Origin of the sequence: Curtobacterium pusillum (assembly GCF_007673235.1) — a bacterium.
In the GTDB taxonomy this organism is placed as follows: Bacteria; Actinomycetota; Actinomycetes; order Actinomycetales; family Microbacteriaceae; genus Curtobacterium; species Curtobacterium pusillum_C.
The window spans coordinates 564,921-621,602 of record NZ_VDZH01000003.1 but is presented as its reverse complement, the minus strand read 5'-3'; the positions used below and the strand labels follow the sequence as shown (position 1 = coordinate 621,602).

The 56,682-nt window shown below is 71.5% G+C and carries 53 protein-coding genes and 1 pseudogene (2 of these 54 running past the window's edge); 22 read left to right on the top strand and 32 right to left on the bottom strand.

Annotation, left to right across the window (positions count from 1 at the left end):
- Together FS532_RS11435 and FS532_RS11430 are read left to right on the top strand one after the other, a co-directional pair.
- Nucleotides 1–666, top strand: the 3' portion of a protein-coding gene (locus FS532_RS11435) for a sugar phosphate isomerase/epimerase family protein (protein WP_186321996.1). It extends 135 nt beyond the left edge of the window; only the last 666 of its 801 coding nucleotides appear in the window; the start codon falls outside the window, past its left edge; it ends in the stop codon at nt 664–666.
- Nucleotides 663–1,766, top strand: coding sequence for a Gfo/Idh/MocA family protein (locus tag FS532_RS11430; protein ID WP_144754092.1), 1,104 nt, complete (start codon nt 663–665; stop codon nt 1,764–1,766). The genes FS532_RS11435 and FS532_RS11430 overlap by 4 nt, the downstream gene beginning before the upstream one ends.
- Before the next feature lie 111 nt (nt 1,767–1,877).
- On the opposite strand, the gene FS532_RS11425 is transcribed toward FS532_RS11430, so the two are convergent.
- From FS532_RS11425 to FS532_RS11405, 5 genes are all read right to left on the bottom strand, one after another.
- The gene (locus tag FS532_RS11425; RefSeq protein WP_222121979.1) at nt 1,878–2,657 is read right to left on the bottom strand and encodes a DUF5067 domain-containing protein; all 780 of its coding nucleotides are present in this window, start codon (nt 2,655–2,657) and stop codon (nt 1,878–1,880) included.
- 340 nt (nt 2,658–2,997) lie between these two features.
- Nucleotides 2,998–3,609 carry a TetR/AcrR family transcriptional regulator gene (locus FS532_RS11420; RefSeq protein WP_144754089.1) on the bottom strand — a complete coding sequence of 204 codons (612 nt, stop codon included), beginning with the start codon at nt 3,607–3,609 and terminating at the stop codon, nt 2,998–3,000.
- A 67-nt stretch (nt 3,610–3,676) separates the two neighbouring features.
- Nucleotides 3,677–4,234, bottom strand: coding sequence for a MarR family winged helix-turn-helix transcriptional regulator (locus FS532_RS11415; RefSeq protein ID WP_144754087.1), 558 nt, complete (start codon nt 4,232–4,234; stop codon nt 3,677–3,679).
- A 51-nt stretch (nt 4,235–4,285) separates the two neighbouring features.
- Complete coding sequence (locus FS532_RS11410) at nt 4,286–4,468, bottom strand: hypothetical protein (RefSeq protein ID WP_144754084.1); 183 nt, start codon at nt 4,466–4,468, stop codon at nt 4,286–4,288.
- A gap of 178 nt (nt 4,469–4,646) precedes the next feature.
- On the bottom strand, nt 4,647–5,327 hold the full coding sequence (locus tag FS532_RS11405) for a hypothetical protein (protein ID WP_144754081.1): 681 nt from the start codon (nt 5,325–5,327) through the stop codon (nt 4,647–4,649).
- 58 nt (nt 5,328–5,385) lie between these two features.
- Here FS532_RS11405 and FS532_RS11400 point away from each other — a divergent pair, with 58 nt between their 5' ends.
- The 5 genes from FS532_RS11400 to FS532_RS11385 all read left to right on the top strand — a co-directional run bounded on the left by FS532_RS11400 (nt 5,386) and on the right by FS532_RS11385 (nt 8,997).
- Nucleotides 5,386–6,072, top strand: coding sequence for an SDR family NAD(P)-dependent oxidoreductase (locus FS532_RS11400; RefSeq protein ID WP_144754078.1), 687 nt, complete (start codon nt 5,386–5,388; stop codon nt 6,070–6,072).
- Between the two features lie 145 nt (nt 6,073–6,217).
- On the top strand, nt 6,218–6,838 hold the full coding sequence (locus FS532_RS11395) for a M15 family metallopeptidase (protein WP_144754075.1): 621 nt from the start codon (nt 6,218–6,220) through the stop codon (nt 6,836–6,838).
- Between the two features lie 23 nt (nt 6,839–6,861).
- Complete coding sequence (locus FS532_RS18700; protein ID WP_186321995.1) at nt 6,862–7,023, top strand: hypothetical protein; 162 nt, start codon at nt 6,862–6,864, stop codon at nt 7,021–7,023.
- Nucleotides 7,024–7,057: 34 nt separating this feature from the next.
- Nucleotides 7,058–8,326, top strand: coding sequence for a sensor histidine kinase (locus FS532_RS11390; protein ID WP_186321994.1), 1,269 nt, complete (start codon nt 7,058–7,060; stop codon nt 8,324–8,326).
- The gene (locus FS532_RS11385) at nt 8,323–8,997 is read left to right on the top strand and encodes a response regulator (protein ID WP_144754069.1); all 675 of its coding nucleotides are present in this window, start codon (nt 8,323–8,325) and stop codon (nt 8,995–8,997) included. The genes FS532_RS11390 and FS532_RS11385 overlap by 4 nt, the downstream gene beginning before the upstream one ends.
- Here FS532_RS11385 and FS532_RS11380 read toward each other — a convergent pair.
- The 8 genes and pseudogenes from FS532_RS11380 to FS532_RS11345 form a co-directional block, all read right to left on the bottom strand.
- Nucleotides 8,994–9,746 (bottom strand): triose-phosphate isomerase family protein, encoded by a 753-nt coding sequence (locus tag FS532_RS11380; RefSeq protein WP_260852662.1) that lies wholly within the window; start codon nt 9,744–9,746, stop codon nt 8,994–8,996. The two genes, FS532_RS11385 and FS532_RS11380, sit on opposite strands and share 4 nt — an antisense overlap.
- Nucleotides 9,747–9,757: 11 nt before the next feature.
- A pseudogene (locus tag FS532_RS11375) lies at nt 9,758–11,459 on the bottom strand (dihydroxyacetone kinase family protein).
- Nucleotides 11,456–12,835 carry an MFS transporter gene (locus FS532_RS11370; protein WP_144754063.1) on the bottom strand — a complete coding sequence of 460 codons (1,380 nt, stop codon included), beginning with the start codon at nt 12,833–12,835 and terminating at the stop codon, nt 11,456–11,458. Before FS532_RS11370 ends, FS532_RS11375 begins: the two are co-directional and overlap by 4 nt.
- An 84-nt stretch (nt 12,836–12,919) precedes the next feature.
- Nucleotides 12,920–13,693, bottom strand: coding sequence for an SDR family NAD(P)-dependent oxidoreductase (locus tag FS532_RS11365; RefSeq protein WP_144754060.1), 774 nt, complete (start codon nt 13,691–13,693; stop codon nt 12,920–12,922).
- An 11-nt stretch (nt 13,694–13,704) separates the two neighbouring features.
- Nucleotides 13,705–14,658, bottom strand: coding sequence for a 3-hydroxyacyl-CoA dehydrogenase family protein (locus tag FS532_RS11360; protein ID WP_144754057.1), 954 nt, complete (start codon nt 14,656–14,658; stop codon nt 13,705–13,707).
- Nucleotides 14,655–15,665: a sugar phosphate isomerase/epimerase family protein gene (locus FS532_RS11355; RefSeq protein WP_144754054.1), complete on the bottom strand. Its 1,011-nt coding sequence runs from the start codon at nt 15,663–15,665 to the stop codon at nt 14,655–14,657. The genes FS532_RS11360 and FS532_RS11355 overlap by 4 nt, the downstream gene beginning before the upstream one ends.
- A 91-nt stretch (nt 15,666–15,756) precedes the next feature.
- Nucleotides 15,757–16,473 carry a GntR family transcriptional regulator gene (locus tag FS532_RS11350; RefSeq protein ID WP_144754051.1) on the bottom strand — a complete coding sequence of 239 codons (717 nt, stop codon included), beginning with the start codon at nt 16,471–16,473 and terminating at the stop codon, nt 15,757–15,759.
- A gap of 25 nt (nt 16,474–16,498) precedes the next feature.
- Nucleotides 16,499–17,473 carry a matrixin family metalloprotease gene (locus FS532_RS11345; protein ID WP_144754048.1) on the bottom strand — a complete coding sequence of 325 codons (975 nt, stop codon included), beginning with the start codon at nt 17,471–17,473 and terminating at the stop codon, nt 16,499–16,501.
- A gap of 147 nt (nt 17,474–17,620) precedes the next feature.
- On the opposite strand from FS532_RS11345, the gene FS532_RS11340 reads away from it, so the two are divergent.
- Nucleotides 17,621–18,733 carry an NAD(P)/FAD-dependent oxidoreductase gene (locus FS532_RS11340; protein WP_144754045.1) on the top strand — a complete coding sequence of 371 codons (1,113 nt, stop codon included), beginning with the start codon at nt 17,621–17,623 and terminating at the stop codon, nt 18,731–18,733.
- A 3-nt stretch (nt 18,734–18,736) separates the two neighbouring features.
- Here FS532_RS11340 and FS532_RS11335 read toward each other — a convergent pair whose 3' ends face one another.
- From FS532_RS11335 to FS532_RS11320, 4 genes are all read right to left on the bottom strand, one after another.
- Nucleotides 18,737–19,651 carry a GNAT family N-acetyltransferase gene (locus FS532_RS11335; protein WP_144754042.1) on the bottom strand — a complete coding sequence of 305 codons (915 nt, stop codon included), beginning with the start codon at nt 19,649–19,651 and terminating at the stop codon, nt 18,737–18,739.
- A 198-nt stretch (nt 19,652–19,849) separates the two neighbouring features.
- A complete protein-coding gene (locus FS532_RS11330) occupies nt 19,850–21,658 on the bottom strand; it encodes a S9 family peptidase (RefSeq protein WP_260852651.1) in 1,809 nt (602 codons plus the stop codon).
- 116 nt (nt 21,659–21,774) lie between these two features.
- On the bottom strand, nt 21,775–23,586 hold the full coding sequence (locus FS532_RS11325) for an N-acetylglutaminylglutamine amidotransferase (RefSeq protein WP_144754035.1): 1,812 nt from the start codon (nt 23,584–23,586) through the stop codon (nt 21,775–21,777).
- Nucleotides 23,586–26,159: a carboxylate--amine ligase/circularly permuted type 2 ATP-grasp protein gene (locus FS532_RS11320; RefSeq protein ID WP_144754032.1), complete on the bottom strand. Its 2,574-nt coding sequence runs from the start codon at nt 26,157–26,159 to the stop codon at nt 23,586–23,588. The genes FS532_RS11325 and FS532_RS11320 overlap by 1 nt, the downstream gene beginning before the upstream one ends.
- A 120-nt stretch (nt 26,160–26,279) precedes the next feature.
- On the opposite strand from FS532_RS11320, the gene FS532_RS11315 reads away from it, so the two are divergent.
- Both FS532_RS11315 and FS532_RS11310 read left to right on the top strand, forming a co-directional pair.
- Nucleotides 26,280–27,629, top strand: coding sequence for an alpha/beta hydrolase (locus tag FS532_RS11315; RefSeq protein ID WP_144754029.1), 1,350 nt, complete (start codon nt 26,280–26,282; stop codon nt 27,627–27,629).
- Nucleotides 27,626–29,179, top strand: coding sequence for a GMC family oxidoreductase (locus tag FS532_RS11310; RefSeq protein ID WP_144754027.1), 1,554 nt, complete (start codon nt 27,626–27,628; stop codon nt 29,177–29,179). The genes FS532_RS11315 and FS532_RS11310 overlap by 4 nt, the downstream gene beginning before the upstream one ends.
- Nucleotides 29,180–29,587: 408 nt before the next feature.
- On the opposite strand, the gene FS532_RS11305 is transcribed toward FS532_RS11310, so the two are convergent.
- The 5 genes from FS532_RS11305 to FS532_RS11285 are packed head-to-tail and all read right to left on the bottom strand — an operon-like array spanning nt 29,588 to nt 35,239.
- Nucleotides 29,588–30,466: an ABC transporter permease gene (locus FS532_RS11305; protein ID WP_144754024.1), complete on the bottom strand. Its 879-nt coding sequence runs from the start codon at nt 30,464–30,466 to the stop codon at nt 29,588–29,590.
- Nucleotides 30,463–31,374 carry an ABC transporter permease gene (locus FS532_RS11300; protein ID WP_099051920.1) on the bottom strand — a complete coding sequence of 304 codons (912 nt, stop codon included), beginning with the start codon at nt 31,372–31,374 and terminating at the stop codon, nt 30,463–30,465. Before FS532_RS11300 ends, FS532_RS11305 begins: the two co-directional genes overlap by 4 nt.
- Nucleotides 31,371–32,576 carry an ABC transporter substrate-binding protein gene (locus tag FS532_RS11295; RefSeq protein WP_144754021.1) on the bottom strand — a complete coding sequence of 402 codons (1,206 nt, stop codon included), beginning with the start codon at nt 32,574–32,576 and terminating at the stop codon, nt 31,371–31,373. Before FS532_RS11295 ends, FS532_RS11300 begins: the two co-directional genes overlap by 4 nt.
- Nucleotides 32,573–33,760, bottom strand: a complete 1,188-nt coding sequence (locus FS532_RS11290) for an ABC transporter ATP-binding protein (protein WP_144754018.1) — start codon at nt 33,758–33,760, stop codon at nt 32,573–32,575. Before FS532_RS11290 ends, FS532_RS11295 begins: the two co-directional genes overlap by 4 nt.
- 24 nt (nt 33,761–33,784) lie before the next feature.
- A complete protein-coding gene (locus tag FS532_RS11285; RefSeq protein ID WP_144754015.1) occupies nt 33,785–35,239 on the bottom strand; it encodes an aminobutyraldehyde dehydrogenase in 1,455 nt (484 codons plus the stop codon).
- Nucleotides 35,240–35,385: 146 nt separating this feature from the next.
- Between FS532_RS11285 and FS532_RS11280 the strand changes: the two genes are divergently transcribed.
- The 5 genes from FS532_RS11280 (at nt 35,386) to FS532_RS11260 (ending at nt 40,663) form a co-directional block, all read left to right on the top strand.
- Nucleotides 35,386–35,856 (top strand): Lrp/AsnC family transcriptional regulator, encoded by a 471-nt coding sequence (locus FS532_RS11280; protein ID WP_144754012.1) that lies wholly within the window; start codon nt 35,386–35,388, stop codon nt 35,854–35,856.
- A 107-nt stretch (nt 35,857–35,963) separates the two neighbouring features.
- Entirely contained in the window at nt 35,964–37,295 is a 1,332-nt protein-coding gene (locus FS532_RS11275; protein WP_440130712.1) for an aspartate aminotransferase family protein, read from the top strand.
- A gap of 2 nt (nt 37,296–37,297) precedes the next feature.
- Nucleotides 37,298–38,662, top strand: coding sequence for an NAD(P)/FAD-dependent oxidoreductase (locus tag FS532_RS11270; RefSeq protein ID WP_144754006.1), 1,365 nt, complete (start codon nt 37,298–37,300; stop codon nt 38,660–38,662).
- Nucleotides 38,662–39,990 (top strand): flavin monoamine oxidase family protein, encoded by a 1,329-nt coding sequence (locus FS532_RS11265; RefSeq protein WP_144754004.1) that lies wholly within the window; start codon nt 38,662–38,664, stop codon nt 39,988–39,990. Before FS532_RS11270 ends, FS532_RS11265 begins: the two co-directional genes overlap by 1 nt.
- A gap of 19 nt (nt 39,991–40,009) precedes the next feature.
- On the top strand, nt 40,010–40,663 hold the full coding sequence (locus FS532_RS11260; RefSeq protein ID WP_260852649.1) for a DUF1345 domain-containing protein: 654 nt from the start codon (nt 40,010–40,012) through the stop codon (nt 40,661–40,663).
- Here FS532_RS11260 and FS532_RS11255 read toward each other — a convergent pair.
- Nucleotides 40,656–41,576 carry an SDR family oxidoreductase gene (locus FS532_RS11255; protein WP_144754001.1) on the bottom strand — a complete coding sequence of 307 codons (921 nt, stop codon included), beginning with the start codon at nt 41,574–41,576 and terminating at the stop codon, nt 40,656–40,658. The genes FS532_RS11260 and FS532_RS11255 overlap by 8 nt on opposite strands.
- A gap of 127 nt (nt 41,577–41,703) precedes the next feature.
- Here FS532_RS11255 and FS532_RS11250 point away from each other — a divergent pair, with 127 nt between their 5' ends.
- Complete coding sequence (locus FS532_RS11250) at nt 41,704–42,588, top strand: helix-turn-helix transcriptional regulator (protein ID WP_144753998.1); 885 nt, start codon at nt 41,704–41,706, stop codon at nt 42,586–42,588.
- On the opposite strand, the gene FS532_RS11245 is transcribed toward FS532_RS11250, so the two are convergent.
- The 6 genes from FS532_RS11245 to FS532_RS11220 all read right to left on the bottom strand — a co-directional run bounded on the left by FS532_RS11245 (nt 42,529) and on the right by FS532_RS11220 (nt 48,863).
- Nucleotides 42,529–43,347 (bottom strand): SDR family oxidoreductase, encoded by an 819-nt coding sequence (locus tag FS532_RS11245; RefSeq protein WP_144753996.1) that lies wholly within the window; start codon nt 43,345–43,347, stop codon nt 42,529–42,531. The two genes, FS532_RS11250 and FS532_RS11245, sit on opposite strands and share 60 nt — an antisense overlap.
- A gap of 89 nt (nt 43,348–43,436) precedes the next feature.
- Nucleotides 43,437–43,877 carry a VOC family protein gene (locus tag FS532_RS11240; protein WP_144753993.1) on the bottom strand — a complete coding sequence of 147 codons (441 nt, stop codon included), beginning with the start codon at nt 43,875–43,877 and terminating at the stop codon, nt 43,437–43,439.
- Between the two features lie 18 nt (nt 43,878–43,895).
- A complete protein-coding gene (locus FS532_RS11235; RefSeq protein ID WP_144753990.1) occupies nt 43,896–45,998 on the bottom strand; it encodes an iron ABC transporter permease in 2,103 nt (700 codons plus the stop codon).
- Complete coding sequence (locus FS532_RS11230; RefSeq protein ID WP_144753987.1) at nt 45,995–47,056, bottom strand: iron-siderophore ABC transporter substrate-binding protein; 1,062 nt, start codon at nt 47,054–47,056, stop codon at nt 45,995–45,997. Before FS532_RS11230 ends, FS532_RS11235 begins: the two co-directional genes overlap by 4 nt.
- Nucleotides 47,053–47,934, bottom strand: coding sequence for an ABC transporter ATP-binding protein (locus tag FS532_RS11225; RefSeq protein ID WP_144753984.1), 882 nt, complete (start codon nt 47,932–47,934; stop codon nt 47,053–47,055). Before FS532_RS11225 ends, FS532_RS11230 begins: the two co-directional genes overlap by 4 nt.
- Before the next feature lie 131 nt (nt 47,935–48,065).
- Nucleotides 48,066–48,863: a helix-turn-helix domain-containing protein gene (locus FS532_RS11220; RefSeq protein ID WP_144753981.1), complete on the bottom strand. Its 798-nt coding sequence runs from the start codon at nt 48,861–48,863 to the stop codon at nt 48,066–48,068.
- Between the two features lie 73 nt (nt 48,864–48,936).
- Between FS532_RS11220 and FS532_RS11215 the strand changes: the two genes are divergently transcribed.
- From FS532_RS11215 to FS532_RS11190, 6 genes are all read left to right on the top strand, one after another.
- Nucleotides 48,937–49,938, top strand: coding sequence for a nitrilase-related carbon-nitrogen hydrolase (locus FS532_RS11215; protein ID WP_144753978.1), 1,002 nt, complete (start codon nt 48,937–48,939; stop codon nt 49,936–49,938).
- A complete protein-coding gene (locus FS532_RS11210; RefSeq protein ID WP_144753975.1) occupies nt 49,935–50,948 on the top strand; it encodes an agmatine deiminase family protein in 1,014 nt (337 codons plus the stop codon). Before FS532_RS11215 ends, FS532_RS11210 begins: the two co-directional genes overlap by 4 nt.
- Before the next feature lie 139 nt (nt 50,949–51,087).
- Complete coding sequence (locus tag FS532_RS11205) at nt 51,088–52,515, top strand: APC family permease (protein ID WP_144753971.1); 1,428 nt, start codon at nt 51,088–51,090, stop codon at nt 52,513–52,515.
- Entirely contained in the window at nt 52,512–53,888 is a 1,377-nt protein-coding gene (locus tag FS532_RS11200) for an NAD-dependent succinate-semialdehyde dehydrogenase (RefSeq protein ID WP_144753968.1), read from the top strand. Before FS532_RS11205 ends, FS532_RS11200 begins: the two co-directional genes overlap by 4 nt.
- A 41-nt stretch (nt 53,889–53,929) precedes the next feature.
- Complete coding sequence (locus FS532_RS11195) at nt 53,930–54,271, top strand: type II toxin-antitoxin system VapB family antitoxin (protein WP_186321993.1); 342 nt, start codon at nt 53,930–53,932, stop codon at nt 54,269–54,271.
- Nucleotides 54,268–54,672: a DUF5615 family PIN-like protein gene (locus FS532_RS11190; protein WP_144753961.1), complete on the top strand. Its 405-nt coding sequence runs from the start codon at nt 54,268–54,270 to the stop codon at nt 54,670–54,672. Before FS532_RS11195 ends, FS532_RS11190 begins: the two co-directional genes overlap by 4 nt.
- 17 nt (nt 54,673–54,689) lie before the next feature.
- Here FS532_RS11190 and FS532_RS18695 read toward each other — a convergent pair whose 3' ends face one another.
- From FS532_RS18695 to FS532_RS11180, 3 genes are all read right to left on the bottom strand, one after another.
- On the bottom strand, nt 54,690–54,848 hold the full coding sequence (locus tag FS532_RS18695; protein WP_186321992.1) for a hypothetical protein: 159 nt from the start codon (nt 54,846–54,848) through the stop codon (nt 54,690–54,692).
- A 109-nt stretch (nt 54,849–54,957) separates the two neighbouring features.
- Nucleotides 54,958–56,328, bottom strand: coding sequence for a flavin monoamine oxidase family protein (locus FS532_RS11185; protein ID WP_144753958.1), 1,371 nt, complete (start codon nt 56,326–56,328; stop codon nt 54,958–54,960).
- Nucleotides 56,325–56,682: the final stretch of an NAD-dependent succinate-semialdehyde dehydrogenase gene (locus tag FS532_RS11180; protein ID WP_144753955.1), read on the bottom strand. 1,184 nt of this gene lie beyond the right edge of the window; the window shows 358 of its 1,542 coding nt (coding positions 1,185–1,542); its start codon lies off the right edge, out of view — the gene reads right to left on this strand; its stop codon occupies nt 56,325–56,327. Before FS532_RS11180 ends, FS532_RS11185 begins: the two co-directional genes overlap by 4 nt.

Below are 56,682 nucleotides of genomic sequence, written 5' to 3'. Positions count from 1 at the left end.
CTCGAGCGTGCCTTCGCTGCCACCGGCCTGAAGGCTCCGTCCGGCCACGTCGCCGTGATCGACGCCGAGGACACGACGCCGATCTGGGACGCCGCCGAGCGCCTCGGCATCCAGACCGTCATCGACCCGTTCATCCCGACGGACCGCTGGCAGACCGCCGACGACGTCGCGAAGATCGCCGAGCGCGTCAACGTCCTGACCGCCGAGGCCGCGTCGCGCGGCCTGCAGTTCGGGTACCACAACCACCAGTGGGAGTTCACGAACAAGGTCGACGGCCGCACCGTCTACGACCTGTTCGTCTCGCAGATCAGCCCGGAGACCGTCCTCGAGGTCGACACCTTCTGGGCAACCGTCGGCGGCGCTGACGCTCCCGCGGTCCTCACGTCGCTGGGTGACCGCGTCGTCGCGATCCACGTCAAGGACGGCAAGGTCGACGGTGACATCCGCACCGCGCTGCCCTCGTCCGAGAGCGCCCTCATCGTCCCCGAAGCACTCCAGCGTGCCTTCGAGAACCAGACCCCGGCCGGCCAGGGCGACGTCGACGTGGCGGGCATCCTCGCCGCGGCGCCGCAGGCCATCCGCGTCGTCGAGTTCGACGCGTACAAGGGCGACGTCTTCGAGGGCATCACCGAGTCGCTCGCGTGGCTGAAGGACAACGACAAGTGACCCGTGTCGGGATCGGCATCATCGGTGCCGGCAACATCTCCACGCAGTACCTGGAGAACCTGACCAAGTTCGCCGACGTCGAGGTCCGGTTCGTCGCCGACGTGCTGCTCGACCGCGCCGCCGCCCAGGCCGCGGAGTACGGGGTGGGCGCGTCGGGTTCGGTCGAGGAGCTCCTCGCCCGTGACGACATCTCCATCGTGATCAACCTGACGATCCCGGCCGCACACGCCGAGGTCGACCAGCAGATCATCGACGCCGGCAAGCACGTGTGGAGCGAGAAGCCGATCGCGACCGACCACGAGTCGGCCGCCGCGGTGCTCGCCTCCGCTGCGTCGAAGGGACTCCGGGTCGCGACCGCGCCGGACACCGTGCTCGGCGCGGGCATCCAGACGGCACTGCGTGCCATCGCCCGCGGCGACATCGGCGAGCCGCTCTCCGCGACGACGCTGTTCCACGTCCCCGGACCCGAGGCGTGGCACCCGAACCCGGACTTCCTGTTCGCCGAGGGTGCCGGCCCCCTGTTCGACATGGGCCCGTACTACGTGACGACCCTCGTGCACGCGTTCGGCACCGCCAGCCGCGTGCAGGCCGTGTCGTCGAAGTCGCTCGACCGTCGCACGATCGCGTCCGGCCCCCGCGCCGGCGAGACGTTCCCGGTCGAGGTCCCGACCCACCACGCCGCACTGATCGAGTTCGCCGGCGGGCAGTCCGCCCAGTCGACGTTCTCGTTCCAGCACGCCCTGCCGCGCATGGGCTTCGTGGAGATCAACGGCACGCTCGGCACGATCTCGCTCCCCGACCCCAACACGTTCGAGGGCTCGTCGCAGCTCTGGCGCTACGGGCAGGAGGAGCCGGAGACGCTCGAGGCCGTCGGCTCCACGTGGGGTCGCGGCACCGGTGTCGTCGAGCTCGCCCGGGCCATCGCCGAGGACCGTCCCGAGCGTGCTTCCGGTGCGGTCGCGCTGCACGTCCTCGACGTGCTGCTCGGCATCCGTGACGCAGCGGCGTCGGGTTCCGCCGTCGACATCACGTCGTCCGTGGACCCGATCCCGCCGCTGCCGGAGGACTTCGACCCGGCGGCCGCGGTGCTGACGGCGTAGGTCGTCGCACGCGCCACCCGCGTGGGCGGTGCGCGTTCGCGTTCACTGAGCAGAAAACGTCGGGTACCGATTCGGTACCCGACGATTTCTGCTCACTCGATGGTCGGCCGGCTACTGCAGCTCGTACGTCACGGAGCCCAGATCGTCACTGAAGAGGTTCTCCTTCGCAGTGAGCTTCACCGGGGTGGTCTCGTCGTCGAGCTCGTACGCGACGGCGTTCTCGACGGAGCCGCCCTGCTTGATCTTCTCGGTCTGGGAGTCGAGGTACTGGTCCCCAGGAGTCGAGCTCACGTTCAGTTCGTTCACCGCGTTCGGGTCGTTGTCCTGGAACGCCTGGAACGAACCGATCCACGCGGTCGTCGGGTCGATCGCCTCGCTCGTCAGGTTGGTCGTGGTGTACACGATGGCGATGACGGGCTTGTCGCCGTACTCGTTGCCCGGTTGGCCCGCGGGGATCACTCGGTGACTCGTGATCGTGAGCTTCATCTTCGGGGTGGTGAGGACACCGTCCTTGAACGAGGCCTCGGACGTGTCACCAGCGGGCGCCGCCGTACTCGACGTGGTAGCTGGCGGAACAGTCTCACTGCTGCTGATCGCCTTGGCCGCGCCCGCGAACACCGCGGTGTAGACGACGGCGAGGATGATCGAAAGGATCAGTCCGAGGCCCGACAGGATGACGCCCGCGATCGCGGCCTTCCGCGGACGGAACTTCACAACGAGGCCCACGATGCCGAGCATGAGGCCGACGGCGCCGACCGCGACGGTGACGTAGTTGAAGAACGGGATCGCGAACCCGACCATCGCCAGGATGCCGAGGATCAGCGATGTGATGCCGAACGGGTTGCCTGCGGCCCGCTGCGGGGGTTGGGGCTCGACGGGCTGGGTGGGCACAGCAGAGTACGGGGCGTCCGACACGGGTTCTCCTGGAGTTCTGAAATGAGCACTGCTCGGGTGACAGCGCGATGGCGATCGTATCCGACTGTGCGTTCTCTCACTGACCCCAGGACGGGGCATCCCACGAGAGTCCCGCGACTCAGCCGGTCGGCAGCACGCTCTGGCTGAGCGCTGTCGTATCGCGCCCCCGTGGCGGGCATCCAGGATTCCGCGTTCGTCTTCCTGCTCGCCTCCAACCGGCCGTGAGCGTTCACTGAGCAGAAGACGTCGGGTACCGATTCGGCACCCGACGTCTTCTGCTCACCGGACGGGCCCCCGCCGCAAGACCGCCCGCGGCTCAGTCGGCCGCCGGCACGATCTGCTCGAGCAACCGCAGCACCTTCTCGCCGTCCACGGCCTCCGGGTCGAGCAGCCACTGCACCTGCAGCCCGTCGGACGCAGCGATGCTCAGGCTCGCCAGGTCGACCGGGTCCAGGTCGGCGCGGATCCGCCCGGACGCCTGGTCCGCCGCGATCAACGCCGCCAGGTCCGCCCGCAGCCGTGTGAACCGCTCGCGCATGAACTCCCGCGTCGCGGGGTGTCCCTCCTGCACGGCGTCGGCCGCGAGGGTCGTGTAGAGCTGCACGAGTCCAGGGACCTCGCGGTTCCGCGAGGCACTGTCACGCATGTCGCCGATCGCCGACTTCATCCGGTCCGGAGCGCCCTGCTCGCGCACCTCGTGCTCGCGGTACACGGCGAGGAGCAGTTCGTCGCGGTTCGGGAAGTAGTGCCGCAGTGCCGCGTGGGTGATCCCGAGCGCATCCGCGACCGACCGGAGTGACGACGCGTCGACGCCGTGGTCGGCAACCATCCGGATCATCTCGTCGAGGATCTGCGTCCGACGCTCGGCACCCTTGCGGTACCCGCCGCGTCGCGGCGCGGCCGCTTCGTCGTCGGCGGGGTGCGTCATGCCCCCAACTTACCGCTGGAAGGTTTTTTCCGGGAGGCGCGTGGGGACTCGTTCCTCCCGGTGACGGTCAGGCGTCGTGCGGCTCCGCCACGCCGTCCGGGTCGACGGTGTACTCGTCCACGGGCGCGGGGCGGCCGTCGGCGAGCGCTTCGGTGATCTGCGAGAGGCAGCGGGCGAGGATGCCGTTCTCCTCGGAGGACAGGTGGTCCATCACCTCGACGACGGCCTCGTGGAAGCGGGCGTACGAGGCGTCGATCTTCTTCGCCGCCTGCACCGTCGGCTCGAGCACCTGCGCCCGGCGGTCGGTGGGGTGCGGTCCACGCACGAGGTCGCCCTTGTCGACGAGCCCGTCGACGATCTTGGTCACCGACGCGTTCGACACGTTGAGCATGACGGCGAGGTCCTTCGGGCCCATCACCCGGCCGTCCCGGTGCGCCTGGAGCATGTACCGCACGGCGAGGAACTCGTTCTTCGTGAGCCCGCTCTCGCTGCGGGCCTGCTCGAGCTGCTGCTCCTCGGCGTGCTGCAGCCGGAGGAGCGCGTCGACGGCGACCTTCGCGGCACGCGACCGGGGCTCCCGGGCGTAGAGGTGCATGTGCTCACGACGGACGACGGTCAACGGCATGTGGTCGAGTGTTCTCTCTTACGGGCGGTGCGGGGTGGGACGGACGTGGGACTACGCGACGGGGACGTTGAAGAAGTCCGCGTAGGACGGTTCGGCGCGACCGGACAGGAGCGACGGGTCCTGGATTCGTCGTTCGACGTAGGCGTCGATGACGGCCGGGTCGGTCAGGCCGACGCGGGTGTGGGTGCCGCCGAGCCGTGTGTGTCGCGGCATCCCGGTGTACGTGCTGTGCATTGCGATCCCGCCTTCCTGCTTCCTGCTGTCCCCTGCGGACGGTCAGAAGTCTTTCACGACGTGAACGATCAGTGCAACGAACTGTTTCTGTTCTGTACGGTTCACGCACCGAACTGTTAGCACTGTTGAACTACATCCGTGTCATTCGCGACGGTCGCCGAGTCGGCGGGAGCGTCGATCAGGTGAGTTCGGAGCGTCCCGAGGGCTGGCCGTGCAGGACACCGTCCGGGAGGGGGTGCCCCATGTGCGCCGCCCACTCGGGCCAGGCGGGGTGGAGCCAGCCACGGCCGCGGTACTGCGGGTGGTCGGGATGCTGCTGGTGCGCCCAGAGGACGAAGACGAGCTCCGCCCAGCCCGTTCGGATCATCCACCGGACCGGACCACCGGTGCTCTCGCCGAACATGACGAGCTGCCCGCGACCCACGACGTCGATCTGCGAGATCGACTCCCAGTTCCAGAAGAGGTTCGCGTGGTCGGTGGAGAGGTGGAACCCGCGGTTCGTGACGATGACCCAGCCGGCGAAGCCGGGCCGCCACATCGGCGTCGCCGCCCACCGCGCGTTCGACCGGCGCCGGCTGTTGCCGATCGCGGTGCCGATGAGCGCTCCGGCGACGAACGCCGGACCGCCGAACGCGAACGTCGACGACTGCTGGTACGAGCCGTCCCCGTCTGCCCGCCACTCGTCGAGTGCGAAGGGACCGCCGACGAACGCGATCTCACCGGGTTGCAACGCGAAGGACGTCCCGGTGCGGTGTGCCGGTACCCGACGCGCGTCGAGCTCGCCCGCGATCACGACCGTGTTCCACAGCGCGGCATCGTCTGCCGTCCACTCGTCCCCGCGCGCCTGCTTCCCACCCATGGGCAGCAGCGTACCGATGGTGACGGACACGGCTCGGTGGGCGGCATAGCGTGGCGTCGTGGACCTCGAACTCAAGAACCGTGTCGCGCTCGTCGTCGGAGGGAAGGGGTACATCGGCACCGCAGTCGCCGATCGCCTCCGAGCCGAGGGAGCGACCGTCGTCGTCGCCTCCCGGACCGCCGGCGACTCCCCTGACAGCGTCGCGATCGACACCGCCGACCAGGCCTCCGTCGACGCCGGGATCGCGCGCGTGCTCGAGGAGCACGGCCGCATCGACGCCCTCGTCGTGACGGCTGCCCCGAGCGCGGGGACGCTCGACCCGGCGAAGAAGTCCGACCCGGAGCAGGTGCTCTCCGCGATCGACGGCAAGGCCCTCGGCTTCCTCCGGGTCGCGAACGCGGTGCTGCCGGGGCAGCGGGCGGCGGGCTTCGGACGCGTCGTCGTGGTGAGCGGCCAGAACGCGTACCTGTCGGGCAACATCACCGCGTCCCTGCGGAACACCGCCGTGAGCGTCATCGCGAAGAACCTCGCCGACGAGGCCGTGGGCTCCGGTGTCACGGTCAACGTCGTCAACCCGGGGACCGTGACGGACACCCCGAGCGCCGAGGTCCGGCCGGGCGGCCCCGGGGACTCCAGCCCGCAGCAGATCGCCGACCTGGTCGCGTTCCTCGCGTCGCCGCTGTCGGTCGTGTCCGGCGAGTCGATCTCGATCGCCCACCGCGTGCTGGGCCAGATCACCATCTGACGGACTGCAGGGGCGTCGCGGCGCCGCCCCGCGCCTCCAGTCCGACGGCCGGTCACCGCGGACGACGCGGGTTCACCCGGCCGGGTGACCGCCTTGGGTCCCGCGCCCGAAGCGCGACGAAGGCGATGTTCCACATGCTGGCAGCATGCAGAAGTCACGCCTCCACCTGATCGCCACCATCGTGGTCACCGCCGCGGCGCTGACCGTCGCGGGGTGCGCCGCGGCCTCCATCCCCGCCGCCGAGCGAACCGGCGCCCACGCCGGCGACACGACGGTGTCCGTCGGGCCGCCGTCCGGCGAGACCGCGGAGGTCGGCGGCCACACCGTCAGTACCGCGGACGGGTACGCGGCCGACGGCGCGCCGATCGCCGAGATCGCGCACACCCCGTCGATCGCGAACCTGGACCCGGACCTCCGGCGGGCGGTCGCCCGCGCGACCGAGGCGGCGGCCGAGGACGGGGTGGAGGTCCGCATCAACTCCGGCTGGCGCAGGAGGGCGTACCAGCAGGCGTTGCTCGACCAGGGCGTCGAGGAGCACGGTTCGCTCGACGAGGCCCGACGCTGGGTGAACACCCCGGACCGGTCGACGCACGTCCAGGGTCGTGCGGTGGACGTCGGGGCGCTCGACGCCGCGGTGTGGATGCAGGAGCACGGCCGGCGGTTCGGGCTCTGCCAGACCTACGAGAACGAGTCGTGGCACTACGAGCTCGCGACGACCGCGGGCGGCGAGTGCCCGCCGATGCGCCGCGACAGCTCGGCGGGGTGACCGTGCGCGGTTCAGTCGATCGGATGAACGCCTTCCACCTCACGCCCGATGCCGTGGACCCGCCGGGACGGGAGGCTGATGGCATGGAGTCCTCGACGAAGCACACGATCGCCACGCTGCTGCTCTGCGCCGCGATCGTCGCGGTCACGGCCACCGCCCTCATCGCGATGTCGCCCGTCCCGTGACGATCCCGACACGCCCGCGTGCGATGATCGAGCCGTGACGGAACGGCGCACGTTCATCCGGCCGCTCGCCACCCGTTCGATCGTCGTCGACGTGGCCTGGGCGGTCTTCGCGGCGTTCGTCTTCCTGCTCCCCATCGACCTCGAGCTCGAGCACGCGAGCTTCTTCGCCGTCCTCGCCGCGTCCGGGGCAATCGCGCTCCGCCGGGTGTCGCCGTCCGCGGCGATGCTCATGGTCGTCGTGCTCGGGATCGTCCAGGTCGGCGGTGGGGAACGGCCGTCCCTGGTGGACCTCGCGATCTTCGTCGTGATCGGCACCGCGGCCGTGGTCGGCTCACGGACCGAGGTCATCGTCTCCGGGTTCCTGGCGTTCGTCGTCGGGATCGGTGCCACCGCCTACCTCGCGCTGACCGGCTTCCGGTTCGCGGTGCTCATCAACGGCCCGCGCGACCAGGCGTTCCTCGCGATGGCCGCCCCGGTCACCGCGCTCCTGGGCGTCTGGGCCGGCGGTGTCGCCGTCCGGGCGTTCCGGTCCCGTGACCGCGAGTCGGAGCGTCGTGCCGATGCCGAGGCCGCTGCCTCCCGCGCCGAGGCCGTCGCCACCGAGGCGGAGGCCACCGCCACCCGCGCGATCGACGAGGCCGAGTCCGAACGCATCCGCGCGGACATCGCCCGCGACGTGCACGACGTGGTCGGGCACTCCCTCGCGGTGATCATCGCGCAGGCCGACTCGGTGCCGTTCCTCGACGACGAGGCCCGCATCCGCGAGGTCAGCGCCACCATCGCCAGCACCGCCCGGAGCTCCCTCGTCGAGGTCCGGCAGGTGCTCGGGCACATCGACGGGTCGGGCGCTGCGACGGACCCGGGGTCGCTCGACGAGATCGTGCAGGGCATCCGGGAGGCCGGGGTCGACGTCGACCACACCGTCCGCGGGAACCCGGTGACGCTCGGCCCGGAGAGCGGGACCGCCGCACGCCGGGTCCTGCAGGAGATGCTCACGAACGCGCTCCGGCACGGTGCCCCCGGCATGCCGGTCACCGTGCGGGAGACCTGGCGGTCGGGCGACCTCGTGCTCGAGGTGGAGAACGTGGTCCCGGGGACGACGGACGCCACCACGGGCTCCACCGCCGGCACCGGTCCCGTCGCGCTCCCGGCTCCGACCACCCGCGGTTCCGGCCGCGGCCTCGTCGGGATGCAGTCCCGGCTCAGCACACTCGGCGGGTCGTTCGACGCCGCTGTCCTGGACGACGTGTTCGCAGCACGCGCCCGCATCCCGTTCGACGTCCATGGGGGGACCAACCGATGACCGATCCGATCCGCATCCTGCTCACCGACGACCAGGCGCTCTTCCGGGCCGGCCTCCGTGTCGTCCTCGACGCGCAGGACGACATGGTCGTCGTGGGTGAGGCGTCCGACGGCGCCGAGGCCCTCGCCGCGATCCCGGAGCTCCGGCCGGACGTGGTGCTGCTCGACATGCGCATGGCCGGGATGGACGGCGTCGAGACGGTCCGGCAGCTGTTCTCCGGCGCGGTCGCCGGTCCGCTTCCGCGCGTGATCGTCCTCACGACGTTCGGCCTTGATCCGGCGGCAGCCACGGCGATCCGGCTCGGCGCGAGCGGGTTCCTGCTCAAGGACACCACGCCGCCGTTCCTGTTCGCGGCCGTGCGGGCGGTGCACGAGGGCAGCTCGGTGATCGCGCCGAACGACCTCTCGCAGCTGTTCGGCGCCGACGTCGAGCGCGCCCCGGCCCCGCAGCCACCGGCGTTCCAGACGCTGACGGACCGGGAGCGAATCGTGTTCGGCTGGGCCTCGCGCGGGTTGTCGAACGCGGAGATCGCCGCGAAGGAGTTCGTCACTGAGTCGACCGTGAAGACCCAGATCTCGAGCATCCTCGGGAAGCTCGCGCTGCGCGACCGGGTGCAGCTCGTCGTGTACGCGCACGACCACGGGCTGGCCGGCGCCCGCGACGACGCCTAGCGGGCGGTCGCCAGCGCCTGCACCTCGTCGAGGATGGTGGCGATCGCTGCGGGGTCGTGCGCGAACCGGCCCAGGAAGAGCCCACCGATCCTCCCGCCACCACGGGTGAGCAGCCCCGGTCCGGCGCTGCCGCCGTAGATGACGGTGCTGCCTGCCAGCTCGGGTCGCGTGGCGAGGTGCTGCTCGATCCCGGCGAGGACCGCGACGACGTGCTCGTCGGGCGCGGGCGCCGGTGCGCCGATGGCCCAGACCGGCTCGTACGCCACGGTGAGCGGACCGGCCAGACCGTCGGCGACGGCCGTCGAGACGGCCCGGTCGAGCTGCGCCGTCACCTCCGCGATGGTCTCCGGCCTGGAGGCACGACTCGCCTCGCCGACGCAGAGCAACGGACGCAGGTGGTTGCGGAAGGCGGCGTGCACCTTCCCCGCGATGTCGTCGTCCGTCTCGTGGAACAGGGAGCGCCGCTCCGCGTGCCCGATCTCGACGAGGTCGACGCCGATCTCACGGAGCTCCGCGCCCGTGACCTCGCCCGTGTACGCCCCGGCGTCGGCCCACGAGAGGTCCTGGGCGCCGAGCAGCACCGGGGCGTCGCCGAGCACCTGGCGCACGGGGACGAGCGCCGGGAAGGTCGGCACGACGAACAGCGTCGCCGCCCCGGACCGGACCGCGGGGTGCCGCCGGGCGATGTCCGCGACGTCGGCGACCCAGGCGAGCGTCCGCGCGTGAGAGAAGTACGTCTTCAGCGACACCCCGACGGTGGTCACGGCGCGACCGTCGCCACGATCAGCGCGAAGGACACCGCTCCCGGGTCCGGCGTCCCGACCGCGTGCTCGGCGTGCGTGCGCGCCCGGCCCATCCGCGGGAGCAGTGCAGCCGTGCCGTCCGCAGCGGTCCCGGCCGCGACGGCAGCCGCACGCCAGGCCTCGGCGAGGGGCGCTCCCTCGTCGATCCGCGACCGGAAGACCTCGTCGAACGGGACCAGGGCGTCCACCATCGTCGCCGACCGTCGCGCCGAAGGCGAGCACCGCCTCGGTGGCCGCACCGACGGCGTCCGCGACGGTGGCACCCGACGGACGCTGGTCGTCCCCGAGGACGCGACCCAGTGCCTCCAGGGCGGCTCCCCAGATCGCACCGGACGTGCCGCCGGCCTTGTCGGACCAGGCATCTCCGGCGATCCGCAGCACGGAACCCGCCCCGGCACGGCTTTCCACCGCACCTGATGCAGCGTCGGCCGCGGCGTGCGCGCCGCGCTGCATGCCGATCCCGTGGTCGCCGTCACCCGCGACCGCATCGATCCGGCCGAGTTCGTCAGCCCGCTCGTCCAGCAGCGCGCGGACGGCGGTGAAGCCGGCGGCGATGCGTGCCGCGACGGCACGGGAGTCGTCGCTCGCCGGGCCGACCGCGTCGGGGGTCGCCTCCGCGGCCGCGACGGACGCGGCGACGCGCTCCTGCGGCACGGCTCCGCCCTTCCGGTACGCGGGGGTGTCGGCGGGCGCTGCCCAGAGTTCCTCGAGTTCGTCGTCCAACCAGAACAGCGTCAGCGAGACCCCGGCCATGTCGAAGCTCGTGACGAGTTCCCCGACCTCGGGCTCGACGAGCACGACGCCCACGTCGCCGAGCAGCCGCTGGACGGACCGGTAGACGACGAAGAGCTCCTCGTACTTCACGCTCCCGAGCCCGTTGAGGATCGGCACGGCGCGCGATCCGGCTGCGCTGACCCCGGCGGGCAATTCGTCGAGCAGCCGGGTGACCAGGAGCGATGCCAGCTCGTCGGCCGTCGGGACGTCGGTCTCGTCGATCCCGCGTTCGCCGTGGATGCCCATGCCCACCGCCATGCGACCCTCCGGAACCTCGAACAGCGGTTCCTCGGCACCGGGCAGGGAACAGCCGGAGAACGCGACGCCGAAGGACCGGGTCCGGTCGTTGGCACGGTCCGCGATCGCCGTCACCGTGTCGAGGTCGTCGCCTCGTTCCGCCGCGGCCCCGGCGACCTTGAAGACGCAGAGGTCGCCCGCGATGCCGCGCCGCTCGTGCGACCGGTCGGCCGGCGCCGAGGTGACGTCGTCGGTGACGCGGACGGTGCGGACCGGGATCCCGTCGGCCTCGAGCGTCCGCGCCGCGGCGTCGAAGTTCAGGACGTCGCCCGCGTAGTTGCCGTAGCTGAGCAGGACCCCGCCGCCGTGCTCGCTCGCCCGTGCGACGGCCGCCACCTGCTGGGCGCTCGGGCTGGCGAAGAGGTTCCCCATCGCGGCCCCGGCCGCCAGTCCGTGCCCGACGAGCCCGCCGAAGGCCGGGTAGTGCCCCGACCCGCCGCCGATGACCACCGCGACCGTGCCGTCCGGCGACGTCGTCGACCGCGCGACGCCGCCGTGCACCCGCCGCACCCACCGCTCGTTCGCCGCGACGAAGCCGTCGGTGGCTTCGTCCGCGAAGTCCGCCGGGTCGTTGAACAGCCGCGTCATCGTCCGTCTCCCTGTGCGCGCACGTGCGTGGTGTCGAGCAGTTCGTCCGCCTTCGCGCCGCGGAAGAACTTCGTGCAGAAGATCATCACCGCGGCCACGAACGCCAGGACCCCGAGGGACACGATGCCGAACGCCCCGCTGTCCGTCGGCACGACCTCGTTGATCGCGGTCCGCATGATCGGTGCGACGAACCCGCCGAGGTTGCCGAGCGAGTTGATCAGGCCGATGCCCGCGGCCGCCGCGGCACCCGTGAGGAACGCCGTCGGGTACGCCCACGTGATGGGCCCCACGGCGAGGAAGCTCGCCACGGCCAGGGTGATGAAGACGATGCCGAGGATCGGCTGCCCGTTCGCCCCGGCCCACGCCGACCCGAGGATCGACAGGCCGGTGGTGACGTAGAACATCGTCCCCCAGCGACGCCGACGACCGACGGTGTCCGCCTTCGAGCCGACGAGGTAGCAGGCCACCAGCCCGACCAGCCACGGGATCGCGGCGACGAGTCCCACCTGCCAGCCGACGTCCTGCCCGAGCAGCGCGGAGACCTGCTGCGGCAGGTAGAACGTCGTGCCGTACACGGCGACCTGCAGGCAGAAGTAGATGATCGTGAAGTACCAGACGCGCCCGCTCGCCATCGCCTTCCAGATGCCCGTCGGCCCGTCGGCGCTGCGCGCGGTGTCCTCCCGCGCCATCGCCGCGGTGAGCGAGTCCTTCTCCCCCGGCTCCAGCCACTTCGCCTGCTGCGGACTGTTCGTCAGGAACACCAGGGCGGCGACGCCGGCGAGCACCGCGAGGATGCCCTCACCGAAGAACATGACCTGCCAGCCGTGGAACGGGGTGGCCTGGTCGCCGAAGCTCAGCAGACCACCGGACAGCGGCGCTCCGATCATCTGCGAGAACGGCTGCGCCAAGTAGAAGATGGCGAACATCCGCACGCGCACCTTGTTCGGGAACCACTCGGACAGGTACATGATCACGCCCGGGAACAGACCCGCCTCGGTCACACCGAGGATGAACCGCAGGACGATGAACATCGTGTCGTTCGTCGTGAAGGCGAACAGCGCGGCGACGATGCCCCACGTGACCGCGATGCGGGCGAGCCAGAAGCGCGCCCCGAACCGCTTGAGGAGCAGGTTCGACGGGATCTCGAAGATCGCGTAGCCGATGAAGAAGATGCCGGCGCCGAGCGCGAAGGCCGCGTCGGAGATGCCGCGGTCGACACTCAGCGCCTCCTCCGCGAAGCCGACGTTCGTGCGGTCGAGGAACGCGACGAAGTACAGGATGACGAGCATCGGCATGAGGTGCTTCGTCGCCTTGCCGATGGCCGACTTCAGGGCCGGGTCGTGGGTGGACCCCAGGGCGGGCAGGGATGAGGACACGGTCGCTCCTTTGCGAACACGGTTTCTGACTGGAGGCGCGGGTCGGCGCGCGCGGATCGACGCGCGGTCCGCGGGTGGTTCCGTCTAGTGCATGTAGAGGCCGCCGTCGACGTTCAGGGTCTGGCCCGTCACGAACCCGGCGTCGGCGCTGATGAGGTAGGCGATCGCCGCGGCGATGTCCCGCGGCGTCCCGATGCGGGGCAGGACGCCGTCCGCTGCCATCTCGGCCTTGCGCTCCTCGGAGAGGGTGCCGCCCATGATGTCGGTGTCGATCGGCCCGGGGGCGATCGCGTTGACCGTGACGCCCATCGGTCCGAGCTCACGGGCGAGGCCGCGGGTCAGGCCGATCACGCCGGCCTTCGCCACCGTGTACGGCGTCTTGCTGAAGGTGCCGCCGCCGCGCTGGGCGGAGACGGACGACAGGTTGACGATGCGCCCGTACCCGTTCCGCACCATCGACTCCGCCGCCCGCAGGCTGGCGAAGTGCACGCCGTCGAGGTTGATCGACAGCACGCGGTGCCACTCCCCCTCGGGCAGGTCGAGGTAGGCGTGCGCCGAGGACACCCCGGCGAGGTTCACGAGCGCGGTGACGGGCGGCAGCGGCGCCTCGATCGTGTCGAAGGCCGCACGGACGGCGGATTCGTCGGCGACGTTCGCGCCCGCGCCCACGGCCCGGACGCCGTGCTGCTCGCGGATCTCGGCGGCGACCTGCTCGCTCGCGGTCTGGTCGAGGTCGATGATCCCGACGTTCCATCCCGCCTCGGCGAGGTGGTGTGCGGTCGCCCGGCCGATGCCCCGAGGCGATGCCGCTCCGGTGAGGACGACGGTGTGGTCCTGGTTCTGCGTGTTCGTGGTCATGGTCGTTCCCGTCAGTGGATCGGTGCCGGGCCGAGCTCGTCGAGGAGCTTCTGCATCGCGACGTACGCCTTGTTCCGGTAGGCCACGAGCTCCGGCGTCCGGTCGGCGGGCACCTCGAGGTACCCCGCGCCGGACTTCGTGCCGAGTTCGCCCGCGTCGACGTGCTGCTGCAGCGACGGCGGGGTGGCGAAGCGCTCGGGCCAGCGGGTCTGCAGCGACTCGAAGCAGAACGCGTAGACGTCGAGCCCGGCCATGTCGGCGATGGCGAACGGGCCGAAGAACGGCAGGCGGAACCCGAAGGTGGTCCGGACGATGGTGTCGATGTCGTCGGGGCTGGCGATGCCCTCGTCGGCGATCTTCGTGGCCTCCTCGAACAGCGCGTACTGCAGCCGGTTGAGCACGAAGCCGGTCGAGTCCTTGACCCGTGCCGACTGCTTGCCCGTGGCGGCGACGACGGCCTCGCCGACCTCGACCGCGTGCTCGTTCGTCGTCGGGTGCGGGATGAGCTCGACGCCGGGGATGAACGGCGCGGGGTTCGAGAAGTGCACCCCGAGGAACCGCTCGGGTCCGACGACGGCCTCGGCGAGGGACTCGATCAGGATCGTCGAGGTGTTCGAACCGATCACGGCGTCCGGACGGGCGGCCTCGCTGATGCGACGGAGGGTCGCGTGCTTGATCTCGAGCTTCTCCGGCACCGCTTCCTCGATGAAGTCGGCCGTGGCGACCGCTTCCTCGATGGAGGCGGCGGCGCTGAGGTGCGCGTCGACGCGTGACACGGCGTCCGCAGGGAACAGGCCGTCCGCGACGAACTGCTCGGTCTCGGCGATGAGCCGGGCACGGTTGGACGCGGCGATCTCGGCGGAGACGTCCGCGATCCGGACGGTGTGGCCGGCGAGGGCGAGGACCTGCGCGATCCCGCCGCCCATGTAGCCGGACCCGACGACGGCGATGTCGAGGGTGCTCATCGTGTTGCTCCTTCGGTGGTGGTCGCCGCCGCTGCGTCGAGCTTCGTCGTCGCGAGGACGGAACGGATGTACTGCTGGTTGGTGGCGCAGACGCCGAGGCTGTCCCCGCCGTACTGCTCCGTCATGACGATCCCGCGGAACCCGTCGGCCACGGCGTCGCGGAGGACCTGGCGGTAGTTGATGAGCCCGGCCTCCATGGTGCTCGGCACGCTCGTCGCCCAGCTGCCGTCGCCGGCCTCGTCCCGCGTGTAGTTCTTCACGTGCAGGTAGTTCGTGACCGGCATGGTCTTGGCGAACAGCTCCCGCCAGTCCTCGACGGGACGGTGCAGGCGGATGAGGTTCGCGACGTCCGCGTTCAGCCCGACGTTGTCCAGGCCGATCTCCTCGATCAGCCGCACGGCGCTGTCGGCGGTGCCGAGGTAGGTGTCCTCGTACAGCTCGAGCGCCATCGGCAGCCCGACGGACGCCGCGTGCTCCCCGAGGTCACGCAGCCGCGAGACGGCGGCCTTCCGGACCTCGGGGTCGTCGGGGTCCTTCGGGCCCTGCGCCGTCCAGAACCACAGGGCTGCGCGCTGGGCCTCGTTGAACGGCTGGTGCAGCCCGGTCGAGAACACCTGCATGCCCCACTCGGCCGCGGCGTCGATCGTGCGGTGGGCGTAGGCGAGGTTGTCCTCCTCGTGCCCGGGCTGGATGACGCTCTTGCGCTGCAGGTGCACCGACGGGATCCCGACGCCGTGGGCCTTCGCGATGGCGAAGAGTTCGTCGCGCCGGGACCGCTCGAGGTCGGCGGGACGGATGTGGCTGTCGGCGAGTTCCGCGAGCGAGAACCCGACGGCCTCGATCTGCGCGAACACGTCGTCCCAGACCTCGGGGGCGGCGTCGTGGAAGGCGACCCCGTCGCGCGTGACCGGGGGGAACCCGTGGAGACAGGTGGCGATCGGCCAGGTGTCGGACGTCCAGGTGTCGGGGTTCCAGTCCTGGTCGACCCAGTCCTGTGGTGTGCTCACGGAATGCTCCCTCGCATGTCTCGGTTCGGCGATGAACCTCTTTCCTATAGGAAAGATACTCGTGCGACGACGAAACGCAACCCCGTTCGCGCTACCCGGCGTGCGAGGCGTCGGCGCGGGACCGCAGCCGGACGGCGTCGATGTGGTGCCGCATCGCCGCCACCGCCTCGGCCGGCCCCACGGCGAGCGCGTCGAGGACCGCCCGGTGCTCGTGCACGGCACGGTCGGTGTCGTCGCCGCCGCCCTCGACGATCTGCCGCATGCGGTGCACCCGGGTCGTGATGATCTCGGACATCTCCTCGAGGAACGGGTTCCGCGTCGCGTCGAAGACGAGCTGGTGGAACTGCCAGTCGCTCCGGAAGAACCGGGCCATCAGCTCCTCGGACGCGTCTGCTGCCCCGACCGCGGCGATCGCCTCGGCGACGGCCGCCTGCTCCTCGAGCGCGTGTGCCAGCCGGGCTCGCAGCGCGTCCACGTCACCGCGGGCAGCGAGGTCCACGGCGCCGCTCTCCACGATGAGCCGCGCGTCGAAGAGCGCCTCGAGCTGGTCCCCCGCGAGGGGCGGGGACACCCGGTACCCCTTGTTCGCCTCGCGCGTGACGAGTCCGGTGCGCTCCAGTTGCACCAGTGCCTCGCGCACCGGGGTGGGCGAGACGCCCAGGGTCCGGGCGAGGCCGTCGATCGACAGGCGCATGCCCGGTTCGACGTCGTGGCCCATCAGCACCTCGAGCACCCGGTCGTAGACGCGGTCCCGCAGGCCGAGCTGCGTGATGCGTTCACTCCCGAAGCCGGGCATCGTGCTGGACATGCCTCGATCCTAGAGAATCGAGGAATCAGTACAGGGCGTCGATGCCCATCAGGTCACCGAGCCCGAGCGTGCGCTGGCCGACCTCGCAGGTCGTCGACGCCGGCTTCATGACCAGACCGCTGTTCTGCGCGGTGTGTCCGAGTCCGAAGGCGTGCCCCCACTCGTGCGTGGCCACTCCCCGGAGGTCGTACCGGGCGCCGGCGCACGTCGAACTCGCCGACCAGGCGGCCGTGGTCGAGTACCGCTGGTCGACCTCGATGGCCACCCCGGACCGCGACCAGACACAGGTCACCGCGAGCGTCCCGGTCTTGAGGGGCCCCCACCCGATGACGCTCGTCCCGCTCGACGCTCCGCAGCCGCCGGTCGCGCTGACCGCGATCGGCTCGGTGGTGTTGCCGACGAGCCGCTCGGCCGCCGCCGACGTGACGGACTTCCCGCACGCCGAGATCGCTCCGGTCCACGCGTCGGCACCGGCGCGGATCACCGGCGCGACGGCCGCCTTCTGCCCGGACGTGTTGTAGCTCCAGGAGACCGGTGCGGTCCACCGGAACCCGAGCTTGGTGTACGTCTTGTTGCCGCAGCTCGACGCGGCCTTCACGGCGACCGCGGAGGTCGCGGCGTGCGGCGACGCCACGGGACGGGCCGCGGCTTGTTGCAGTCGGATGGCCGCGGGCGAGCCGGACCACGCGTGGTCGATCCGCACCGCGAGTCCGGCGCGTCCGGCGTTCGTGACGGAGACGTCGCCCGGGTCACCGGCTCCGGTCGACGCCACCGGCAACGCGGAGACCGTCGTGCCCGCGCGGGGCACCACGAACCGACGACCGTCCGGGAGCACCACGGTGCCCGAGGACACCGTGCAGCCGCCGGCGAGCTCCGCGACGGTGATCCGGTCGCCGCGGCAGGTCGGCACCGCGTCGGCCGACGCTCCGCCCACCGACGTGACGACGACCGCGGTCACCGCGATCCCGAGTGCGACCGCCCCTGCGGTCACGGAAGACATGCGCACGATCCGACCCTCCTGGTCCCCTGTGCCCGGGCAGTCCCTTGCCCGACGCAGTCAGTGTGCGGAGCGGCCGTCGGCAGGGTCAACCCCCCGAAGTGGCCTGTGCGAACGCGGGTCGGATGTGCTGTCCGGCAGGATCGGTGCATGGGATCACGCTCCGTCGTCGTCATCGGTTCGGGCATCGCCGGCGCCGCCACCTTCTTCGCCCTCGCCCGCCGCGGCACCGACGTCACGCTCGTCGACGACGGTGCGGTCGGGCAGGCGACCGCGGCGAGCGCCGGGATCCTGCAGCCCTGGTCGTCCGCGATCGACGGCCCGTTCGCGGACCTGTACGTCCGCGGCGCCGCGTTCTGGCCGGAGGTCCTGGCACGTCTGGCGGAGGTCGGCGTCACGCAGACCGGTCACCGGCGGAGCGGTGCCCTCGTGGTGAACGCGGACCCCGCGGCGGTCGACGCGGCCGAGGAGCGGGTGGGACGGCGCCGGGCGGCGGACCCTGACGTGGTCGGCCGGGTCGAGCGCATCGGTGGTGACCGCGCTCGAGGACGGTTCCCGCCGCTCGCGACCGGACTCGACGCCCTGTGGATCGAGGGCGGCGGTCGGGTCGACGGGCGGACTGTCCGCGATGCGCTCGTCGAGGCCGGTCGGCGACACGGCGGGAGGACGGTGACGGCACACGCGGCGCTCCTCGACGACGGACGCGTGCGGTTCGGCGACCGGACCGAGGACCCCGACGCGGTCGTCCTCGCCGGCGGTGCCTGGACGAACGACCTGCTCGGGTCGCTCGGCGTGCGGGTCCCGGTGGCGCCGCAGCGCGGACAGATCACGCACCTGACCCTGCCCGGGGTGGACACCACGCACTGGCCGTCCGTGCACCCGCTGTCGCACCACTACCTCGTCGCGTTCGACGGGTCGCGCGTCGCCGTGGGTGCGACCCGCGAGACCGGCAGTGGCTTCGATCCCCGGGTGACGGCGGCCGGGCAGCTCCAGGTGCTGCGGGACGCACTGTCCATCGCGCCGGGGCTCGCCGACGCGACGATCCTGGAGACCCGTGTCGGCCTCCGTCCGCTTGCCGACGACACGATGCCGATCGTCGGGGCGGTCCCGGGGCACGACGGCCTCTTCGTCGCCACCGGCTACGGCGCAGCGGGACTCACGATGGGTCCGTTGCTCGGCGATGCCCTCGCCCGCCGCGTCCTCGGTGAACCGGTCCCGGAGCTCGACGCCCTGCACCCGACGACGTCCCCCGCGGCGGGCTGAACCTCAGGGCACCTGCACGAACCGCGGCGCCCCACGGTCCCGCAGCCGGAACCCGAGGTGCTGGTACAGCCCGATCGCCCCGGTGTTCCCGGCGGCCGCGTGCATGAGCGGCGTCTCGCCCCGCTGCCGGATGCCGTGGGCGACGTCGAGCACCAGGCGCCGACCGAGCCCCTGCCCGCGGAACTCGGCGTCCGTGCACACGGCGCTGATCTCGGTCCACCCCGGCGGGTGCAGGCGCTCTCCGGCCATGGCGATCAGGCGGCCCTCGCGACGGACGCCGACGTAGCGCCCGAGCTCGATCGTGCGCGGCAGGAACGGTCCGGGCTTGGTGCGGGTGATGAGCTCGAGGATCTCGGGGACGTCGTCGGGCGTGAGTTCGACGGCCTCGGAGTCCGGAGCGCCCTCGATGTCCTCGCCGGTGAGCTGCACGCCGCCGGCGCTCTCGACCGCGGGCCACCCCTCGGGGACCACGGCCGACGCACCGACACCGAAGACCGCACCGGAGCCGAGCAGCGTCCGGACGTCCTCCCAGTCCTCGGCGGTGGGTCGTTCCGGGATCCCGGTCCACACCGAGACGTCGGGCAGGTACCGCGCGATCTCCCCGCGGCGTTCGGCGAACCGGGCGTGCGCGCCGTTGAGCGAGGCCAGCGCGGGGTTGTCGAGCAGACGGGTCGGGGTGCCGTCGTCCGCGATGGTGAGGTCGAGGGCCCGGACGGCCTCACCGCGCGCGTCGCACCCGCGGAACCCGAGGTCCTCCAGCCGGCGACGGTCCCCGTCCGCCCACCCGGTGGTGTCGGCGACGACGGCCGCGGCGTAGCGGTTGCGCGCCCCGTCCACGACGTCACCGACGTCCGCCGCGGTGGTCAGCAGGACCTCTCCGGGTCGGGTCAGGTCGGTCGTCGGGGCGTCGGTCGTCATGTGTCCATCCTGCGACTCCACGAGCGTCCGACGGCGCATCGTTGCACCACGTGACGCGGCGCCCGCACCTCGCACCGTGCGACGTGCGCTCCAACACCGTGCGAGGCTCCCAGCAGTGTGGGAGCCACTTCACCCCGCACACTGCGCGGGACCTCGCACACTGCGGAGCGCGGCGCGCGGCACCACCCCGCCCCCGTGCTACCGCAGGCGCGCCGCCAGGAACGTCACCATGCGCCGCACGAGCTCCACGCGCGACGACGCTCGCCGGTACTCGTGCCCCTCGCCCGCGAGCTCGAGGTACTCCACGTCGTGCGACCGTCCCCGCAGCGCCGCGACGACCTGGTGCGCCTCACCGATCGGCACGTTCGTGTCGAGTTCACCGTGCACGACGAGCAGCGGCGCGGTGACGTCGTCGATCGCCCGCATCGGCGAGAGCGAGTCGAGCAGTGCGGCGTCGTCCACGGGGTGCCCGTACTTCGTGGCGGCTGCCGATGCGATCCACGGTTCGGTGTCCCGGTAGAACGTCGCGAAGTCGCTCATCCCGCACACCGCGACGCCGGCGGCGAAGACGTCCGGGGTGAACGCCAGCGACGCGAGGGTGGCGTACCCGCCGTAGGAGCGGCCCTCGACGGCCACGCGCGAACGGTCCGCGTACCCGTTCGACACCAGGAACCGTGCGCAGTCCACGACGTCGGCGAGCGCGTTCCAGCGCAGCGCGAGGTCGTCCGCGTGCACGAAGTCCCGCCCGTACCCGCTGGAGCCGCGGATGTTCGGTGCGAAGACCGTGACGCCCGCGGCGGCGAGCGCCTGGTGCTGCGGCGAGAAGGTGGGTCGCTCCTGCGACTCCGGTCCGCCGTGCAGGTGCAGCATCGCTGCGCGGCCTGGAGGCGCGGCACCGGCATCGGGGTCGCCGCCGGTCGACGACACGGTCGGCTCCACGGCCCGGTACAGCCAGCCGGTGAGCTCCAGTCCGTCACGCGCGGCGAACCGCTCGAGGGTCGGCTCCACCAGCGGCACGTCGGGGAGGTCCGGCGCGTCGGTGACCCGGCTCCACGTGAGCGCGTTCGTGTCGAGTCGCCAGAGTTCGCGCGGCCGGGTGGGGCCCTCGACGGCGAGGATGACGCTCCGCCCGTCGCGACTGAGGACCGGGTCGGTGACGACGTACCCGGGCAGGTCCGGCACCGGGGTGCGTGAGGCGTCGTGGGTGTTGATGAGGTCGAGTTCGCTGCGACCGTCGACGTTCCAGACGAGCAGGAGTGTCCGCCCGGCGTCGTCGGCGTCGAGGTACTCGAGTTCCGCGTCGGCGCGCTCGATGATCCGGCGGGGCTGCCCGCGCCAGCCGTGCGGTCCGACGGGCTGCGCGACGAGCTGCCGGCGCGGGAGGCCGGCCTCGGTCGCGACGTAGGCGACGAGCGGGCTGGTCTCGCTCGCGGGCGATGGACGGAGGAACGCGATCTCCGCCGATCCGTCCGGCGGATCGGTCAGGAGCGCCTGGCTCTCGTCGGTCAGCCGGTCGACCACGACGACGAACTCGTGGCCGCGCTGCCCGTCCCGGAGCACGACGAGGCGTTCCTCGACGGAGAGGTCGAGGATGTGGATGAGCTCCCCGACGGCGAGGTCGTCGCGGTCGCCGGAGACCGGGTCGACGAGGTACGAGCGTGCGGGCTGCTCGGGTTCGGTGGAGGGCAGCGTGATGACGACCCGGTGCCCGCTGCGGCTCCACGGTCCGAGTTCGGCGTGCTGGTACCGCGAGCCGGCGATCTGCGCGGCGTCGGTGCCGTCCGGCCGGACCACCCAGACCTGCTGCTTCACGCCGCCGTCGGTCGCGATCGCCACGGCGAGCCACTCCCCATCGGAGGACCACGTCACCCGGATCACCGGGTCGTCGGACAGTCGGATCCGGACGGGTTCGGACGGAGCGCCGTCGACGACGACGTCCTGCACGAAGACCTCGGGGCTGCCGTGCCGGTCGCTGACGAACGCCACCCGGCGCGCGTTTCGCGTCATGGTGGGCCCCCACGATCCCCAGGCCGAGACGAGGCGCTCGCCCAGGCCGACCGCCTGCTCGACGCGGGCCGACGACCCGACGCGATCCGCGCCTCCAGTCCGCACCGTCGACCCGCTCACCGCACCCCCTGGTGCTGCAGCCACATCTCGATCAGGCCGAGCTGCCAGAGCGCGTTCGCGCCGATCTCGGTCCGTGTGCTGTTCGGGTCCTGGAGCATCCGCTCGACCGTACCCGGGTCGAAGAGCCCGCGCTCGCGCGCCTCCGGGGCGTGCAGCGCCTGCCGGACGCGCTCGAGGTAGGGGCCCTCGAGCTGGCGGATCGCCGGCACCGGGAAGTACCCCTTCGTCCGGTCGATGACGGCGTCGGGCACGATGCCGCGTGCCGCGCGCTTCATGACGCCCTTGCCGCCGTCCGCCAGCTTGAGCGACGGCGGGATCGCGCCCGCGAACTCGACGAACTCGTGGTCGAGGAACGGCACGCGCGCCTCGAGCCCCCACGCCATCGTCATGTTGTCGACGCGCTTCACCGGGTCGTCGACGAGCATCGTCATCGTGTCGCTGCGGAGCGCGGCGTCGACGCTCGTCTCCGCTCCCGGGACCGCGAACGAGGCGTCCACGAACGCCGACGGGGTGTCGTCGTCGCTCCGCCAGCGCTCCCCGAGCAGCGGCTGGAGCGCCGGCCAGCGCCGGTCCATGAACACCGAGCGGTAGGCCTCCGCGGCCTGGTCCCGTGGGACGGACGCGAGCGGCGGGTACCAGCTGTACCCGCCGAGCACCTCGTCCGCGCCCTGGCCGGACTGCACGACCTTGACGTGCTGCGAGACCTCCTGGGACAGCAGGTAGAACGCGACGCAGTCGTGGCTGACCATCGGCTCGCTCATCGCCTGGATCGCCCCGTCGATCCCGTCGAGCAGGCGCGACGAGGGGATGCGGATGCGGTGGTGGTCGGTGCCGAAGTGCCGTGCGACCTCGTCGGAGTACTCGAACTCGTCGCCGGACTCCCCGCCCGCCGACTCGAAGCCGATGCTGAACGTCGCGAGGTCCTGCTGGCCGGCCTCGGCGAGCAGCGCCACCACGAGGGACGAGTCGATGCCGCCGGACAGCAGCACGCCGACCGGCACGTCGGCGACCATGCGACGCTCGACGGCGGTGCGGAGCTTCTCGGTGAAGCCCTCCTGCCAGTCCTGGTCGCTCCAGTCGGCCTTGTCGGGGTCGCGCTCGAAGCGGGGCTCCCAGTACGTGGTGTCGCGGAACGCACCGGACGGCTCGACCACCCGGACGGTGGCGGGTGGCAGCTTGCCGACGCCGGACAGGATCGTCCGGGGTGCCGGGACGATGGAGTGGAAGGTCATGTACGACGCGAAGGCGACCGGGTCGATGGACGTGTCGACGCTGTGCCCACCGCCGTCGCCGGCACCCGCGTTCCCCGCCAGGATCGCCGGCAGGGAGCTCGCGAAGCGCATCCCGCCCGGGACCTCGGCGACGTAGAGCGGCTTGACGCCGAGCCGGTCACGGGCGAGCACGAGCCGACCGCTCGCGTGCTCCCAGATCGCGATCGCGAACATGCCGATCAGGTGGTCGACGAACGCGGTGCCCCACTCGGCGTACGCCGCGACGATCACCTCGGTGTCCGAGGTCGAGTCGAACGTGTGCCCCTTGCCGTGCAGCTCGTCGCGGAGCTGCCGGTAGTTGTAGACCATGCCGTTGTAGGCGATCGTCAGCCCGAGCCGCGGGACCACCATCGGCTGGGCCCCGGCCGTGGACAGGTCGACGATCGACAGCCGGCGGTGCCCGAGCGCCACCGGCCCGCGTGCCCACAGTCCGTCGCCGTCCGGACCGCGGTGCCGCAGACACCCGGTCATCCGGGCCACCGCGCCGACGTCCGGGGACGTCCCGTCGAACCGGATCTCGCCCGCGAGTCCACACATCAGCTGTCTCCCTCGGTGGTGCCGGACCCGGTCGCGGGAGCACCGAGGATCCACGTGTCCTTGGCGCCGCCGCCCCGCGACGAGTTCACGACCATGCTGCCCTCGGGTGCGACGCGGGTGAGCGCGACGTCGGCGAGGTGGGTGTCGTCCGGGCCGGTCCCCGTGACGTACACGAAGGCGCGGAGGTCGACGTGCCGGGGATCGAGCCCCGCCGGCCCGATCGTCGGGTGCGAGGAGAGCTGCACGACCTCCTGGCCGACCCAGCCCGCGGGGTCGGCGGCGATCGCGCGACGTCGCTCGGCGACCTCGGGGGCGCTCGCGCTCGGTCCGATGAGGACGTCCCTGCCACCCTCGCCGTCGACGGGCTTCGTGACGAGTTCGCCGACGCGGTCGAGCACGGAGAGCCGTTCGCCCTCGATGCTCGTGCGGTAGGTGGGCACCGAGTCGAGCAGGGGTTTCTCCTCGAGGTAGTACCAGATGAGGTCGGGCACGTTGACGTACATCGCCTTGTCGTCGACGAGCGCGTTGCCCGGCGCGTTGGCCAGGTGCACCCGTCCGGCCTCGGCCGCGTCGAGGATCCGGGCGCCCAGGTCCGGCACGCGCTCGGTGGTCAGGGCGCTCGCGTCCCGGTCGATCCGGAGGTACAGCCCGTCCAGGACCTCACCGGTCGCCGCGACGACGACGTGGCCGTCGCGGACGTCCAGGTCGGTGTCGGCCAGGAGGCGCAGCCCGGCCCCGTCGGCCAGCCTGCGGTGCTCGAACCACGCGCCGGCGGCGGGGCCGTCGCTGATCAGCGCGATCACCGGGTCCGGGTTGCCGGTGACGGCGGTCGCGTTGGTCCGCAGGGTGTCGCGGAGGCGCGCGGTGACGCTCGCCGGGTCGCGCAGGTTCGCGGGACGCGGGGCGTCCGGCACCACGTCGTCCATCAGCTCGCGGAGGGCCATGCCGTACGCGACGCCGGAGGGCGACCGGACGTTGTCCTCGAGGACACGCCACCCGCCGAACTCGTTCCGGACCAGGTCGAAGCCCATCACCGGCGCACGGACGGCCGATGCGGGGAGGCGTGACGCGTCCGGGTCCCAGCCGTTCGCACCGACGAACTGGTGCGCGTCCATCGCACCGTCCGCGACGATCCGCTGCTCGCCGTACGCGTCGCGGAGGAACAGCTCGACGGCACGGGCCCGCTGTGAGAGGCCGGCGGCGAGCTGACTCCACTCGTAGGCGCTGATCGTCCGCGGGACGAGGTCGCACCCGAACGCCTGGACGCCGCCGTCGACCACGAACCCGACCTCGTGCTCGCGGGTCCAGGCGTCGCGGGCGGCGCACCGGTCGATCGTGGTCTCGGCGTCCCAGTCGCGGAAGAACAGGGCGAGGTCCCGGAAGGCCGGGCGCGGTCGGGCACCGGGACCGACTGCCTCGTCGCCGGCGCGGACGCGGTATGACGGCAGGGTCACGGTCGGGTGCTCGGTGCGGCCGGAGGGCGTGCCGGCGGTGTCCTCGACGACCGACGCCACGACGTCGTCGAGCTCGCCGCGCTCGGCGTACGCGGTCCGCTGCCGGTCGGTGGAGTTGCCGCGGGCGAGGGTGTCCTCGGCGAGCTCGGCCACCGTGCCCCAGTCGCCGAGCTCCTCGAGCTCCGGACGCAGGCGGGAGACGAGCTGCCGGACGGCGGTCTCGGCGGGGAGCCGCTCCGGGTGCTGGCCGAGCCCGAGCAGTTCGCCGGTCAGGCCACCGCGCGCCGCCTGCCACATCGCGGCCCGGTGCAGGGGTTCGCTGCGGGGGTGCCACTCGGCCCCGGACTCGACCGCCTTCTCGGCCTTCCGGACGGCCGCCCGGAACAGCCCGGCGATCAGGACGGCGTCGTCGACGATCGGCGTCGCGTCGCAGACCCGGAGCTCGAGCGTCGGCGCGTGCGACGAGGGTCGGACATCGAAGTACGCCATCTTCTTGTCCGCGATGACCCCGGAGGCGATGAGGTCGTCGAGCACCTTGTCGTACTCGGCGGCGTCGGACACCCGCCCGAAGCTGCCGGCGGACGGCCAGCGCTGCCAGATGATGCTGCGGAACGACGAGTAGCCGGTGTCCTGCCCGTTCCAGAACGGACTCGACGCACTGAGCGCCAGCAGCACCGGCAGCACGGGGGCCACCCGCTGGGCGATCTGCACCGCGAGGTCGCGATCGCTCACCCCGACGTGCACCTGCAGGCCGCAGATGAGCTGTTCGTCGACGAGCATCCGGTACTGCTCCTGCATGCGGCCGTAGCGTCCGCCGCTCGTCAGCTCGAAGTCGGCGTACTCGGAGCGCGGTGCGGTGCCGGCCGCCGCGATCGTGACACCCGCGGGGGCGATCGCGGCGCTGAGCTCCTGGCGGAGGTCGACGATCACCCGTCTGAGGTCGTCGAGGGTCCGCACCACGGGGGTGTTCGTCTCGATGGTGGTCCGCTGGAGTTCCGCGCCGAAGCGATCGGCGGGCAGCTTGGGCAGAAGGCGCGGGGCCTTCGCGGAAAGTCGGCCGGACTCGAGGTCGATGAGGTGCAGTTCTTCCTCGGCGCCGAGCGTCAGCTCTGCACTCATGGCTGGAACCTACCGTCGCCACCATCGGTTCCGCCCGGACCGCCGCCGATCTTCGCATGTTCGAAACACGGGGTACAGCGGTGCTGTGAGCGTCGGTACGCAGGCACGTAGGAACGAAGGATGCCCACCACCGTGTTCTGCCTGCACGCCCTCGGCTCGAGTTCCGAGGAGTTCGTGGGCCTCCGTACCCGCCTCGCCGGCACGCTCGACCTCGTCGGGATCGACCTGCCCGGCTTCGGGACGAGCACCGCCGCCACCGGCACGACCGTCGAGGAGATGGTCGTCCTCGTCGAGCGGGCGATCGGTCGCAGCGGCGTCACCGAGTGGGCGCTCCTCGGGCACTCGATGGGCGGCAAGGTCGCGTCCGTGGTGGCGTCCCGCACCGTCGACGGGACGAACGGCCTGTTCGGGCTCCGGGCCGTGGTGCTGCTCGCCGCCTCGCCGTTGTCGCCGGAGCCGATGGACGAGGAGCGCCGCGCCACCATGCTCGCGTGGGCGGCCGACGGCGAGATCGGACCGGACGAGGCCGAGGCCTTCGTCGACGCGAACACCGCGTCCCGCCTGGCACCCGAACCGCACGCCACCGCCGTCCACGATGTACAGCGCGCCGTGCCGCAGGCCTGGACCGACTGGCTCGTCCGCGGCAGCCGTGAGGACTGGTCGACCGTGTTCCCCGCCAACCCCGTGCCCGCGCTCGTGCTCGCCGGCGCCGAGGACGGCGACCTCGGACCGGACGCCCAGCGCTCCGTGAACCTGCCGCACTGGAGTGCCGGGGAGTCCGCCGTCGTCGCGGGGGCGGCGCACCTGCTGCCGTGGGAGCAGCCGGACGAGGTCGCCGACCGCATCCGCGACTTCTGGCGCCGACGGGTCGACCACGGCCCCGTCGTCCCCGCGGACACCGCCCGGGTGATCGCCTCCCCGCGGGTGAGCGCCCGCACCCGGGGGGTCCTCGCCGTCCGCTCGCTGCCCGACGCCCCCGACCGCGAGCCCCGTGCCCTCACCCGCGGGCAGCTCGACACCCTCCGGGCCCTGGCGCGCGTCGTCGTGCCGCAGCCCGGCGACCGGCCGATCGACCTCGCGCTGCGCGTCGACGACCAGCTCGCCGACGGACTCGGCGACGGCTGGCGCCCGGACGGACTGCCCGCCGACGTCGACGCCTACCGAGCAGGGCTCGACGCACTCCAGGCGGATGCGACCCAGGGCGACGACCACCTCGCCGACGTCCTCGCGTCGATCGACGCGGGCGAGTACACGCCGGCGTCGGGCCGCCTGGACTCCGGCCAGCTGCAGGCCTGGGCCGAGGACGCCGCCGTCGACCTGGCGAAGCAGTGGATGGCGCACCCCGCGACGATGGCCGCGGTCGACTACGACGGGTTCGCCAACGGCGGTGACGGGCTCCGCAAGCAGGGCTTCCTGCTGCTCGGAGCCGACGAACGCGAAGCATGGGAACCGACGGGAGCCGCACGATGAGACTCGACCACCAGCGCCACCACAGCGAGGACGAGGTCGTCGACGTGGTCGTCGTCGGCACCGGAGCCGGCGGCGCGCCACTCCTCGCCAGCCTCGCACGCAAGGGTCTGAGCGTCGTCGCGCTCGAGGCCGGTCCGAACACCGAGCCGGACGACCACACCCCCGACGAGGTCGAGGCCCCCGGCGACATCAACTGGATGGACGAGCGGATCAGCGGCGGGAGCGCACCGACCGCCTTCGGGCCGAACAACAGCGGCACCGGTGTCGGCGGTTCCACCCTGCACTGGGGAGCGTTCACCCCGCGGCCGAACGCGCACGACATCCGGCTCCGCACCGACTCCGGGCAGGGCGAGGACTGGCCGATCGACCACGCCGAACTCACCGGCTGGATCGAGCAGGTCGAGCACGACGTCGGCGTCGCCGGCCCCGCGCACTACCCGTGGGACCCGGCCCGCCGCTACCGGATGGGACCGCCGGCCCGGAACGCCTCGTCCGACATGATGATCCGCGGCGCCGCAGCCGTGGGCATCACCGCGACGGACGCCCCCGTCGGTCTCACCACCGAAGACCGGCACCAGGAGCACCACGGGCTCCGACAGGCCTGCGTCTCGTGCGGGTCCTGCCACCAGGGCTGCCGGAACGGCGCCAAGGTGTCGATGGACACCACGTACCTGCCGGCCGCGGTGGCGTTCGGTGCCGAGATCCGCGCCGAGGCGTTCGTGCACGGCATCGAGCTCGACGCCCGCGGCGAGGTCGAAGCGGTCGTGTACCGCCAGGGCGGTCGCGACCACCGGCAGCGCTGCCGCGCGCTCGTGCTCGCCGCCGGCGGGATCGAGACGCCCCGACTCCTGCTGCACACCGGGCTCGCGAACAGCAGCGAGCAGGTCGGCCGGAACTTCACGGCGCACGGCGCCACCCAGGTCTGGGCGACCTTCGACGAGTCGATGCGGTCGTACCGCGGGTACCCGTCGTCGATCATCACCGAGGACTTCGTCCGACCGGCGGACGCGGACTTCGCGGGCGGCTACCTCATCCAGAGCCTCGGCGTGCAGCCCCTGACCCTCGCGACGACGCTCGTGCGGGGTGGCGGGCTCCGGGGCGCCGAACTCGTCCGCGCGCTGCAGGACTACCCGCGGATGGCCGGCGTCGGCATCAACGCCGAGTGCCTGCCGTACGACGACAACCGCCTGGTCCTCGCCGACGAGGTGGACGCCAACGGGGTGCCGAAGGCCCGTGTGACGTTCTCCCCGGGCTCGAACGAGGAGGCGATCACCCGCCACGCGGTCCGCACGATGACGGCGATCGTCGAGGCCGCCGGCGGGAAGGACGTCCGGGTCCTCGACCGCACGGCGCACACCGTCGGCACCGCGCGGATGGGCACGGACGCGGGGAACTCGGTCGTGGACGACGCCGGTCGGTCGTGGGACGTGCCGAACATGTGGATCGTCGACAACTCGGTCTTCCCGAGCTCCCTCATCGCGAACCCGGCGCTGACGATCATGGCGCTGTCGCTCCGCACCGCCGACCGCCTGCTCCGCACTGGACGGTGAAGTATCACGTAGGCTGATGACGGGAGGACCCCACCGCCGGGTGGTACTCCCGGGCAAGGGTGAAGCCCACCACCGCGCCAACGGTGATGGGCTTCGATTTGCTCTCCGAGTGGAAAGCCGAGGACGGGCAAAATCCGTTCCCGAGTCCAACGCTCGGGTCCAGTGTAATCGAGCTCCGGCCCGATCGCACGCCCGTCCCGGCCGACCGCTCCTCGTGTCCGCCGGCGCTGACACCGGAGGTGGTCTCGATGTCGAACGACACCGATCCCAAGCCCAGGCGTCAGGTGCTCTGGCTGGGGGTCGCGGGCTTGCTCGTGAACCTCGCCAGGCTCCTCGTCGACCTGGTCCGGAAGGACTGAGACAGAGTTCCCCGCACTCGCGTACGACGGGTGTGGGGAACTCCGGGCGTCAACCCCGCGTCCGCGCCAACCGCCGGTTGAGCGCCCCGTTCAGCAGCGCGACGAGCAGCCCCACCGCGAACACCAGCGTCCCGAAGCACAGCACCTGCGGCGGCATCCCGGCCTTCGCGGCGCCGTACACGAACAGCGGGAACGTCACAGAGGGCCCGGCGACGAACGACGTGATCACGTAGTCGTCGATCGACATCGCCAGCGCGAGGAGTCCCGCGGCGAGCATGCCCGGCGCGAGCAGCGGGAGTGTCACGAGCCGGAACGCCTGGAACGGTGTCGCCCCGAGGTCCCCCGCGGCCTCCTCCAGCGCTCGGGAGGTCCCCGCGATCCGCGCCCGGAGCACCACCACCACGTACGCGACGTCGAACGCGACGTGCGTCAGCAGCACGGTGAGGAACCCGGTGCCGAGGCCGATCGACAGGAAGAACGACAGCGACGCCGACCCGACGACGATCGACGGCGCCGCGATGTCCGCGAAGACGACCGCGTTGACGGCACCCCGCCCGAAGAACTTGTACCGCTCGAGCGCCAGGGCCAGCGGCAGGCCGATCGCGACGGAGATCAGGGCCGCGAGGAACGCGATGACGACCGAGGTGACGAACGCCTGGCCGAGCCCGGAGACGTTCACGAGGTTCGCGTACCAGTACGTCGTGAAGCCGTTCCAGGCGAACGACAACCGGTTCGTGGGGGCGTCGTTGAACGAGTACACGATCATGTAGACGATCGGCACCAGGGTGATGGCGATGACCACCCAGTACACGATGGCGAGCCACGGCCCGCGCCGGTTCACGCCGTGCCGGCCGGGCAGACGACCAGTCGCACCGGTGACGGGCGACGCCGAGGCGCTGGACGAGCGGGTTGGTGCGACGGCGGTCATACGAGGTCCTCGAGGTCGTCGGTGCCGGACACACGGGCGTAGATGAACAGGATGATGCCGAGCACGACCATGAGCACGGTCGAGAGCGCGGCGGCGACGTTGTACTGCTGGTTGCCGGAGTAGGCGTCCTGGATCGCCTGGCCGATCGTGTACGTGTTCGTGCCGCCGAGCAGCGCCGAGTTGACCGGGTCCCCCACGCAGTCGATGAACACGAGCAGCACCCCGGCGAAGATGCCGGACCGGGACAGCGGGAGGGTGGTGTGCCAGAACGCCCGGAACTTGCCGGCGTACAGGTCGTTCGCGGCCTCACCGAGCCGGGGATCGATGCGCTCGAGCGCCGCGTAGATCGGCAGCACCATGAACGCCAGGTCGTTGTAGGCGTCGCCGAAGATGACCGCGCCGCCGGTGCCGAGGATGTGGAAGTCCTTGCCGGCGATCCCGATCCCCTGCAAGAAGGTGACGACGGGCCCCTGCGACGCGAGCACGAACGCCCACATGTCGGTCCGGATGATGAACGACACCAGGAAGCTGACGAACACGAGCATGAGCAGCGGGTTCTTCCACCGCGGTGACACCCGGAACGCGATGAAGTACGCGACCGGGTAACCGACGATGATGGTCACCAGTGTCGCAGCGAAGCCGTACCAGAGCGATCGGAGCAGGAAGGTGAGGTACGGCACCTGCGGGTCGACGAACAGTGACGAGTAGATGCCGAAGTTCCACGTGAACGTGTAGCCGTCGTCCGGGTTGCCCGACATGAGCGAGACGATGAGCCCCGACACGAGCGGGATGACGAAGAACACGCAGAGGTACGCGGTGCCGACCAGGGCGAGCAGGAACGGCGTGCTGCGACGCCGGCCCCGCCGGACCGGCACGGAGGGCGGCGCGCCCACCGACAGGGCCGTCACGACTGCACCACCGCGTTGAAGATGCCGTTCCACTCCGAGTACTCGTCGTAGTTCTTGAACACCCGGAACTCGTGCGACTTCGCGAGGACTTCTTCCGAGGGGAACACCAGCGGACTGTCCGCCACGGTCGGGTCGTCGAGTTCGTTCCGCACGTAGTCCTCGGCGGCGGGTACCGGGCAGACGTAGTTGACGTAGTCCTCGACGATGCCGGCGGCCTTCGGCGTGTAGTAGAAGTTCATCCACTCGAGAGCGGACACCGGGTTCGAAGCCTGCCGCGGGATGAGCATGTTGTCGTGCCAGGTCATCTGCCCCTCCTCCGGCGTGACGAACTCCAGGTGCGGGAACCCGGACTGCTGCGCCTGGAACACGTCGCCCGACCACGCCTGGGTGATCCAGGTGTCACCGTTCTCGAGCCGGTTGATGTAGCTCTGGTCGTAGAACCCGGTGACGCTCGGGCGGAGATCGCGGAGCCACTGCTGGGCCTTCCGCCAGTCCGACGGCGTGGACTGCTCCGGCGCGATCCCGAGCGCGAGCAGCGCCAGGGACCCGAGCTCGGTGTTGTCGCTCATCAGCCCGATGCGGCCCTTGAACGCGGGATCGAGGAGGTCCTTGAAGGACGTGATCTTCCGGCCCGTGTACTTCGGGTTGTACGCGAGCCCCGTGAACCCCGTCTGCCAGACGACCGAGTGCTTGTTGCCCGGGTCGTAGATCGGGTCCTTCACCGAGTCGGAGGCGTTCGCGGCGAAGTTCGGCAGCCGCGAGTGGTCGAGCTCGCAGACGAACCCGTTGCCGATCATCTCGGTGAGCTCGTACCCGTTCGTCATCACGACGAGGTCGTAACCGGTGGCGCCCTGCGCCCGGAGGATCGGCGAGACGGTCGCGTAGAAGGTCGCGTTGTCCTGGATGACCGCCTGGTAGTCGACCGCGATGCCGGTCTCCTGCTTGAACAGGGCCAGCGACTCGGACTTGCCGTGGTCGGAGTCGATGTACAGCGGCCAGTTCGCGAAGTTGAGCTCCTTGGTCGGCTTCGCGTCCTTCCAGAACGCCGTCCAGTCGACGGCGGGGCCCATCGACGCCGCGGAGCCCTTGATGCTGCACCCGGCGAGGAGCGCTGCGACGGCGGCCGCGCCGCCGCCGGCCAGGAACCCCCGTCGGCTCACCCGGGCGGACGTCAGTCCGCGCACCAGGTCGGGCCGACTCACGCGACGGCTCCTGCCGTGGCGGGTGCGGACTGGAGGCGCGGGTCCGCTCCGGCGGTGAGTCTCGCGTCGGACGCGGGGTGCGCCTCCAGGCCGAAACCGTGGTCGACGCCCCACGTGAGCCAGACCTCGGTGCCGGTCGCGATCCGCGGCCCGCCCTTCGAGTTCTGCGCGAAGACGGAGACGCGACCCGCGCCGGGCACGTCGACGAGGTACTGGGTGCTGACGCCGGAGAACGAGACGTCCACGACCCGACCCGGGCCGAGGATGTTGCGGCCGGCCTCCTGTGCCGGCTCGGCGGTGCGGATCTTGAGCTTCTCGGGTCGGACGCCGACGACGACGCGGCCGGATGTCGCGACCGCCCGCGCTGCCGGGACGGCGAGCGTGCCGGCCCCCGTCGCGACCACGAGCAGGCCGCCCTCGGTGCCGCGGACCTCGCCCTCGAGCAGGTTCGACTGGCCGAGGAAGTTCGCGACGAACGCGGTGCGGGGCAGCTCGTACAGGTCCTGGGGGCTGCCCATCTGCTCGATCCGACCGCCGTTCATGACGGCGACCGTGTCGGCCATCGTCATCGCCTCCTCCTGGTCGTGGGTGACGTGCAGGAACGTGAGCCCGACCTCGGCCTGGATGGTCTTCAGCTCGAGCTGCATCTGGTGCCGGAGCTTCAGGTCGAGCGCACCGAGCGGTTCGTCGAGCAGGAGGAGTGCCGGCCGGTTCACGATCGCCCGGGCGAGGGCGACGCGCTGCTGCATCCCGCCGGAGAGCTGGGCGGGACGCTTGCCCGCGGAGTCGTCGAGCTCGACGAGGTGCAGGGCTTCTCGCGCCTTCGTCATCGGGTCCGGGATCCGGCGTCGCTTCAGCCCGAAGGCGACGTTGTCGAGCACGCTCATGTGCGGGAAGAGCGCGTAGTTCTGGAACACCGTGTTGACCGGCCGCTGGTACGGCTTCGTGTCGGTGACGTCCCTGCCGCCGATCGTGATCGTGCCGCTCGTGGGTTCCTCGAGGCCGGCGACGAGCCGCAGGGTCGTGGTCTTGCCGCACCCGGAGGGCCCGAGCAGGGCGAAGAACGACCCGGCCGGGACGGTCAGGTCCAGCGCGTCGACCGCGGTGTGCCCGGGGAAGGACTTGGTGATCTGGTCGAGCCGGAGATCGGCTCCCGATTCGGCGAAGGTGCCGGTCATTGCCATGGTGCCTCCAGGGGGTGGTCGGCCTCAGCCGATGTAGGACATGACGTGCTTGATGCGGGTGTAGTCGTCGAACCCGTACTGGGACAGGTCCTTGCCGTAGCCGCTGTGCTTGAAGCCGCCGTGCGGCATCTCGGCGACGATCGGGATGTGCGTGTTGATCCACACGCAGCCGAAGTCGAGGTCACGGGCGAAGCGCATCGCCCGGGAGTGGTCGGTCGTCCACACCGAGCTCGCGAGCCCGTACTCGACGTCGTTCGCGGCGCGCAGTGCTTCGTCCTCGGTCGTGAAGCGCTGCACGGTCTGCACGGGCCCGAAGACCTCCTGCTGCACGATGCGGTCGTCCTGGCGCAGGCCGGACACGATCGTGGCCTGGTGGAAGTAGCCGACGTCGCCCTGCCGCTCGCCCCCGAGCTCGATCGTGGCGTGGTCCGGGAGCGTGTCGACGGAGGACCGGACCTGGGCGAGCTGGTTCGCGTTGTTCACCGGGCCGAAGAACGGGGTTGCCGTACCGGCGCCGGTCTGCGCGTTCGCCCGGGCTTCCTCGGCGAGCGCTGCCACGAACTCGTCGTGGATGCCGTCCTGCACGAGCAGCCGGGTGGCGGCGGTGCAGTCCTGCCCGGCGTTGAAGAACCCGGAGGCGACGATGCCCGCGACCGCGGACGGGATGTCGGCGTCGTCGAACACGATCACCGGGGCCTTGCCGCCGAGCTCGAGGTGCGTGCGCTTCAGGTCGCCGGCGGCGGCGCGGGCGACCTCCGTCCCGGCGCGGACGGAACCGGTGATGGACACGAGCTGCGGCGTCGGGTGGTCGATCATCGCGGCGCCGGTGGTGCGGTCCCCCACGACGACGTTGAGGACGCCGGGCGGCAGGAACTCGGCGGCGACCTCGGCGAGGAGCAGGGTCGACAAGGGCGTGGTGTCGCTCGGCTTGAGGACCGTGGTGTTGCCCGCGGCGAGCGCCGGGGCGAACTTCCACACCGCCATGTTGAGCGGGTAGTTCCACGGGGTGACCTGGGCGACGACACCGATCGGCTCGCGGCGGACGAACGACGTGTGGTCGGTCATGTACTCGCCGGCGCTGCGCCCCTCGAGGTTCCGGGCGGCTCCGGCGAAGAAGCGGATCTGGTCGACGGACAGCAGGATCTCGTCCTCCACCAGGGTGGCGCGGGGCTTCCCGGTGTCGAGCGACTCGAGGTCGGCGAACTCCTCCGCACGCTGCTCCACCGCGTCGGCGATCCGGAACAGCGCGAGCTGGCGCTCCCCGGGGGTGGTGCGGCGCCAGGTCTCGAACGCGCTGCTCGCGGCCGTGAACGCGGCGTCCACGTCGGCCGGGGTCGACACGGGTGAAGTGCCGTAGACGTGCTCGTCGGTCGGGTCCACCAGGTCGAACGTGCTGTCGGCACGCGACTCGACGGACGTGCCCCCGACGAAGTTGCGCACCTCGTGCGTCTCCGTCGCGGTCTTCGTCGTGTCCAGCATGGCGGCGATACTGGCACGGAATCGGGTGGTGCGGAAGAAGAATCCGCAGGTTGTGGAGAACCGTAACAACGGAAATCGTCGCGAAACACGGTGTTCACAACGAAATCCCTTGCGTTCTCGCGAAGGTCACTGCAATGCTGTGCGGCATGGCGGCAGCACCACGACGTCCGGGTCCGATCGACGACATCTCCAAGCGCATCATCGAGCAGCTCCAGGCCGACGGCCGCCGTCCGTACGGCGAGATCGGCAAGGCGGTCGGTCTCAGCGAGGCGGCGGTCCGGCAGCGCGTCCAGAAGCTCACCGAGACCGGCGTCATGCAGATCGTCGCGGTCACCGACCCCATGCAGCTCGGCTTCCACCGGCAGGCGATGATCGGCATCCGTGTGAACGGTGACACCCGGAAGGTGGCTGACGCGCTCGAGCAGCTTCCGGCGGTCGACTACCTCGTGATGACCGCCGGCAGCTTCGATCTCATGGTGGAGGTCGTCTGCGAGGACGACGACGGCCTCATCGAACTGCTCAACGGAACGATCCGGGCCATCCCTGGCGTGACCGCCACCGAGACCTTCGTCTACCTGCAACTCCGCAAACAGCTCTACGACTGGGGAACGCGATGACCATGTCCGACCAGAAGACCGAACAGCCCACCCGCCTCGGCTCCTACGACCCGTTCGCCCCGGTCGACGACGCCGCCCTGCAGCAGAAGTCCCGCGACCACCTGTGGATGCACTTCGCCCGGCACGGTGCGAACCAGGCCGGCGCCGACGTGCCGATCATGGTGCGCGGCGAGGGCCACCACGTCTACGACAGCCACGGCAAGGGCTACATCGACGGGCTCTCCGGCCTGTTCGTCGTCGCCGCCGGGCACGGCCGGAAGCGCCTGGCCGAGATGGCCGCCAAGCAGGCCGAGACGCTGTCCTTCTTCCCGATCTGGTCGTACGCGCACCCCGCGGCGATCGAGCTCGCGGACCGCCTGGCCGACCACGCGCCGGGCGACCTCAACAAGGTGTTCTTCTCGACCGGCGGCGGCGAGGCCGTCGAGACCGCGTTCAAGCTCGCGAAGTACTACTGGAAGCTCCGCGGCAAGCCGATGAAGCACAAGGTGATCTCGCGGGCGGTGGCGTACCACGGCACCCCGCAGGGCGCGCTCGCGATCACCGGCATCCCGGCGATGAAGCAGATGTTCGAGCCCCTGGCACCCGGTGGCTTCCGCGTCCCGAACACGAACTACTACCGCGCGGCCGAGATGGGCTTCGCCGGCGAGACCGAGGAGGAGTTCGGCTTCTGGGCGGCCGAGCGCATCCGCGAGATGATCGAGTTCGAGGGCCCCGACACCGTCGCCGCGGTCTTCCTCGAGCCCGTCCAGAACTCCGGCGGCTGCTTCACCCCGCCGCCCGGTTACTTCCAGCGGGTCCGCGAGATCTGCGACGAGTACGACGTCCTGCTGGTCTCCGACGAGGTCATCTGCGCGTTCGGCCGCATCGGGACGATGTTCGCGTGCGACACCTACGGCTTCGTGCCGGACATGATCACGTGCGCGAAGGCGATGACCTCGGGCTACTCCCCCATCGGCGCGACGATCATCAGCGACAAGCTGTTCGAGCCGTTCTCGAAGGGCGACACGACCTTCTACCACGGGTACACGTTCGGCGGGCACCCGGTCTCCGCCGCGGTGGCGATGGAGAACCTCGACATCTTCGAGGAAGAGGGCCTGCTGCAGAACGTGCAGCAGAACGCCCCGCTCTTCAAGGCGGAACTCGACACCCTGCGCGACCTGCCCATCGTCGGCGACGTCCGCGGTGACGGCTACTTCTACGGCATCGAGCTCGTGAAGGACAAGGCCACGAAGACGACCTTCGACGACGACGAGTCGGAGCGCCTGCTGCGCGGGTTCTTGTCCAAGGCGCTGTTCGACGCGGGACTGTACTGCCGGGCCGACGACCGCGGCGACCCCGTCGTGCAGCTCGCACCGCCGCTCACGATCGGGCAGCCGGAGTTCCGCGAGATCACCTCGATCCTGCGGAGCGTCCTGTCCGAGGCCGGCACGAAGATCTGACCGTGGGCGGCTACCGGGGCGTCTCGTTCTGGCTCGATGCGCTCGTGTCATCCGGACGCGACGACCTGACGCCCCGGCCGCCGCTCGACGGCGACACCACGGCGGACGTCTGCATCGTCGGGGGTGGACTGACGGGTCTCTGGACCGCCTGGTACCTGCACCAGGCCGACCCGCGCCTCCAGATCGTCGTCGTGGAACGCGAGATCGCGGGGTTCGGCGCCTCCGGACGCAACGGCGGCTGGTGCTCAGCCCTGTTCCCCCGTTCCGCCGCCTCGATCGCCGAGGAGCACGGCCGCGACGCGGCCCTCGCCCTGCGCGCCGCGATGCGTGACACCGTCGACGAGGTCGGACGTGCCGCGTCCGAAGCCGAGGTCGACTGCGACTACGTCAAGGGCGGCACCGTCCTCTACGCGCGTTCCGCCGTGCAGGAGCGCGCAGCCCGCCACGAGGTCGACTCGTCCGCCGAGTGGGGCGACGAGATGACGTACCGCGACGGTCGCCCCGGCGACGCGGCCGGCTCGGCCGGCGTCGCGTGGACCCCGGACTGCGCGCGCGTCCAGCCCGCAGCGCTGGTGCGTGGCCTGGCGGCCGCCCTGGAGGCACGGGGCGTCCGGATCGCGGAGCACACGCCCGCCGTGTCGTGGGCTCCAGGGCGCGTGGTCACCTCGCGCGGGACCGTCTCGGCCGGTGCCGTGGTGGTCGCGGTCGAGGGCTACGGTGCGCAGCTCGCGCAGACGAGGCGGCGGATCCTGCCGCTGTACTCGCTCATGATCGCGACCGCGCCGTTGCCGGCCGCGGTGTGGGACCGCATCGGCCTGGAGCACGGGCAGACCTTCTCGGACTACAGACACCTGCTCGTCTACGGACAGCGGACGGCGGACGACCGGCTCGCGTTCGGCGGCCGGGGTGCCCGCTACCACTGGGGGTCCTCGATCACGCCCGGGTACGACCGTGTGCCGCGGGTCTTCGCGCACCTGCGCTCGGCGCTCGTCGACCTGTTCCCCGCGGTGGCCGACGCCCCGGTCACGCACACCTGGGGCGGCCCGCTCGGCGTCCCGCGCGACTGGTGCGCCTCCGTCACGTGGGACGGACACGTCGGGACCGCCGGCGGGTACGTGGGTGACGGGCTGTCGACGACGAACCTGGCCGGGCGGACCCTCGCCGACCTCGTCCGTGGGCGGTCGTCACCGCTGACGGCACTGCCCTGGGTGAACCACCGGTCGCCGGACTGGGAGCCGGAGCCGCTCCGGTTCCTCGGGGCGAACGCCGGACTCGTGGCGACCGACCTGGCCGACCGCGAGGAAGCACTGACCGGACGCCCGAGCCTGGCCGCGCGCCTGATGGCACCACTGACCGGAGGACACTGATGGACACCGAGACCGTCGTCGTGGGGGCCGGGGTCTCCGGTCTCGCCGCTGCCAGGGCACTGGCACGCGCCGGTCGGTCCGTCATCGTGCTCGAAGCCCGCGACCGCATCGGCGGGCGCACCTGGACGGACACCGAGCTGGGCGTGCCGGTCGACCTCGGCGCGTCCTGGATCCACGGCATCGAGGGCAACCCGCTGTGGTCGCTGGCGTCGTCGTTCGGGATCGAGACCGTCGAGTTCACCGTCGGCAGCTTCCAGTTCGACGGACGACCGATCGCCTGGCACGACCCGTCGGGCGAACCGCTGTCCGGCGCTGCGGCGGCGTCCTTCGCGGCCGACCTGCACACGGTCGACGCCGCCCTCGAGGACGCCGTCGCCGACGCTGCTCCCGGCAGCTCGTACGCCGAGGTCGTCGCGTCCGTCGTGTCGGCCCTCGGCTGGTCCGGTGCCCGGGCCGACCGGGTGCAGGAGTACGCGGCGCACCGCTCCGAGGACCTGTGCGGCGCCCCCGTCACCGACCTCGACGCGCACGGGCTCGAGGAAGAACACGTCGCCGGGGACGAGGTCGTCTTCCCCGGCGGGTACGGGCAGTACGCCGCGGCCCTCGCCTCCGGGCTCGACGTCCGCCTGTCCTCGGTCGTGCGGTCGGTGTCGTCGACGGACTCCGGCGTGACGGTGGGACTGGCGGACGGGTCGACCGTCTCGGCCGCGGACGCGATCGTCACCGTCCCGCTCGGGGTCCTGCAGGCCGGTGACGTGACCTTCGACCCCCCGTTGTCCGAGCCGGTCGCCGGTGCTCGGGACCGCCTCGGGATGGGCGTCTACGACAAGGTGTTCCTCCGGTTCCCCGAGGCGTTCTGGGGCGGCGACTGGGTGGTCCGTCAGCAGGGTCCCGCCGGCGTCGACTGGCACTCCTGGTACGACATGTCCCGGGTGACCGGTTCGCCCGTGCTCGCGGCGCTCGTCGGCGGTGCCGGGGCCCGACGACTCGAGACGCTCCCCGACGAGGAGATCGTCGCCGAGGCCCTCGCCGCCCTGCGTCACGCGTTCGGCCCGGTCGTCCCCGAGCCCGAGGCCGTGCGGATCACCCGGTGGGCGGCCGACCCGTTCGCGAAGGGGTCGTACTCGTACCTGCACGTCGGAGCCGCACCGGACGACCACGACCTGCTCGGCACGCCGTTCGGCCGCGTGCAGCTCGCGGGCGAGGCCACGTGGGGGGACGACCCGGCGACCGTGCACGGCGCGCTGCTGTCCGGTCTCCGGGCCGCCGGTCGGGTGCTCGGGCACGACGTGGCCGCGGAGTCGCTGGTCGGCGAGCTGCCCGGCTGAGGCGCTCTACACTCGGCGCGTGAGCACCCGGCGAGCCCGTCCCCAGCACGAACACCGCGCACCGGTCGCCGTCGCGGTGCTGGTGAACCTCGGGCTCAGCCTGTTCCTGCCGAGCGAGGTGCTGTTCTTCCCGTCGTGGGTCGTCCCCGCGATCGGCGTGCTGCTGCTCGTCCCGCTCGTCGTGTTCAACCCGCGCCGTCTGACCCGCGAGACGACGTGGTCCCGCTGGCTCTCGGTCGCCCTGGCGATCCTGCTGACGGTCGCGAACCAGCTCACCGTCGTCCGGACGATCGACCAGCTCCTGCACGGGCACCCCGACGGCGGTGCGGTCCTGCTGACGGCGCTGCAGGTCTGGGTGAGCAGCATCATCGCGTTCGGGCTCGTGTACTGGGAGCTCGACCGCGGTGGACCGGTGGCACGTCGCCGGCCGGACCTCTTCACTCGCGACGAAGCGGACTTCCAGTTCCCGCAGGAGACCGACCCGGCGACCGCCGCCTGGCGTCCGGTGTACCTCGACTACCTGTACGTGGCGCTGACGAACATGATGGCGTTCAGCCCGACCGACACGATGCCGATGACCGTCCGGGCGAAGATGATCATGGCCTACCAGTCGATCGGCGGGTTCATCCTGCTGGCCCTGGTCATCTCGCGCGCGGTCAACATCATCAGCTGACCAGCCCTTCTGAGACCTCCCAGAGCCGCGCGGCGTCCTCGTCCCGGAGCATCGGTGCCCAGGGCTCCCGGCGTCCGGCCGGGCCGCCGAGCTGACCGGGCCCGGTCGGGCCGACGAACCCGCCGTCGAGGTCGGGGTCGGTCGCGGCGAGGAGGGCCGGCTCCGCCGCCGAGACCGGTGTCCCGACGAGGAGCCCGCGCGCCGACAGCCACCGGATCAGCCGGACGGCCACGGTGTCGCCCGCACGCCCGATCTCCGGCCGTGCGGCGAGCAGGCTCGTGGGAGCGACGCCCGGGTGACTGACCACACTCGTGATCCCCCACCCGCCGGCTCGGCTCCGGCGCCCGAGTTCGAGCGCGAAGAGCGCGCACGCGAGCTTCGACTGCGCGTACGCCCGCGCGACGTCGTACTCCCGCTCGGACTGCAGGTCGTCCCACCGGATCGAGGCCCGCCGCGCCGCCACGCTCGTCTGCATCACGACCCGCCCGCTCGCAGCACGCAGCAGCGGCAGCACGCCGACGACGAGTGCGACGTGCCCGAGGTGGTTCGTGCCGAACTGCAGCTCGAAGCCGTCCCGCGTGGTCTGCCGCTCGGGTGGGTTCATCACGCCGGCGTTCCCGACGAACACGTCGATCGGGGTGCCCTCGGACCGCAACCGGTCCCCGAGCGTCGCGACGGACTCCAACGAGGACAGGTCGAGGTCTTCGAGGACGACGGACGCGCCCGGGTGCTGCTGAGTGATCCGGGCGACGGCAGCGGCCCCCTTGTCGCGGTTCCGGACCGGCACGACGACCTCGGCACCGGCCCCCGCGAAGCGCGCGGCGATCTCGAGACCGATGCCGTCGCTCGCTCCGGTCACCAGGACCCTGCGGCCGCCGAGGTCCGGGATCTCCAGTCGTTCGTTCCGTGCCATGGTCCGCCTCTTCCGTCGTGGTCGGTGCCGGATCCGGCACCCGAGAGGATCGTCCTCGCGACTCGCGAGCGCAACCACGGCCCGACGATCCGTGGCTCCGGTCTCCGACCGGGGAGAAGATGGGCGCATGATCGACCGAGCGTCCCTCGCGGACTTCCTCCGCAGCCGTCGGACGGCACTGCGACCCGAGGACGTCGGGCTGCCCCGTGGCCAGCGCCGTCGCACGAGCGGGCTGCGACGCGAAGAGGCGGCGATGCTGAGCAACATGTCCGTCGACTACTACGCACGGCTCGAGCGGGAGCGCGGCCCGCAGCCGTCCGACCAGATGCTCGCCTCGATCGCACAGGGTCTGCGCCTCACGATCGCCGAGCGCGACCACCTCTTCCGCCTCGCCGGACACGAGCCCCCGACGGCGGCGTCCGGTGGCGACCACGTCAGTCCGGGCACGATGCGCATCTTCGACCGGCTCGCCGACAGCCCGGCCGAGATCGTCACCGAACTCGGCGAGACGCTGCAGCAGACGGCCCTCGCCGCCGAGCTCACGGGTGACGCGAGTGGTCGTCGTGGCGACGACCGGAGCATCGGGTACCGGTGGTTCGCCGATCCGGGGTCCCGGGGCGTCCACCCGGTCGAGGACCACCCCTTCCTCTCCCGGATGTACGCCTCGGGCCTCCGCACCGTCATCGCGCGCCGCGGGCCCGGCTCACGTGCCGCGCACCTGGCCGAGCGGCTCCTCGCCTCGAGTGCGGAGTTCCGCGAGGTCTGGGCACGCCACGAGGTCGGCATCCGCCCGCGCGACGTGAAGCACTACCGCCACCCGGAGGTCGGGCTGCTCACGCTGCAGTGCCAGGTGCTGCAGGACCCGGACAGCTCGCAAGCGCTGCTCGTGTACACGGCCGAGCCGGGGAGCGAGAGTGCCGAACGGCTGCGGCTGCTCTCGGTGATCGCGTCGTCAGGAGCCGTGGGCCTCCTCGGAGACCGGCTGCCACTCGCGCCAGGTCGCGAGCCGTGACTCGTAGTCCCGCTCGGCGATCCCCAGCGGGGCCTTGCCGAAGAAGACGCGCAGGGGCGGCTCCGCGGCGTCGACGACCTTGAGGATCGCCGAGCGGGTCGCCTCCGGCTTGCCCGGATCGGCGGCGGAGGGACGCTTCGAGGCAGCCTCACGCACGTCGGCGTAGGCCGCGATCTCGTCGCTGTGCTTCGAGGACGGACCGGACCAGTCGGTCGAGAACCCGCCGGGCTCGACGAGCGTGACGTGGATGCCGAACCCGGCGACCTCCTGCGCGAGGGACTGCGAGAGTCCCTCGAGCGCCCACTTCGACGCGTGGTAGGCACCGACCGTCGGGAACGCGCTGATCCCGCCGATGCTCGACACCTGGACGATGTGCCCGGATCCCTGCTCGCGCATGATCGGCAGGGCTGCCTGGGTGACCCAGAGTGCGCCGAAGAGGTTGGTCTCGAGCTGCGCGCGGACCTCGTCCTCGGTGAGTTCCTCGACCATGCCGAAGTGGCCGTAGCCGGCGTTGTTCACGACGACGTCGAGGGACCCGAAGTGCTCGGCGGCACGCTGGACCGCGGCGACGTCGGCCGCACGGTCGGTCACGTCGAGCTGCACGGCGAGGAACGTGTCCGGGTACTGGTCGACGAGCGCCTGCACGTCGTCGGGGTTGCGCGCCGTGCCGGCGACGGAGTCTCCGCGCTCGAGGGCGGCTTCCGTCCACTCGCGGCCGAAGCCCCTCGACGCGCCGGTGATGAACCAGGTCTTGCTCATGTGTCCTCCTGTTGTCTGACCGTGTCAGCCAACGCCTGGTCCGCTGGCGTCACCTCGACGGCCGGGGGACGCGCGCGCCGACCGGACAGTCACGGCCGGGGCGCGGCGAACTCCAGGTTGACGTCGTCCGGGTCCTGCACGGACAGGATGACCAGCCCGAACGGCGGCAGGTCGGTGATCTCCCCGTGCACGATGCCCGCCGCGTCGAGCCGCGTGACGGCCCGGTGCAGGTCGTCGACCGAGGCGACCCGGAACGACACGTGGTCCAGGCCGACGCGGTCCGGGTCGAACCGGTCACCGGCAGGGGCGACCGGACGGAGACCGAGGGTCTGGCCGCCGAAGGTGAACGAGCACCCGCCGTACGTCCGCCACGGATCGTCGTGGACGGTCGGGTCGTCGATCTGGTCGCTGAAGTCGCTGCCCGGCGGCATCCCGAACAGCTGTTCGTAGAACGCCTTGCTCCGGTGGATGTCGGTGACGGTCAGCCGCACGTGCGAGAAGCCGAGCGGGGTGACGACGGGATCGCTCATCACTCGATCCTGGTCCGGCTACGGCCGGGACGTCCGCATCAGCCAGACGAAGTACGGGGCACCGATGAGCGCGACCACCAGTCCCGCCGGGACCTGCGCCGGTGCGATGATCGTCCGCCCGAGCGTGTCCGCGAGACTCACGAGCACCGCACCGAAGAGCATGGACACCGGGATCAGGCGGCCGTGCCGCGGGCCGACGACGGACCGGGCCAGGTGCGGCGCGACGAGGCCGACGAAGCCGACGACGCCGACGGCCACCACGCTGAGCGCCGCGAGTACCGCCGCGGTACCGAGCAGGACGAGCCGTGTCCGCTCCACCCCCACCCCGAGGATCCGCGGGGTGTCCTCGTCGATCGCCAGGAGGTCGAGGCGGTTCCGCATGCCGAAGAGCACGGGTACCGCCAGGACGACGGCGAGCGCGATCGGTGCCACGTCGGGGAACTCGCGGCCGTACGTCGTCCCGGACAGCCAGGTGAGGATGCGCGGGGTGTTCCACGGGTCCGCGCGGAGCAGGAGGAAGGTCGTGAGCGCACTCAGCCCGTAGCCGAACCCGATGCCGATCAGCACGAACCGGTCGGGCAGCAGTCCACCCCGACGTGCGAGCACTGCGATGGCGGCGAAGGTCGCGAGCCCGGCGGCGACCGCGGCGGTGACGAGCAGCGCTCGGCCGCCGCCCAGGGTCGTCACCACGATGACCGCGCCGAACCCCGCGCCGGCGCTGATACCGAGGATGCCCGGCTCGGCGAGTGGGTTCCGCACGGTGCCCTGCACGACGGTGCCGGCGAGCCCGAGGCCGGCGCCGGCAACCACGGCGGCGGCGACCCGAGGTGCCCGACCGTCGAGCGCCTGGGCGATGAGGTCAGGAGCGGTGCCCCGGAACCACAGGGCGACGTCGCCGAGCTGCAACCAGAGACTGCCTGCCAGGAGCCCGAGGAGGGTCACCCCGACGAGGACGACCAGGCTGGTGACGGCCACGACCACGAACCGCCTGCTGGTCTGGGCACGGAGGCGTCCCTGTGGTGGGGTCCGCGCGGCCCCACTGTCCCGCAGGCGCATCGCCAACACGATGATCACGACGGCACCGAGCAGCGCGGTCGGGACGCCCGTCGGGACGGACGCGGCACCCTCCGCGCCGAGGACGGCCCGAAGGACGGCGTCCGCGACCAGGATGAGCAGCGCCCCGACCAGGCCGGAGACCGGCACGAGCAGGACGTGCCGGTTGAGCGACGGGACCCGGGCGGCGAGCAGCCGGACGAGCACCGGCGCTGCCAGGCCGACGAATCCGATCGGGCCGGCGACCGTCACTGCGGTGCTGGTGAGGACGACCGCCCCGACCACCGCGAGCAGCCGCGTCGAGCGGATCGGTACGCCCAGTGTCGATGCGGTGTCGTCCCCGAGGGCGAGGAGGTCGAGGCGACGCGAGAGCAGCAGGACCCCGGCGACCACGGCGACGATGAGCGGTACCGCCCGGAGCGACGCGTCGAGGTTGAGCTGCGCGAGGGATCCGCTGCCCCAGGCGAACAACCCGGTGGTGTTCTCCTTGAAGAGGATCAGCAGGACCGCACTCGCCGCGTCGAGGGCCATGGCCATCGCGGACCCGGCCAGGACGAGTCGGGTCGTTGCGGTCGACGCCGACCGACCGGCGATCGCGAGGACGAGGGCGGCGGACAGCAGCCCACCGACGAACGCGACGGCACCGGACGCCCAGATCGGGACGGCGAGGCCGAACGCCGCCACCGCCGTCACCGCGAAGTAGGACCCCGCGGTGACGGCGAGCGTGTCCGGGGACGCGAGGGCGTTCCGGGTCACGGACTGGAGGAGTGCGCCGGCGACCCCCAGTGCGATCCCGACGACCGCGCCGGCGAGCAAGCGTGGCAGCCGGGACCCCGTGAGGACGTCACCGACCGGGACACCCCCGACCTGCTCCCGGGCGCCGGCGACGTACCGCACGAGGTCCGCGAAGCCGACGCCCGACGTGCCCTGGGTGACGTGCCACATCCCGACGAGGACGAGCGCGATCGCCAGGAGCACGATGACGGCCGCCCCACTGGAGCCCCCTCGGAGTCCGAGTCGGGGCGGTGCTGTCGGCCGCGCGGACTCGGCCGGCCGGGTCGTGCTCAACCCGCCGTGATCGCGTCGACGTAGGCGTCGATTGCCTGCTCGTTGGAGAGCGGCCCACCGGCACCCCAGGTACCGGCCGGGAAGGCGTGCGCGCGACCGTCCTCGACGGCCGGCAGGGACGTCCAGATGGAACTCTTGTCGAGCTCGGTGACGTAGCTGCCTGCTTCTTCGTCGTTCGCGTAGAAGAGGTTCGCGGAACCGACCGCCGTGAGGCCCTCGATGTCGGTCTGTCCGAGGCCGTACGCCGGGTCGACGCCACCGTTGCCGTAGGCCTTGTCGATCTCATCGGTCCAGGCGGACCGCAGGCCGAGTTCCTCGCCGAGTGCGGTGAACAGTGCGCCCTTGCCGTAGGGCCGGATCACCACGTTGCCGCCCTCGATCCAGCCGTCGAAGAACAGGAACTCCTTCGTGGGCAGGTCCGCGTCCTGCACCGCGGCCTTCGCCGAGGCCAGGTGGTCGTCGAACTGGTCGAGCACCTCGTCGGCTCGGTCCGTCCGGCCGGTCGCCTTCGCGATCGTGGTGAACACCTTCTTCATGTTGCCGATCGGGTCCGAGGTGTCGGCACCGAGCGTCGCGAGCACCGGGATTCCGCGCTTCTCGAGCTTCGTGATCTTCTCGTCGTCCTTCTTGAAGGCCTCGACGATGACGAGGTCGGGCTTCGTCGCAGCGATGGCGTCGAGGTCGGGCTCCTCACGCGTCCCGGCGCTCTGCACGCTCGCCGGGAGCTTCTCCGCCTTCACCCACGTGCCGTAGCCCTCGGGGTCGGCGACCGCGGTGGGCGTGACGCACAGGGTCAGAGTGTCCTCGATCTGCTGCCACTCCAGCACGACCACGCGCTTCGCCGGCGCGTCGAGCTCCACCGTCCGACCGACGCCGTCCGTGATCGTGACAGGCCCGGTCGCGGTCTTCGTGGCGTCCGCCTTGCACCCGGCGGAGGTCGGCGCCGCTGGTGCGTCGGCATCGGTGGCGGAGACCGAGGTCGTGCCGCAGCCGGTGAGCACGAGGGCGGCTGCGGCGGCGAGTGCCGCCGCGGTGGGGAGTCGGCGGGATCGGGTCATGAGGGGTCCTCTCGGGAAGGGGCGATGCGGGTGGGGTCCGCGCTGGTCCGGGCCGCGTGGCGGCCGATCGGGTCGATGCGGATGTGGCCGCCGTCGGGGTCGACCGCGACCGCGACGTCGATGTCGTAGACCGCGGTGATGTTCGGGGCGGTCAGGACGTCGACCGCGGCGCCGGACGCGTGGATGCGACCGTCGGAGAGCAGGAGGACCTCGTCCGCCACGCGGGCCGCGTGGTCGAGGTCGTGGAGGACGATCCCCACGGCCGCGTCGTGCTGTTCGACGAGGTCTCGCACGATGTCGAGGGTCTCGACCTGGTAGCGCAGGTCGAGGTGGTTCGTCGGTTCGTCCAGCAGGACCACCCGGGTGTCCTGCGCGAGACAGGTCGCCAGCCAGACGCGCTGCATCTCGCCGCCCGACAGCTCCCCGACGGGACGGCTCGCCATCGGGGCCACGCCCGTGGCCGACATCGCCCGCTCGACGGCCTGACGGTCCTCCGCAGAGGTACCGGCGAACGCCCGGCGGTAGGGGTGCCGCCCGAACGCGACGATCTCCCGGACGGTCAGACCCTGCGGTGCCGGGCGGGACTGGGCGAAGAGCGTGACCTCACGGGCGAAGTCCTTCGCGCTGAGGAGCGTCGCCGATCGTTCCGAGGCCCCGAGGGTCAGCCTGCCGTCGTCGATCGGGTGCAGGCGTGCGAGGGAGCGGAGGAGTGTCGACTTCCCGCTGCCGTTCGGTCCGACGAGCGCGGTGACGCGTCCGGGGACGAGCCGGACCGAGACGTCGTGGACCACCGGGTGTCTGCCGTACCGGAGGGACAGGTGGTCGCCGCGCAGCGCGGGCGGCGCCGCGTCCGAGGCGCGCGTGGGGACTGGGTGCATGGTGGGGAGGGGTTCGGGGCCAGCCACGTGGGTAAGGGCAGCCTTGCCTTACGCACAGTAGAGCCTGGATCAGCGTGTCGACAATGCCGCCTTCCGGACCTCCGGTACGGCGGATCGGACATACCGGTCGATCAGGACCGCGTCCGGAAACTCCCCGGTGTCCGGCCCGTCACCCGACGGAACGCGGCGATGAAGGTGCTCGTCTGGGCGTACGCGAGCACGTCGGAGACGTCCTGCACCTCCCACCCCTCGGCCAGCAGCGACATCGCGCGGTGTGCACGCACGGTCGATCGCCACCGGGCGAAGGCGAGTCCGGTCGTGTCGCGGAACACCCGCGTCACGGTTCGCTCGCTGGCTCCGACCACGGCAGCCCACTCCTCCAGCCCCCGATCGTCCGCCGGGTCGTCGATGATCGCGCGCACGATCGGGGCGATGCGCGGATCATCCGGCACCGTGATCGCGAGCTGCTCCCCCGCCGGCTCGAGGACGTCGAACACCACGCCTTCGGCACGCGATCGAGCGGCTGGCTCGAGGTCGGGGCGCGCGAGGTGCACCAGGAGGGAGTCGAGCACCGGGGACATCGTGACCTCGACCGCCTCGGGGAACGCCGTGACGGAGCGGTCCGGCGCGAAGAACGCGCTCGACAGCTCGACCCCTGCGGTGAGCCGACCCCCGTGGCGGACCCCGGCGGGCAGCCAGAGGCCGTACCCGGCGGGAACCGTGAACAACCGTTCGCCGACCCGCGCGGTCAGGGCGCCGCCACGGACCCAGACCAGTTCGTGCAGGGCGTGCTCGTGCAGCTCCCACTCGACCGGCGTCTCGAGCACCTGGGACTCGGCGTGGATCGCCGACCGCGCGACGAGCGCTCCCTCACGCCCGGGAGCACGCCGCCACGTCCCGCGTGCGGTCACCTCCCGCGTCCGGCCCATGCTCCGATCCTAGGCAGGGAGCGGGCGTCGACTGGGTCTTGTGTGCGTTGATCATGTGATCAACAATGGCGTCATGGACGTCATCACCGGCTCCCCGCTCCGCTCGCCCCTCCACGAGGACACGGGCACTCCCCGACGATCCGCCCGGGTCGCCCTCGTGCAGGCCCACTGGGTCGACGACCCCGCCGCACACCGCCGACTCCTCGCCGACGGCATCGCCACCGCGGCCGCGAACGGCGCCACCGCCGTCTTCCTGCCGGAACTCACACTGTCCCGGTACCCGGGCGACACCCCCGCGAGCGGCGTCCCGAAGGAGCACGCGGAATCCCTCACGGACGGCCCGACGATCACGTTCGCGCGGGAACAGGCTCGGCGCCACGGGGTGTTCGTGCACGCCTCGCTGTACGAGCGGCCCGACGAGGACGACCAGCCGGAGGACCCGCGCGGCTACAACACCGCGGTCCTCGTCGCGCCGGACGGCTCCCTCGTCGGCCGGACGCGCAAGACGCACATCCCGATCAGCGCCGGCTACTACGAGGACACCTACTTCCGCCCGGGCACCGACGCCGATCCCTTCCCCGTGTACGACGCCGCGGGCTTCCGCCTCGGCCTGCCGACGTGCTGGGACGAGTGGTTCCCGGAGGTCGCGCGGTCGTACGGCATCGCCGGGTCCGAGGTCCTCGCGTACCCGACCGCGATCGGCTCCGAACCGTCCTTCCCTGACTTCGACACCGCTCCGATCTGGCGTCAGGTCATCGTCGCGAACGGGATCACCGCCGGCCAGTTCATGGTCGTCCCGAACCGCTGGGGCGACGAGGGGGACATCACCTTCTACGGCTCGTCGTTCATCTCGGACCCGTTCGGCCGGGTGCTCGTCGAGGCGCCGCGCGACGCCGACGTCGTGCTCGTGGCGGACCTCGACCTCGACGCCCGCGTCGAGTGGCTCCGGCTCTTCCCCTTCTACCTGACCCGGCGACCCGACCTGTACGACGGCCTGGTGCAGGAGATCGACCCCGCGCGCGACGGGTACGGCGCGCGCGAGGCGATCCGTGCCTCCAGGGCGGTGCACTCGTGACCTGGCGGATGCCGGCGGAGACGGCTCCGCAGGAACGCACCTGGATGGCGTTCCCCCGCCCGGGAGCCACCCTCGGCGACGACCCGGCGAGCGCCGAGGCGGCCCGCAGGGCCTGGGCGACCACCGCGAACACCGTCAGCGAGTACCAACCCGTGACCGTCGTGGTCGACCCGGTCGCTCGCGCCGACGCCGACCGCCTGCTGGCCGGAGCCGTCGACGTGCTCGAAGCACCCCTCGACGACTTCTGGATGCGCGACATCGGCCCGACGTTCGTCGTCGACGACGAGACCGGCGCGCGCGCCGCGGTCGACTGGGTCTTCAACGGCTGGGGTGCGAACGCGTGGGCGACGTGGACACGCGACGCAGCGATCGCGGCGGTCGTCGCCGAGGCGGCCGGTGTGCAACGGGTCCCCTCACTCCTGGTCAACGAAGGCGGGGCGATCCACGTCGACGGCCGGGGCACCGTCCTCGTCACCGAGACGGTCCAGCTCGATCCCCGGCGGAACCCGTACGCCGACCCGGCACGGGTCGAACAGGAGCTCGCGCGCACGATCGGGGCCAGCGAGGTGATCTGGCTCCCCCGGGGGCTGACGCGCGACTACGACGGACTCGGCACCCGCGGGCACGTCGACATGGTCGCCACGTTCGCGGGCGCGCGGACCGACACGATCCTGCTGCACGCCCAGCCGGACGCGGGCCACCCCGACCACCTCGTGATGCCGATCATCCGGCGGGCGATCGAGGACGCCACCGACGCGACGATCGTCGAGCTCCCCGCGCCGGCGACGCTGACCGACGACGGCGGGCCGGTGGACTGGAACTACGTCAACCACGTCGTCGTGAACGGTGCCGTCATCGCGTGCGGCTTCGGCGAGCCGGCGGCCGACGACCGCGCTCGGGGCATCCTGGCCGACGTCTACCCGGGCCGCGAGGTCCGCACGGTCGACGCACGCGAGGTGTTCGCCCGCGGCGGCGGCCTGCACTGCATCACCCAGCAGCAGCCCGCGTAGCGCACTCGCCGCGGTGTACAGGCATCACCGACGTGCTGTACATCGCGGCAGGTCCCCCGTCCGACGCACCGTCGGTATGTTGCTCCGAACCGAACCGGGCACCGTCGCCCGGCCGAGAACGACAGGGAAGTCCACGCACATGGCATCACCCATCGCGGTCACCGCCCCGGCGACACCGGCGCGCGGCGGCTCACTGAAGCGGAGCCTGGGCCTCTGGGCCATCGTCGGACTCGGCCTCGGGTACATGACCCCGACCGTGGTGTTCGACACGTTCGGCATCGTGTCCGGCCAGACCGACGGTGCCGTCCCGAGCGCCTACCTCATCGCCCTCGTCATCATGCTGCTCACCGCGGTCAGCTACGGGAAGATGGTCCGCGTCTACCCGGCGGCCGGGTCCGCGTACACGTACGTGCGGGAGTCGATCCACCCGAACGCCGGCTTCATGGTCGGCTGGGCCTCGCTCCTCGACTACCTGCTGCTGCCGATGGTGAACGCGCTCATCATCCGGCTCTACCTCGAGCAGGTGTTCCCGGCATTGCCCGCCTGGGTGACGGTGGTGGTCTACACGCTGTTCGTCACGACGGTCATCTGCCTGTCCATGCGGGGTACCTCGAACCTCAACATGGTGCTGCTCATCGGGGCGATCCTCGCGATGATCGCGTTCGTGGTCTTCGCCGTGATCGAGCTCGTCCGCGGCGCCGGTGCGGGCACGATCGTCAGCGCGGAGCCGTTCGTGCACGACGGCGTCACGATGTCGGCCCTGCTGACCGGTGCGACCGTCGTGTGCTTCTCGTTCATCGGCTTCGACGCCGTCACGATGTACACGGAGGAGGCGAAGAGCGTCCGGATCATGCCGAAGGCCATCCTGCTGACCGTCCTCATCGGCGGCCTGATCTTCCTGGTCTCGGCGTACTTCGCGCAGCTCCGGTTCCCGACGAACGCCCCCTTCGGCGAGTTCACCGACGACCCGCTCCCCCAGATCGGCCTGCTGGTCGGCGGCAAGGTCTTCCAGGCGATCCTCGTCGCCGCCGGGTTCGTCGCTGCCCTGGCGTCCGGACTCGCCTCGCACGCGAGCGTCGCCCGCATGCTGCTCGTGATGGGTCGCAACAACGTGCTGCCGAAGAAGGTCTTCGGCTACGTCAGCCCGCGCACCAGGACCCCGATCCTCAACGTGATCGTCGTCGGTGCGGTCACGCTGCTCGCGATGACGTTCTCGCTCGACACGATCTCGTCGTACATCAACTTCGGCGCCCTCATCGCGTTCACGTTCGTCAACCTGACGGTGATCGTGCACTTCGCCTGGCGCGAGGGCCGACGCCACTCCGCCCGCGACCGCTTCACGTACATCGTGCTGCCCGGCGTCGCGATGCTGCTCACCGGTGTTCTCTGGTCTCAGCTGCACGCCGACGCGCTGATCGCCGGCGGGGTCTGGGCCGCGATCGGCTTCGTGTACCTGCTCGTCATCACGAAGGGGTTCCGGATCCAGCCGAAGGGCTTCGACGAGAACCAGCCCGTCACGGGCGTCAACAAGCAGCTGACCGACCAGCACGCACAGGAGACACGATGACCGACACCGCCACCGTCTACGCCGTCACCGACCCGACGACCGGCGAGGTGCTCACCACCTTCCCCACGATCACCGACGACGAGCTCCGCGCGGCGATCGACACCGCCGACCGGACCCACCGAGCCGACCGCAGCACCGTCGCCGACCGGGCGGCGCTCCTGCACCGCGTCGCCGAGCTGTACCGCGAGCGTCGCGACGACCTCGCCACGACGATCGTGCGCGAGATGGCGAAGCCGATCGACCAGGCGGTCGGCGAGGTCGACTTCTGCGCCGACATCTACGACTACTACGCCGACCACGCGTCGGAGTTCCTGGCGGACGAGCCCATCACCCTCGCACCGGGCAGCGAGGGCTCCGCGTTCATCCGGAAGTCCTCGATCGGCGTGCTGCTCGGCATCATGCCCTGGAACTTCCCCGCGTACCAGATCGCCCGGTTCGCCGGCCCGAACCTGCTCCTCGGCAACACCGTCCTGCTGAAGCACGCCCCGCAGTGCCCCGAGTCGGCCCTGGCGATCGAGCGGATCTTCCACGACGCCGGCTTCCCCGAGGGTGCCTACACGAACGTCTTCGCGACGAACGACCAGGCAGCCGACGTCATCGCCGACCCGCGCGTCCAGGGCGTCTCACTCACCGGGTCCGCCCGGGCCGGCGCCGCGGTCGCCGAGATCGCCGGCCGGAACCTGACCAAGGTCGTGCTCGAGCTCGGCGGCTCGGACCCGTTCATCCTGCTCTCGACCGACGACCTCGACGCCGTGGTCGAGTCCGCCGTGGCCACCCGCCTCGAGGGCAACGGCCAGGTCTGCAACGCCGCGAAGCGCTTCCTCGTCGCCGACCACCTGTACGACGACTTCCTGGCGAAGTTCACCGAGGCGATGGCCGCGGTCGCGCCGACCGATCCGACGACCCCCGGCGCTGAGCTCGGCCCGCTGTCCTCTCCGGCCGCCGCCGACCGCCTCGCCGAGCAGCTGGAGAACGCCCGCGCCCAGGGTGCGACCGTCGCCACTGGCGGCGAGCGCCAGGGCAACGCGTTCACGCCGACGGTCCTGACCGGCGTCACGCCCGACAACGACGCCTACCGCGAGGAGTTCTTCGGTCCGGTCGCCGCCGTCTACCGCGTCGAGGACGAGGACGCCGCGATCACGATCGCGAACGACACCCCGTACGGCCTCGGCTCGTACCTGTTCACGACCGATGCCGAGCAGGCGCTCCGGGTCGCGGACCGGATCGAGGCCGGCATGGTCTACGTGAACATCGTCGGGGCGGACAGCCCGGAGCTCCCGTTCGGCGGGGTCAAGGCGAGTGGCTTCGGCCGCGAGCTCGGCCCCCTGGGGGCCGACGAGTTCGTCAACAAGAAGCTGATCCGCATCGGCTGACGGACGCTCTGGGGTCGTCTCCACGTCGGACGGGAGGCACGGTGCCAGCTGGCAACGTGCCTCCCGTCGATCCGCTGGTCGCCTCCGACACCCTGACGCTTTATATAGTCGGGTGTATAGTATCGATCCACGCCACGAGTCCGGAGGGAATGATGACCGTCACGACGATCGACCTCGACCAGGCGGTGCTCGACACCGCCAAGGAGCTCACCGGCGCGCGCACGAACCGCGACGTCGTGAACCGTGCACTGCAGACCCTCATCGCCGTCCGCCAGCAGCCCGCTGCCGTCGAGCGCATCATCGGCCGCGAGTTCACGGACGAGCAGACGGCAGCCTCCGTCACGCACTACGCAGCGCCGGACGTCCCTGCCGACGACGCGTGAGCGCGTACATCATCGACAACTCCGTGTGGTGGAAGGCCGGGCGTCATCCGGCCATCGCGGAGCGTCTCCGTGTCGTGTCGACCCAGGACCTCGTCCTCACCTGCCCTCCGCAGGTGGTCGAGTACTGCTTCTCCGCTCGAGATGCGGCGGAGCACGCCGAGTACGTCCTCGACATGGAGGTGTTCTTCCCCGCAGAGGAGCACCCGAGCGAGACCGACGTCCTCGCGCTGCAGAGCGCGCTCTGGAACGGCGGGTACGTGCGTGGAGTGGGTGCGGTGGATTCGCTCATCGCGGCGTACGCGATCGCGAACGAGGCGATCGTGCTCACCGCGGATCGTGACTACGACCACATCGCTGCCGTCGTACCGGGCTTCCGGCACGAGTACCTGCCGGAGCAGTAGCCCGCCCTCGACGGAGGCTACTGCGGGTCGGCCGGCTCCCCGCCCGAGTCGTGGTCACTGTCCTTGCCCGGGTCCTCCGTGGCGTCGCCGGACGGCGACCCGTCCGGCAGGTCCTCGGTGTACTTGCGCTCGGCGTCGGTCGGCTCGCTGCTCCCCGTGGGGGTCGTGTCGCTCATGGCCGGGACGCTACGCGCGACCCGCGTGACGCCCGTCCAGACGACCATGAAACGGACGGGAGGCGCGGGACCAGCCCGCCCCGCGCCTCCAGTCCGTCTCGGTGTGGGTCTACCGCACCGCCGGCTGCGGCAGCGAGGCGAGGATCTCGGCGGCCGCTTCGCGGCCCATCCGGACCGCGCCGTCCACGTGCTGGTACCCGTGCCCGGCGAGGTCGCTCGACGCGAACCGGATGGGTCCGACGGCCGCGCGCTGGTCGGCCCCGTAGCGGACGAGTCCGCCGAGGTCGAAGCTCGCCGCGTACGCGCCCCGGGTCCACTCCTCGGTACCCCAATCGCTCTCGTAGTAGACGACCGGACGGAGCGCCTCGTCGCCGTAGTAGTGCGCGAGCGACGCGAGGACGCGGGCCTTGCGCTCCTCGGCGCTCATCGCGAAGACGTCGTCGGCGTGCACGTCCGAGACGAACCCGACGAGGGTGCCCTGCTCCGAGCCGGGTGAGGTGTTGTCGTAGGCCTCGTGCACGAGCTCGTAGGGGCTGAACGCCGTGCCGGACAGCCCGGCACCGCGCCAGAACGGCCGGTCGTAGACCGCGTGCACCTTGATGACGAAGCCCATCGACAGGTGCTGGTGCAACTGGTGCTGGCGTCGCGGAAGCGGCGGCTCGTACGAGATGCGCGAGTACAGGGGCGGCGGCACCGCGACGAGCGCCTGCCGTGCCCGGACCTCGATGCCACCGTCCGCGATGGCGACCACCCCGTCGTCGTCCCAGCGCAGGGTGCGCACCGGTGCGTTAAGGTGCACGTCGTCGCCGAGGCGCTCCGCCAGCCGCTCGGAGACCTGCTGCATGCCGCCGACGACGCGCTTGTCGAGGATGAAGTCCGCGTCGACGAGGTTCGTGAAGCTGCCGGCCGACGCGGCCATGAGCAGCGCCTGCAGGGCCGAGAAGGCGTGCGCGGGCTTCGTGAGCATCGCGCCGGCGATGAACAGCTCGACGTTGTCCGTCGCGACCCGGTCGTCGCTGAGGGTGTGCAGCCAGGCGCGGAAGGAGGTCTCGTCGAGGGCCGCGGCACCCGGTGCCTCCCACGGGCGGGACGGGTCGACCGTCGCCACGTACTCGTCGACGACGGCGACGAGCCGTTCGATCTCGGCGGCGGTGGCCTCGGGCAGCGGGAAGATGTCGCCGGTGTACTCGGTGCGGGTGCCGTGCTCGTCGACGTAGACGCTGGAGCCCTCGCGGTAGCGGTCGTACGTCTCGAGGCCGAGGTCGTCGAGGGTCTCGAGCAGCGCGGTCTGGTCCGGTGAGACCCACTGGCCACCGATCTCGAGCGTGACGCCCTCGATGTCGTTCGTCCACGTGCGGCCGCCGACGCGGTCGCGGGCCTCGAGGACGGCGACGGTCTTGCCCTCGGCGACCAGCCGGTTCGCGGCGGTGAGTCCGGTCACGCCGGCGCCGATGATGACGACGTCCTTCTCGATGGTCATCGCTGCGTTCCCTTCGTGCGCCCGAACGGGTCGGGCGTCAGTGTGTACATGGTCTCGAGGTACTCGGCGATGCCCTCGCCGCCGCCCTCCCGACCGAGGCCGGACTGCTTCACCCCGCCGAACGGGGCGGCGGCGTTCGACACGACGCCGGTGTTGAGTCCCAGCATGCCCGTCTCGAGCCGCTCCATGAGCCGCTGTCCGCGAGCGGTGTCCTCCGTGCAGGCGTAACCGACGAGACCGTACTCCGTGTCGTTCGCCGCGGTGACCGCCTCGTCCTCGGTGCGGAACGTCCGGATCGCCAGCACGGGCCCGAAGATCTCGTCGCGGAGCAGCTCGCTGCCGGGCTGCACGTCG

Bases quoted from the DNA above. Each gene is read 5' to 3' on its own strand.
- FS532_RS18700 (WP_186321995.1), top strand. From the start codon at position 6,862: ATGAACGCCTTCCACCTCACGCCCGATGCCGTGGACCCGCCGGGACGG.
- FS532_RS11200 (WP_144753968.1), top strand. From the start codon at position 52,512: ATGACCGACACCGCCACCGTCTACGCCGTCACCGACCCGACGACCGGC.
- FS532_RS11305 (WP_144754024.1), bottom strand. From the start codon at position 30,466: ATGACCGCCGTCGCACCAACCCGCTCGTCCAGCGCCTCGGCGTCGCCC.
- FS532_RS11315 (WP_144754029.1), top strand. From the start codon at position 26,280: ATGCCCACCACCGTGTTCTGCCTGCACGCCCTCGGCTCGAGTTCCGAG.
- FS532_RS11320 (WP_144754032.1), bottom strand. From the start codon at position 26,159: ATGAGTGCAGAGCTGACGCTCGGCGCCGAGGAAGAACTGCACCTCATC.
- FS532_RS11325 (WP_144754035.1), bottom strand. From the start codon at position 23,586: ATGTGTGGACTCGCGGGCGAGATCCGGTTCGACGGGACGTCCCCGGAC.
- FS532_RS11215 (WP_144753978.1), top strand. From the start codon at position 48,937: ATGGACGTCATCACCGGCTCCCCGCTCCGCTCGCCCCTCCACGAGGAC.
- FS532_RS11185 (WP_144753958.1), bottom strand. From the start codon at position 56,328: ATGACCATCGAGAAGGACGTCGTCATCATCGGCGCCGGCGTGACCGGA.
- FS532_RS11230 (WP_144753987.1), bottom strand. From the start codon at position 47,056: ATGACCCGATCCCGCCGACTCCCCACCGCGGCGGCACTCGCCGCCGCA.
- FS532_RS11410 (WP_144754084.1), bottom strand. From the start codon at position 4,468: ATGCACAGCACGTACACCGGGATGCCGCGACACACACGGCTCGGCGGC.
- FS532_RS11405 (WP_144754081.1), bottom strand. From the start codon at position 5,327: ATGGGTGGGAAGCAGGCGCGCGGGGACGAGTGGACGGCAGACGATGCC.
- FS532_RS11275 (WP_440130712.1), top strand. From the start codon at position 35,964: ATGCACTTCGCCCGGCACGGTGCGAACCAGGCCGGCGCCGACGTGCCG.
- FS532_RS11330 (WP_260852651.1), bottom strand. From the start codon at position 21,658: ATGACGCGAAACGCGCGCCGGGTGGCGTTCGTCAGCGACCGGCACGGC.
- FS532_RS11205 (WP_144753971.1), top strand. From the start codon at position 51,088: ATGGCATCACCCATCGCGGTCACCGCCCCGGCGACACCGGCGCGCGGC.
- FS532_RS11395 (WP_144754075.1), top strand. From the start codon at position 6,218: ATGCAGAAGTCACGCCTCCACCTGATCGCCACCATCGTGGTCACCGCC.
- FS532_RS11220 (WP_144753981.1), bottom strand. From the start codon at position 48,863: ATGGGCCGGACGCGGGAGGTGACCGCACGCGGGACGTGGCGGCGTGCT.
- FS532_RS18695 (WP_186321992.1), bottom strand. From the start codon at position 54,848: ATGAGCGACACGACCCCCACGGGGAGCAGCGAGCCGACCGACGCCGAG.
- FS532_RS11250 (WP_144753998.1), top strand. From the start codon at position 41,704: ATGATCGACCGAGCGTCCCTCGCGGACTTCCTCCGCAGCCGTCGGACG.
- FS532_RS11420 (WP_144754089.1), bottom strand. From the start codon at position 3,609: ATGACGCACCCCGCCGACGACGAAGCGGCCGCGCCGCGACGCGGCGGG.
- FS532_RS11265 (WP_144754004.1), top strand. From the start codon at position 38,662: ATGGACACCGAGACCGTCGTCGTGGGGGCCGGGGTCTCCGGTCTCGCC.
- FS532_RS11365 (WP_144754060.1), bottom strand. From the start codon at position 13,693: ATGACCACGAACACGCAGAACCAGGACCACACCGTCGTCCTCACCGGA.
- FS532_RS11345 (WP_144754048.1), bottom strand. From the start codon at position 17,473: ATGTCTTCCGTGACCGCAGGGGCGGTCGCACTCGGGATCGCGGTGACC.
- FS532_RS11415 (WP_144754087.1), bottom strand. From the start codon at position 4,234: ATGCCGTTGACCGTCGTCCGTCGTGAGCACATGCACCTCTACGCCCGG.
- FS532_RS11335 (WP_144754042.1), bottom strand. From the start codon at position 19,651: ATGACGACCGACGCCCCGACGACCGACCTGACCCGACCCGGAGAGGTC.
- FS532_RS11360 (WP_144754057.1), bottom strand. From the start codon at position 14,658: ATGAGCACCCTCGACATCGCCGTCGTCGGGTCCGGCTACATGGGCGGC.
- FS532_RS11255 (WP_144754001.1), bottom strand. From the start codon at position 41,576: ATGGCACGGAACGAACGACTGGAGATCCCGGACCTCGGCGGCCGCAGG.
- FS532_RS11290 (WP_144754018.1), bottom strand. From the start codon at position 33,760: ATGGCAATGACCGGCACCTTCGCCGAATCGGGAGCCGATCTCCGGCTC.
- FS532_RS11350 (WP_144754051.1), bottom strand. From the start codon at position 16,473: ATGTCCAGCACGATGCCCGGCTTCGGGAGTGAACGCATCACGCAGCTC.
- FS532_RS11340 (WP_144754045.1), top strand. From the start codon at position 17,621: ATGGGATCACGCTCCGTCGTCGTCATCGGTTCGGGCATCGCCGGCGCC.
- FS532_RS11385 (WP_144754069.1), top strand. From the start codon at position 8,323: ATGACCGATCCGATCCGCATCCTGCTCACCGACGACCAGGCGCTCTTC.
- FS532_RS11310 (WP_144754027.1), top strand. From the start codon at position 27,626: ATGAGACTCGACCACCAGCGCCACCACAGCGAGGACGAGGTCGTCGAC.
- FS532_RS11245 (WP_144753996.1), bottom strand. From the start codon at position 43,347: ATGAGCAAGACCTGGTTCATCACCGGCGCGTCGAGGGGCTTCGGCCGC.
- FS532_RS11240 (WP_144753993.1), bottom strand. From the start codon at position 43,877: ATGAGCGATCCCGTCGTCACCCCGCTCGGCTTCTCGCACGTGCGGCTG.
- FS532_RS11280 (WP_144754012.1), top strand. From the start codon at position 35,386: ATGGCGGCAGCACCACGACGTCCGGGTCCGATCGACGACATCTCCAAG.
- FS532_RS11285 (WP_144754015.1), bottom strand. From the start codon at position 35,239: ATGCTGGACACGACGAAGACCGCGACGGAGACGCACGAGGTGCGCAAC.
- FS532_RS11225 (WP_144753984.1), bottom strand. From the start codon at position 47,934: ATGCACCCAGTCCCCACGCGCGCCTCGGACGCGGCGCCGCCCGCGCTG.